Raw genomic sequence first — 53,093 nt, 5'->3', positions numbered from 1 at the left:
GGCTCGGTGCTGCGGCGGGAGCGCGAGGTGCCGCTGCGCAAGGAGCCGAAGAAACCGGCCCTCGGCTGCGCCGGGTGCTGCCGCTTACTTGCGGATCAGGTTGCGCAGCACGTACTGCATGATGCCGCCGTTGCGGTAGTAGTCGGCCTCACCGGGGGTGTCGATGCGGACGACCGCGTCGAACTCGACACCGGTGTCGGTGGTGACCTTGACCGTGCGCGGCGTGGTGCCGTTGTTCAGCTCGGTGACGCCGGAGATGGAGAAGGTCTCCTCGCCGGTCAGGCCGAGGGACGCGGCCGAGGCGCCCTCCGGGAACTGCAGCGGCAGGACGCCCATGCCGATGAGGTTCGAGCGGTGGATGCGCTCGTACGACTCGGCGATGACGGCCTTGACGCCGAGGAGCGCGGTGCCCTTGGCCGCCCAGTCGCGGGACGAACCGGAGCCGTACTCCTTGCCGGCCAGGACGACCAGCGGGATGCCGGCGGCCTGGTAGTTCTGCGAGGCGTCGTAGATGAAGGAGACCGGGCCGCCCTCCTGCGTGAAGTCGCGGGTGTAGCCGCCCTCGGTGCCCGGCGCGATCTGGTTGCGCAGGCGGATGTTGGCGAACGTACCGCGGATCATGACCTCGTGGTTGCCGCGGCGCGAGCCGTAGCTGTTGAAGTCACGACGCTCCACACCGTGCTCGGTGAGGTACTGGCCGGCCGGGGTGTCGGCCTTGATCGCACCGGCCGGGGAGATGTGGTCGGTGGTGACCGAGTCGCCCAGCTTGGCGAGCACGCGGGCGCCGGCGATGTCCTCGACCGGGGCCGGCTCCATGCCCATGCCCTCGAAGTACGGGGGCTTGCGCACGTAGGTGGACTCGGCGTCCCACTCGAAGGTGTTGCCGGTCGGGACCGGGAGGGACTGCCACTGGGCGTCGCCGGCGAAGACGTCCTGGTAGGACTTGGAGAACATGTCCTCGCCGATGGCGCTGGCGACGACCTCGTTGACCTCGGCCTCGGACGGCCAGATGTCCTTCAGGAAGACCTCGTTGCCGTCCTGGTCGGTGCCCAGGGCGTCCCGGGTGATGTCCACCTTCATGGAGCCCGCGAGCGCGTAGGCGACGACCAGCGGCGGGGACGCCAGGTAGTTCATCTTGACGTCGGGGTTGATACGGCCCTCGAAGTTCCGGTTGCCGGAGAGGACCGAGGTGACCGCGAGGTCGTGGTCGTTGACGGCCTTGGAGACCTCCTCCGGCAGCGGGCCGGAGTTGCCGATGCAGGTGGTGCAGCCGTAGCCGACGAGGTTGAAGCCGACCTTGTCGAGGTAGGGGGTGAGGCCCGCCTTCTCGAAGTAGTCGGTGACGACCTTGGAGCCCGGGGCGAGGGTGGTCTTGACCCACGGCTTGCGGGTCAGACCCTTCTCGACCGCCTTCTTGGCCACCAGCGCGGCGGCGACCATGACGTACGGGTTGGAGGTGTTGGTGCAGGAGGTGATGGCGGCGACCGTCACCGCACCGTGGTCCAGCTCGTAGGTGGTGCCGTCGGGGGCGGTCACCTGGACCGGGTTGGACGGTACGGCACCGGTGCCCTGGCCGTGCTGCGGGGCGCCGGCACCGTTCTCCTGGTGGCCGTAGGCCGGGGCGTCCGAGGCCGGGAAGGACTCGGCGCTGGCCTCGTCGACCGGGGAGGCGGCGGCCTCCGGGGTCTGGGCGACGGGCGCCTCGACGTAGTTGAGGACGTCCTTGGCGAACTGCTGGGCGGCCTCGGCGAGGACGATGCGGTCCTGCGGGCGCTTCGGGCCGGCGATGGAGGGGACGACCGTGGACAGGTCCAGCTCGAGCTTCTCGGAGAAGTCCGGCTCGGCCTTCGGGTCCAGCCACAGGCCCTGCTGCTTGGCGTAGGCCTCGACGAGGGCGACCTGCTGCTCGGAGCGGCCGGTCAGGCGCAGGTAGTTCAGGGTCTCGTCGTCGATCGGGAAGATCGCGGCGGTGGAGCCGAACTCCGGCGACATGTTGCCGATGGTGGCGCGGTTGGCCAGCGAGGTGGCGGCGACGCCCTCGCCGTAGAACTCGACGAACTTGCCGACCACACCGTGCTTGCGGAGCATCTCGGTGATGGTGAGCACGAGGTCGGTGGCGGTGGTGCCCGGCTGCAGCTCACCGGTGAGCTTGAAGCCGACGACGCGCGGGATGAGCATGGAGACCGGCTGGCCGAGCATGGCGGCCTCGGCCTCGATGCCGCCGACGCCCCAGCCGAGGACGCCGAGGCCGTTGACCATGGTGGTGTGCGAGTCGGTGCCGACCAGGGTGTCCGGGTAGGCCTTGCCGTCGCGGACCATCACGACGCGGGCCAGGTGCTCGATGTTCACCTGGTGGACGATGCCGGTGCCCGGGGGAACGACCTTGAACTCGTCGAAGGCGGTCTGGCCCCAGCGCAGGAACTGGTAGCGCTCCTTGTTGCGGCCGTACTCCAGCTCGACGTTCTGCTTGAAGGCGTCGTTCGTGCCGAACTTGTCGGCGATGACGGAGTGGTCGATGACCAGCTCGGCCGGCGCCAGCGGGTTGATCTTGGCGGGGTCGCCGCCGAGCTCCTTCACGGCCTCACGCATGGTCGCGAGGTCCACGACACAGGGCACGCCGGTGAAGTCCTGCATGATCACGCGGGCCGGCGTGAACTGGATCTCCTGGCTGGGCTGGGCCTGGGAGTCCCAGCCGCCGAGGGCACGGATGTGGTCGGCGGTGATGTTCGCGCCGTCCTCCGTGCGGAGCAGGTTCTCCAGCAGGACCTTGAGGCTGTACGGCAGGCGGGCCGAGCCCTCCACCTTGTCCAGCCGGAAGATCTCGTACGACTCGTCGCCCACCTGCAGCGTGCTGCGGGCGTCGAAGCTGTTCGCCGACACGACAGTCTCCTTCATTGATGTGCGCGTACCACCGTCAATCGTGCCGCCACGCCGGCTTGGCCGAACCAGTGAGGTGAGGCTAAGTTAGGCATGCCTTACTGGAGTGGCGGGCTACGGTGCGCCTCGGCAGATATCTCGATGTCGAGATAACTCTAGTACATGGGCGCTGGATGGTCATGCCCCACCACCTACCAGTCCGCTTCGGCGTCGGTCTTGGCCGGCCCGGTGACGCCCACGTGCCCGTGGTCGCCGTACACGGAGGACCGCCAGCGGGCGAACGCCTTGGCCGTGCGGTCGGCGTCGTCCTCCTCCATCACCCCGTAGGTCACCCGGACCCAGGCCTCCGTACGGCCGGTGCCCTCGGGGTTGCGGACGTAGACGCTCAGCACGTGGCCGGCCATGGCCGCGTCCGCCTTCAGGCCGTCCGCCTTCAGGTACGCCCGGAAGTCGCGGGCCATGGGGAACCAGCGGTGCGGGCCGGCCGTCGCGCCACAGGGCGGCCCCGGGTCGTCGGTCGTGACGTCCGGCCCGCCGTCGCCCTGGTCGTCACTGGTCAGATCCGGACCGCCGTCACCCTGATCGTCACTGGTGAGATCCGGACCACCGTCACCCCGATCGTCGCTCGTGAGGTCCGGCCCGCCGTCACCCTGGTCGTCGCTCGTGGTGTCCGGCCCGCCGTCACCTTGGTCGTCGCTCGTGGTGTCCGGGATTTCCTGGTCGTCGTCGGTCGTGTCCTGGCCCTGGCACTGGTCGTCGCCCGTCCCCTCTGTCGCGGACGATCCCGTCGCGGGCGCGCCGACCGCCGGCCCGCCCGTACGCTCCGTGCCGCACGAGGTCAGCACGGAGCAGAGCACGAGCGCGACGGCGACCGGGAGGTGCCGCATCCTGATGTTCATATGTGTCCCCCTTTCAGAGGAGGAGAGGGAGACACGCGTTCGGGGGTTCCTGATACGCCGGGCGGGGTAACCGAGTTGGGTGGCATGTCGTACGACATCGGTGGATTTGCCCGATCTTTCGGGTGCCGTACGCCTTCCTACCAGCACTGTTGACGCACCGTCACGGCCTCACCGGCGCGGGCGTCACCCGAACGGACCCCCCAGCGGGCGCCATCTCATATCTGAGATAACCTCAACCTCATGTCAGACGACTACCTCGTACGCATCGGCAAGCTCATCCGTGACGCCCGGCAGCACCGGGGCTGGACGCAGACGCAGCTCGCGGAGGCGCTCGGAACCAGCCAGAGCGCCGTCAACCGCATCGAGCGCGGCAACCAGAACATCAGCCTTGAGATGATCGCCCGCATCGGTGAAGCCCTGGACAGCGAGATCGTGTCGCTGGGCTACGCGGGCCCGATGCATCTGCGTGTGGTCGGCGGCCGCCGTCTGTCCGGCGCCATCGACGTGAAGACCAGCAAGAACGCCTGCGTGGCGCTGCTGTGCGCCTCGCTGCTGAACAAGGGGCGCACGGTGCTGCGCCGGGTGGCGCGGATCGAGGAGGTGTACCGCCTGCTGGAGGTGCTCAACTCCATCGGCGTGCGCACACGCTGGATCAACGACGGCGTCGACCTCGAACTCGTCCCGCCCGCCGAGCTGGAGATGGCCGCGATCGACGCGGAGGCGGCCGTCCGCACCCGCTCGATCATCATGTTCCTCGGCCCGCTGCTGCACCGCATGGACCACTTCAAGCTGCCCTACGCCGGCGGCTGCGACCTGGGCACGCGGACCATCGAGCCGCACATGATCGCGCTGCGCCGGTTCGGTCTGGACGTCGCGGCCACCGAAGGCCAGTACCACGCCCGGGTCGACCGCTCGGTCCGCCCCGACCGCCCGATCGTCCTGACGGAACGCGGCGACACGGTGACGGAGAACGCCCTGCTGGCCGCCGCCCGCCACGACGGCGTGACCGTCATCCGCAACGCCTCCTCCAACTACATGGTCCAGGACCTGTGCTTCTTCCTGGAGGCGCTGGGCGTCAAGGTGGAGGGCATCGGCACCACCACGCTCACCGTGCACGGCGTGCCGAACATCGACGTCGACGTCGACTACTCCCCCTCCGAGGACCCGGTCGAGGCGATGAGCCTGCTGGCCGCCGCGGTGGTGACGGAGTCCGAACTGACCGTCCGCCGCGTGCCCATCGAGTTCCTGGAGATCGAGCTGGCGGTCCTGGAGGAGATGGGCCTCGACCACGACCGGTCGCCGGAGTACTTCGCGGACAACGGCCGGACCCGCCTGGTCGACCTCACGGTCCGCCCCTCCAAGCTGGAGGCGCCGATCGACAAGATCCACCCGATGCCCTTCCCCGGCCTGAACATCGACAACGTCCCGTTCTTCGCGGCCATCGCGGCCACCGCGCAGGGCAAGACCCTCATCCACGACTGGGTCTACGACAACCGCGCCATCTACCTGACCGACCTCAACCGCCTCGGCGGCCGGCTCCAGCTCCTCGACCCGCACCGGGTTCTGGTCGAGGGCCCGACCCGCTGGCGCGCCGCCGAGATGATGTGCCCGCCGGCCCTGCGCCCCGCGGTGGTCGTCCTGCTGGCGATGATGGCGGCCGAGGGCACGTCGGTGCTGCGCAACGTGTACGTCATCAACCGCGGTTACGAGGACCTCGCCGAACGCCTGAACTCGATCGGCGCGCAGATCGAGATCTTCCGGGACATCTAGCGGCGCAAGGGGCGTGCGGGGGCACTCCGGGACACCCGGTCCCGGATTGCCCCGCTGCGCAGGTGGCTCCGGCCGGGAAGTGACCGCTTCCTCCCGCGTGATGTCGATCAGTAGGCTGTGGTGGTGATTCGTCAGCGTCTCTGCCGGAGCCCGCGGTGAACGGGGGAACCGTGCCGTCGCGGATCGGCCCGTACCTCGTGGAGCGGCGACTCGGCGCGGGCGGTATGGGGGAGGTGTACCTCGCCTACTCCGTCGCGGGGGAACCGGTCGCCGTGAAGGTGATCCGGCCGGATCGCACGGACCCGCACACCCGCGCCCGGTTCGAGCGCGAGGCGACGATCGCGCGCACCGTCTCGGGCACGGGCCGGGCGGCCCGCTTCATCGACGCGGACCCGTTCGCCGAACAGTCCTCGCCGGCCGTGGACTACGTCCCCGGGCGCCCGCTCTCCGACGTGGTGCGGGAGCAGGGGCCGCTCGCCGCGCCCCTCGTGGCGAGCCTGGGCGCGCTGCCGGCCGAGGGCCTGGCCGCCGTACACGCGGCGGGACTGGTGCACCGGGACCTGAAGGCGCAGAACGTCGTCCTGGGCGACTTCGGGTCCGTGATCATCGACTTCGGCCTCGGCGCCTTCCTCGGCGGCTCCCAGGGCTCGCTCACCCAGGCCGGCACGGTCATCGGCACGGTCCGCTGCATGCCGCCCGAACAGGCCCTCGGCGCGGTGGACGTGACGCAGGCCGCCGACGTGTACGGCCTCGGTACGGTCCTGCTGTACGCGGCGACGGGACACTACCCGTACGACGGCGCCCGCTGGGAGGCGGTGGCCGCGCAGGTGGTCAACCCCGGGACGGGGCCCGATCTGTCCGGGCTGCCCGGGGAGCTGGCCCCCGTGGTGACGTCCATGCCGGCGCACGAGGCGCAGGACCTCCCGTCGCTGGAGGAGGTGACCCGGCAGTGCGCCGGGCTGCTGCACCTGCTGGGTACGACTCCGGCCCGCGCGCGGCGGGAGCTGATCCGGGAGACGACGGCACCGGGCCACCCCGCGACGGTGTCGCCCCAGCCGGACGCCCCGATGCTGGACCGGCTCGACTCGCTCGACAGACTGCTGCGCGAGGAGTCGGCGCCGGCGGAGGAAAGCACCACGGCGACCGCCGGCGGACCCGGAACGGACACCACGGACACCGGTGCCCGACCCGCAACGGACACCACCGCGAGCACCGGCCGGCGCACATCGCACACCACCGCGACCGCCGACCCGCCGGCACCGGGCACCACGACGACCGCCGGTCGGCCCGCATCGGACACCGCCACGGCCACCGGCCGACGCACACCGCACACCACCACGACCGCCGACCCGCCGACACCGGGCACCACGACGACCGCCGAACGGCCGGCACCGGGCACCACGACGACCGTCGGTCGGCCCGTCCCGTCTCCGCCCCCGGTGCGGCCCGGCCGGCCCCCGCCTCCCGTCGGGTCGCCGAGGAGTTGCGCGCGCTACGCGAGGGGGCCGGCGCTCGCCTGGCCGAAGCGGTGAGGCCGTCGCCGTGGGCCCCGCCCCCGGGGTCCCGATCTTCCGTCCACCCGATCTCCTGCCGGCGCACGAGCGCACCGCCGGGCACGAGTACACCGTCCGCAGAGGAGCAGCACGTGACCGCGGCGATGCAGCCCGAGGTTCCCGAGGCGCCCGACGTCGGTCAGGAACGGGCGGCGTACCCCGCCGGGACGAGGCCCGTCTTCGCCCCCGGCGCCCAGGTCCGCGTCCGCGACGAGCAGTGGCTCGTGAAGTCCGTGACGGAGTCCCGGGACGGACTCATGGTCGAGGTCAGCGGGGTGAGCCCGTTCGTCCGCGGCACGGACGCGGTGTTCTACTCGGGGCTCGACCGGATCGAGGTGCTCGATCCGCGCAGGACCCGCCTCGTGCCCGACGACACGTCCCAGCACGCCAAGGCCCGCCTCTACCTGGAGGCGGTCATCCGCAAGACCGCGCTGCCGCAGACCGAGCACGGCATCGCGCTGGCCGACTCCTTCCTGATGGACCGGCAGGAACACCAGCTGCGCCCCGCCGAGCTGGCGCTCTCCATGCGCAATCCGCAGCCCCGGCTGCTGATCGCCGACGTGGTGGGGCTCGGCAAGACGCTGGAGATCGGCATCACGCTCGCGGAGCTGATCCGGCGCGGGCGCGGCGAGCGGATCCTGGTGGTGACGCCCGCGCATGTGCTGGAGCAGTTCCAGCGGGAGCTGTGGACCCGCTTCTCCCTGCCGCTGGTGCGCCTGGACTCCACCGGCATCCAGCGCATCCAGCAGGAGATCCCGGCGGGTCGCAACCCGTTCGCCCACTTCAGGCGGGTCATCGTCTCCGTCGACACGCTGAAGTCGGCAACGTACGCGCACCACTTGGAGAACACCACCTGGGACGCGGTGGTCATCGACGAGTCGCACAACCTGGTGAACAGGGGCACCCGCAACAACCGCCTGGCCCGCCGCCTCGCCGAGCGCACCGACGCGCTGATCCTCGCCTCCGCCACCCCGCACAACGGTGACGACGAGTCCTTCGCGGAGCTGATCGGGATGCTCGATCCGGCGGCGATCGCCGACCCGGGGAACTACGAGGTCGCCGACCTCGACCACCTCTACATCCGGCGGACGAAGACCGACCGCGAGGTGCGCGACGGGCTCAAGGGCAAGCCGTGGGTCGAGCGCGGCCCCTCGCTGCCGGTCCCGGCGCCGGCGACGCCGAAGGAGGTCGCGGTCCTGGAGAGGCTCGCCGTCGAGTGGACCCCGGGTGATCCGGACCGTTCGCCGGTGTGTGCCGATCCGCTGGTCGGCTACGGCTTCCTGAAGGCGTTCCTGTCCTCGCACGTCGCCCTGCGCGAGTCCCTCGCCAGGCGCCGCCGGTTCCTGGACGCCCCGGGGACCGGTACGGCGGCCGACCCGGGGCGCCGCGCCGCCCTCGCCGCCGAGAGCGCCGCCCTCGCCGAACTGGAGGCGCTGGTCGCGGACTTCACCGACGAGGACTCCGCCAAGCTGGACGCGCTCGTGCGGACCCTGCGGGAGCTGGGCGTCGGCCCGTGCTCGGAGCGCCGCGTCGTGGTCTTCTCCGAGCGGGTCGACACGCTGGACTGGCTGGCCCGGGAGGTCCCCGCCCGGCTCGGCTTCGGCGAGCGGCCCGCCGAGGCCGACCCGGCGCGTCCCCGGCGGGTGTACGGCGGCGCCGTCGAGGTCATGCACGGCGACACCACCAACGACCAGCAGCAGCGGGAGATCGTCGACCGCTTCGGGCGGCGCGAGGAGCCGGTGCGGCTGCTGTTCACCGGTGACATCGCCTCCGAGGGCGTCAACCTGCACCACCAGTGCCACGACCTGGTCCACTACGACCTGCCCTGGTCCCTCATCCGCATCGAGCAGCGCAACGGCCGTATCGACCGCTACGGGCAGGCGGTCAGCCCCGAGTTCCGCGCGCTGACCCTCACCGCCGACGTGCCCTGGCGGCGGGACGAGGAGAGCGGCGGGACGCTCACGCTCGACGACCGGCTCGTGGGCGCCCGCCTGCTGCGCCGCGAGGCCCGGGCGCACGAGATCGAGACCGGCGAGGGCAGCGTCGAGGCCGTCACCGGTCCGTACGACGACAAGAAGGAAGAGGACCGGCTGACCCGCGACCTCATCGGGGGCGGCACCGTCGAACGCTCCCTGGAGCAGTCCCGGCAGCAGGCCGGCGGCGTCCTCGCCGGGCTGCTCGCCGGCGCCCACGCCCGGCTCGCCGGCCCGGCGGCCGTCCCGGCGGCCACCGGCACCGCCCCGGTGCCCGTGGCCGACGTACCCCGTGTGTTCGCCGACACCAGGGCGTACTTCCACGCGGCGATGGACCTCATCCACCCGCCGGCCGAGCGTGCCGCGCTGAACTGGCGGCCCGAGACGGCGGGCGGCCGGATCGAGTTCACTCCGCCCGACGACCTGCAGTACCGGTTCCGTGAGCTGCCGAAGTCGTACCTGGAGCAGGAGCGGATCCTCACGACGCCCGGGTACGACGGCACGCTGCGCCTCACCTTCGACAAGCAGTACGCCGCCGAGCGGCTGGAGGCGGCCCGCGACGCCCGGCAGGGCGGGAGCGACCGGCCCACCTCGCAGTGGCCCAACGTGTCCTACGTCTCCGACATCCACCCGGTGCTCGACTGGCTGACGGACAAGGTCCTCGCGAAGCTCCGGTACGACGAGGCGTTCGTCCTCGCCCACCGGCCCGACGCCGCCCGGGCCGCCCGGATCGACGCCGCCCTGCCGGCCGCGCTCACCGGCCCGGTCTACCTGCTCCAGGGCGTCTACTCCAACGCGGCGGGCAAGCCGACGGTCGTGGAGTGGATGGCCGTCACCGGCCTCGCCGGCGCCGGCCCGCGGGTGTGGCGCATGGACGCGGCCTTCCTCGCCGCCTGCGGGGTCGGCCCCGGCATGCCCGGCCGCGACAGGCCGCTGGCGCCCGGCCTGCTCCAGTCGCTCGTCCCCGCGGCCGTCGACGCGGCCGAGACCCACCTGCGGGAGCGCCGCGCCGACTACGACCGGCAGGTCGACTCCTGCCTCGCCCCGTACGAGGAGCGGGTGCGGGCGTGGGAGCAGGACGCCCTGACGGCCGCCGGCAACCGGCAGCGCCGCCGCCGGGAGGTGTACGACACCGCCGCCCGCCGCCGTGACCTGGTACGCCGCCTGCGCACCGCGGGCGACCCGATGCTGCGGGTGCTCGGCGTGCTCGAACCGCTCCACTCCCCCGCCCCGTCCGCCGCCCCCGCCGAGGAGTCCGCGCGATGAGCTACACCTACGACTCCTTCGCCAACCGGGGCGAGTACCTCTCCGCCCACTACTTCAGCGAGGAGCTGGAGAACACCCTCAAGAACACCAGGGCCGGTGAGGAGGGCCTGTTCGCCCGGTGGACCGGCCGGGAGACCGACCCGCACGACCCGCGGCCCACCCCCCGGGAGCTCCTGCCGCGGCTGCGCGGCGAGTACACGGCGGCCGTACGGCCCTTCCTCGCCTCCCGCGCCCGGCGGCAGGAGCCGGGCAGCACGCACGACGACCTGGCCGGGGAGTGGGCCGAGCGCCTCACCGCCTGGCACACCGCCGTCCTCGGCGCCCTCGGCTACGGCGGGCCGGCCGGGCCGCTCACCGTGCACCACGCGGGCCGGGACCACGAGCTGCGGGCCGCGTGGCACGGGGACGGCATCGTCGCGCTCGACTGCGGCTGGACCGACTCCCTCGACGGCGCCCTCGACCCGGAACAGGGCGGACGGCTGCTCCACCCCCTGAAGACCGCGGGCGGTCTCCTCGAAACGGGCGAGAAGCTGGCCGGCTGGCTCTTCCAGAGCGAACTGCACGGGGCCGGCGGGGACGCGCCCCGCTTCGTCCTGCTGCTCTGCGGCGGTGTGCTCGTCCTCGCCAACCGCGGCTCCTGGGCCGAAGGCCGCTACCTGGCCGCGGGTCTGGACGCGGCCCTCGCCCGCAACGACACGGCGAAGACGGGCGAACTCGCCCTGCTGGCCGCCCTGTTCTCGCACGACATGCTGGCGCCCCGCGCGGACGGCAAGGGCCCGCGCATCGACGCCCTGCTGAAGGCCTCCCGGGACAGCGCCGTCGGCGTCAACTCCGATCTGCGCAAGGGACTCCAGCGCTCGGTCGAGATCATCGCCAACGAGGTGCTGCTGCGGCTGCGCGAGGCGGGGGTCGAGCCGCGGCGGATCGAGGACCCGAAGAAGGGCCCGTTCGCCAAGCAGCTCACCCGTGAGTCCCTGCGCTACCTGTACCGCATCCTGTTCCTGCTCTACGCGGAGGCCCGCCCCGAGCTGGGCATCCTGCCCTCCGACGACTCCACCTACGAGGCCGGCTACTCGGTGGCCCGGCTGCGCGAGCTGGTCGCACGGGAGCGGAAGCTGGTCGACGAGGACAGCCGCAGGGGCTTCCACCTGTACGCCTCCCTCGACGTGCTGTTCAACAAGGTCAACTACGGTCACCGCCCGCACGGCACCGAACCGGAGGACCACGGGCCCGCCGGCGAGCGCAGCGAGGAACGCGGCCTGCGCTTCGAGCCGCTGCGCAGCGAGCTGTTCGACCCGAAGGCCATCACCCTCATCGGCCGCGGCGTGCTCGACCCCCGCTGCGACGAGGACGGGGACGAACCGCCCCGGTGGCTGGACCTGCGCCTGCGCAACGAGGCCCTGCACCAGGTGCTGCGCCTGCTGACCCTGAAGGAGGCCGGCCGGCGGGGCCGGCAGGGCGGCTTCATCTCGTACCGCAACCTCGGCATCAACCAGCTCGGCGCGGTCTACGAGGGCCTGATGTCCTACACCGGCGTCATCGCCCCCGACGAGCTGGCCGAGGTCGCCAAGCCGGGCGCGAGGAAGGGCGACCAGCAGTACGGCGACCCCGAGAAGGGTTCCTGGCTCGTGCCCGCCGACCGGCTGCCCGACTACCCCGGGAACACGCACGTCGTCCACTCCGCCCAGGACGCCGAGCAGCAGGGGCTGCGCGGGCCCAGGAAGTACCCGGCGGGCCGGTTCGTCTACCGGCTGGCCGGCCGTGACCGCGAGACGTCCGCCTCGTACTACACCCCGGAGTCCCTCACCGAGGTCACCGTCGAGCTGACGCTCCGGCACCGCCTCGACCAGGAGAGGGACGCCGACGGCCGCCCGGTCCGCACCCGGGCGAGCGAGCTGCTGCGCTACACGATCTGCGAGCCGGCCCTCGGCTCCGGCGCGTTCCTCAACGAGGCGATCAACCAGGTGGCCGAGGAGTACCTCAAGCGCCGGCAGGAGGAGCTCGGTGTCAGCCTGGACGCGTCGCGGGTACTGGACGCCCGGCAGAAGGTGAAGGCGTACATCGCCCTGCACAACGCCTACGGCATCGACCTCAACGCCACCGGCGTCGAGCTGGCCGAGGTCTCGCTCTGGCTGAACACCATGCACCCCGGGATGCGCGCGCCCTGGTTCGGACTGCACCTGCGGCGCGGCAACTCGCTGATAGGGGCCCGGCGGGCGGTGTACGAGGCCGACCGCGTCAGGAACGAGCGGACCGTCGGCGCCAGGACGCCTACGAAGCTGCCGTTCCGTGCGCCCGGGGACGGCTCGCCCCAGCCGCTGCCCGAGGGGGCCGTGCACCAGTTCCTGCTGCCGACGCCCGGCTGGGGAGCGGCCGCGGGGGCGAGCGGCGACGCGAAGAAGCTGGTCGACCGGCTCGCCGGGCCGCAGGCCGCGCGGCTCAAGGAGTGGAAGAAGAGCCTCCAGGCCAAGCCCGGGACCACCGGCGGCAAGGGCAGCCAGCTCGCCCGGCTCCAGGCCGCGGCACGCCGGGTCGAGTTCCTGTGGACGCTCGTCGCCAAGCGCATGGAGCTCAGCGAGCGGGAGATCGCCCGCACCATCGACGTCTGGGGCACCGACCGGCCGGAGGACGCGGCGGAGTACGCCTTCCTGCGGCGCGACAAGGAGAACGCCGACCGGACCCTGCCGATGACCAAGGAGCAGGTCTTCCAGGACCTGTTCGAGGCGGAGGGCTCCCCGTACTGGCGGCTCAAGCAGGTCATGGACGCCTGGTGCGCGCTGTGGTTCTGGCCGTTGGACAGGGTGGGGCTGCTGGACGGCACGGACGCCGAGTACGCCACGGCGCCGGTGGTGGCGGCGGGCGCGGGCACCGACCTGGAGGGGCTGCTGTCGTCGGTGGCCGGGCAGGCCTCCGGGGGCGGGCCGGCCGCGCGGGACGGGCGGGCCGCGCCGGAGTCCGCGCCCCTTTTCGTGGAGAGCGGTCTGCTGTTCGCCGTGGACGGCGACCGGATCTCCCTCGGCGGTGCCGCCGACGGCACCGGGCTGGTGGAGAAGAAGCAGGTCCCCAGGACCCGTACGCCCGCCGCGCCGAAGCGGGCCGGCCCGCCGGCCCGCCGGCGCGACGTCGTCCCGCTCGCCGGCCTGGACGACTGGATCGCCTTCCTGGAGTCCATGCTCGATACCGGGCCGGTGCCGGAGAGCACCCTCGCCGGCGCGGTCGACTCCCTGGAGCAGCTGACGGCCCTGGAGGACCTGATCCAGGCCGAGATGGGCATGGACGACGCCCGCAAGGCGGTCGAGACCCGCTACCCGTGGATGCGGGTCGTCCGCGACATCGCCGAGGAGCAGGGCTTCCTGCACTGGGAACTGGACTTCGCGGGCGTCTTCACCGGGGAGGCGGGCGGCTTCGACCTCCAGGTGGGCAACCCGCCCTGGGTGGAGAGCAAGTGGGACTCCCACGCCGGCTACGCGGAGTTCGAACCGCTCCTCGCCCTGGACGAATCCCTCACCCAGGCCCGGTCCGACGAGATCAAGGCGTCCGTCCTCCAGGTGCCGGAGCAGCGCGCGACCGTCCTGCGGGACGCCTGCAACGGCACCGCCCTGGCCGACTTCTACGCCAGCCCGATCACGTACCCGATCCTGAGCGGTACCTCGGCCCATCTCCACCCGCGGTTCGTGGTGCAGTGCTGGGACCACTCCGGCACCTCGGGCTCCATCGGGCTGGTGCATCCCGACGGACACCTCAAGGGCACGGCGACCCGTCACATCCGGGCCGAGGCCTATCGGCGGCTGCGGGTGCACGGCGCCTATGTGAACGTCTCGAACTGGGCCTTCCCGCGGCCGGTCGGCGACAAGAAGGAGTTCGCCGCCAACATCTACGGCCCCCGGCAGGACATCGACTTCCTGCACCTGAGCAACCTGTACCGCGCGGAGGTCCTCACCCGGTCGCTGCGCCACGACGGCAGCGGGCCGGAGCCGGGCATCAGGTTCGAGGGGCGTTTCGACACGCGTCCGCACAGGGCGCGCATCATCCGTGTCACCCCCGATCTGCTGGCGCTCTGGCACGAGCAGCAGAGCAGCACCCTGCAGATCCACGAGACCGAGATCATGTACCCGCTCACCACGAGCGAGCAGCAGGCCGTCGCCATGATGGCGGCCTACCCGGTACGGCTGCGCGGCGACGAGATCAGCCTGAGTCCCGGCTACCACGAGAAGGCCGACGTCGGAAAGCTCATCGACCTCGCTCCGGGGCGGCCCGAGTCGTGGGACGAGGTGGTCCTGCACGGGCCCCACCTCGGTCCGGGCACCCCGTTCTTCAAGGAGGATCCCGAGCTCAGCTCGAACGGCAGGCGCATCGACCTGACCGCGATCCCCGAGGACTTCGTCCCGGCCACGAAGATGGCCCGGGTCTCGGACCGGGCCGCGTTCGAGTCCAAAGCGGCCGTGTGGAAGCCCTGGCAGGGTGTTCCGCACGTCCGGCACTACCGTCTGGCGTTCCGGCGGCGCAACGACGGCAAGACCGAGCGGGTGCTGAACGCGGCCGTCGTACCCCCGGGGGCGACGCACGTCTTCGCGGTCGAGAGCCTCGCGTTCACCAGTGACCTGCACCTGCTGCTGGTCGCGGGGTTCTGGGCCTCGCTCCCGCTCGACTACATGGTGCGCGTCTTCGGCATCAAGGACATCCTCCAGGCCGACGCCCAGCGCCTGCCCGCCCCGAGGCCGGGGCATCCCCTGCAGGCCGCGCTGGCGCTTCGGACGGCACGGCTGAACTGCCTGTCCCGCGCGTACGCGCCGCTGTGGGAGCGCGGTGTCACCGAGGAGTGGACGCGTGAGCCCTGGGCGCGGGACTGGCCCGGCCTCGCCCCGCTGAACGCGGTCGAGGAGAAGTGGTCGGCCGGCACGCCGTTGCGCAGCGAGTACGAGCGCCGTGCCGCGCTGACGGAGATCGACGCCCTCGTCGCCGTGTGGATGGGCCTGTCCGCCGACAGTCTGATCGCGGCCTACCGGGCCCGTCTGACCCTGCTCGCCGACCGCGAGGGGCAGATGTGGTTCGACGCGGCGGGCCGGCAGCTGGCCGCCGACAAGCACGCCCACGGTGTGGGCCAGGGACCCGACGACTGGCAGCGGCTGGAGGCCCACCTCGCGAACCCGGCCCGCACGCCGGTCCCCGACGGTTACACCGCTCCCTTCCGCAAGGCCGACCGCGAACGGGAGATGCGTCAGGCGCACGCCTTCTTCCGGCAGCGGCTCGACGCGGCCGTGGCCGCCGGCCGCTGGGACCCGGAGCGCGGGGAGGTGCCGGACGCGTGAGACCCACGCTGGAGGCGCAGAGCCTCAAGGAGAGCCTGCTCCGGTACCTGTCCACGACGTACGGCCTCGCGGACGAGGGCGCCCGCAAGGCCCTGCACGCCTTCCTCGGATCGCGCGGCTCGCCGGCGCCCTGAAGCAGTGGCGCCCGGAGATCACCCGGCCGGCCGAGGGCGGCACGGTACGCGACCCCGGCGGCACCATGGCCGTCTGCGTGGCCGACGGCGACATGGCCGGGCGGGTCGCCGCGGACCTGGAGACCCGGCACGGCATCACCACGGCGACCCTCACCGAGGACGGCCCGCAGGGCGGTGGCGAGGTGCACGTCGGCACCATGCACCGCTTCAAGGGCCTGGAGTACCAGAAGCTCGCGGTCGTCGGCGCGAGCGACGGCGTCCTCCCGCGCACGGCCCTCGTCGAGAAGTACGCGACGGCCGACCCCCGGCGGTACGAGCGCGGGCTGAACAAGAGCCGCAACCAGCTCTTCGTCGCCGCCACCCGCGCCCGGGACGCCCTGCGCCTCTCCCGGCACGGCCGGCCCAGCCCGTTCCTGCCCGGGTAGCGGGGGCCCTCACCCGGTGTGGGGGCCGCCGTTCGGGTGAGCCGTGGCAGCCCCCGCCCGGCGCGGAGGCCAAGGGGCGTAAAGCCGCCGGGGTTTTCGAGCGCGCGTGCGGACCGGTGCGAAGTGGCAGCCTCCTGTGCGCCTGGCCACACTGAAAACCGGCCGTTCCTGATCAGGAACCGTCCGGCTGGCCATCGGCGATCCGTACGTCCTCAGGAGATGTAATGGTGGAGCAGTCCTCCGAGGTCCCCATACCCCGGCCCGACGACCCTGCCGTCACGTCGAGCGACGCCGGTTCCGCGCTGGTGAGGACCGAACGGAAACTCGCGGAGACACTGGCAGAGGTCACCGGGTCCGAGCACGTTCCAGCCGAAAGCCACTTCTTCACCGACCTCGGTGCCAACTCCCTGGTGATGGCCCAGTTCTGCGCGCGCCTGCGGAAGAACCCGGATCTGCCCTCGCCGTCCATGCGGGACATCTACCGGCATCCCACGATCCGGAGCCTGACGGCGGCCCTCGTGCAGGCCGCTGCCGCCGAACCGGCCGCGCCCTCGCCGGAGCCCACGGCTCCGCCCGCTCCGGTGACGCCCGTGAGCCGCGTCCGGCATCTGCTGTGCGGGGCGGCCCAGCTGTTCATCTTCCTGGTGTACTCCCTCGTCTGGGGGTTCGTCACCGCCCGAGGATACGAGTGGATCGCCGCGGGTTCCGGTTTCGTCGGCATCTATGTGCGGTCGCTGCTCTTCGGCGGCATCGGTTTCACCCTCCTGTGCGTCTTTCCGGTCATCGCGAAATGGCTGCTCGTCGGCCGCTGGAAACCCGGCGAGTTCCCCCTCTGGGGAGCGGCGTACCTGCGCTTCTGGCTCGTGAAGGTGCTGCTGCACGCGAACCCGATGGTGTTCTTCGTCGGAACTCCCCTGTACGTGCTGTACCTGCGGGCCCTGGGGGCACGGGTCGGCAAGGGCGTCACGATCCTCTCCCGCTCCGTCCCGGTCTGCACCGACCTGGTGACGATCGGCGCCGGGACGGTGATCCGCAAGGAGTCGTTCTTCCTCTGCTACCGGGCCCACGCGGGCCGGATCCAGACCGGCCGGGTGACGCTGGGCCGGGACGTGTACGTCGGTGAGAAGACCGTCCTGGACATCGACACCTCCCTGGGCGACGGTGCACAGCTGGGCCATGCCTCCGCGCTGCACAGGGGCCAGGCGGTACCGGACGGCGAGCGCTGGCACGGCTCCCCGGCGGAGCCCGCCCAGGTCGACTACCTGCGGGTCGCGCCGGCCAGGTGCGGCACCGCGCGCCGGGTCTGGTTCGGTGCTCTCACGCTGCTGCAGACGTACGTCCTGTACCTGCCGCTCACCCTCGGCGGGGTGTACATGCTGTTCACCGAGATCCCGGCGATCGGCAAGCGGCTCGACCCGCAGACGGCGGTGCTGACCCGGCCGGAACTGATCCCGGACGCGCTCGGCGTCTCGCTGGCCCTGTTCTCCGGCTTCCTCGTCCTGGGCCTCGTCGCCCTGTACACCGTTCCCCGTCTGCTGGACCTGTTCGTCAAACCCGACCGGGTGTATCCGCTCTACGGGTTCCACTACAGCCTGCACCGGGCGGCGGCACGCATCACGAACGTGAAGTTCTTCGCGTGGCTCTTCGGCGACAGTTCGTACATCGTGCACTATCTCCGCGGGCTCGGCTACGACCTGTCGCGGGTGGAGCAGACCGGCTCCAATTTCGGCACCGAGGTGCAGCACGAGACCCCGTTCCTGGTCACGGTCGGCAGCGGAACCATGGTGGCCGACGGGCTCTCCGTCATGAATGCCGATTACTCCAGCACGTCCTTCCGGGTGTCCCGGGTGTCGATCGGGCCGCGCAACTTCCTCGGCAACAACATCGCCTATCCCGTGGGGGGCAGGACGGGCGAGAACTGCCTTCTCGCCACCAAGGTGCAGATTCCCCTCGACGGCAAGGTGCGGGAAGGCGTGGGACTGCTCGGTTCGCCGTGTTTCGAGATTCCCCGCTCGGTGGACCGGGACGCCAGCTTCGACCATCTCCGCGAGGGCGACGAACTGCGCCGCCATCTCTCCGCGAAGAACCGCTACAACCTGCGCACGATGGCCCTGATGCTGAGCGTGCGGTGGCTCCTCGTCTTCGCGCTCACCCTGTTCGGACTGGTCTCCGTGGACCTGTACGGCGTGGTCGGGCACGTGGTGATCGCCCTGTACCTGGCCATGACGCTCGCGTTCTCCACCGGGTACTACATCCTCGTGGAACGCTGCCTGACGTCGTTCCGCGGCCTCACACCCCAGTTGTGTTCCATCTACCACCCGGTTTTCTGGTGGCACGAGCGCGTGTGGAAGATGCCGACCGAGTATCTCAACATCTTCAACGGCACTCCGTTCAAGGCCCTGGTCTGGAAGCTGCTGGGGGTGCGCATCGGCCGCCGGGTGTTCGACGACGGCTGCTACATCACCGAACGCACCCTGGCCGCCATAGGGGACGACTGCATCCTCAACGCCGGGTCCAAGATCCAGTGCCACTCGCAGGAGGACGGCACGTTCAAGTCGGACCACAGCACACTCGGCGCGCGCTGCACGCTGGGCGTCGGCGCCCATGTGCACTACGGCGTGACGATGGGCGACGACGCGGTGCTGGCGGCCGATTCCTTCCTCATGAAAGGCGAGGAAGTCCCCCCGAACGCGCACTGGGGCGGCAATCCGGCCGTGGACATGCCCGAGGCCGGCGGCCCCGGCCGGGCCCCGCGCACGACCGACGCCCCTGCGGCTGCCACGAGTTGAGGAAGGCCATCCCATGGACACGCGCGTGGAGACGGACCGGGAGTTCTGGAGCCGGGTGCTGACCGCCGGCGGTGTCACCGCCGTACCCCGGTGGGCCCCGGCGCCGGTGCCGGGAGCGGCCGAGCAGGAGACGGCGGTCCCGGACGACGTGGCGGCCTCGGTGCGCAGACTGGTCCGCCGGTCGGGGCTGCCGGTCAGCGCGGTGCTGCTGGCGGCGCACGCCAAGGTGCTGTCCGCGCTGTCCGGCGAGCGGGACCTGGTGACGGGGTACACCGCCGGGGTGCGCGGCGAGCCGCTGCCGTGCCGCCTGACCGTCCCCCCGGGGTCCTGGCGGGCGCTGGTGTCGGCCGCCGAGCGCGCCGAGGCCGCGGTGCTGGCCCACCGGGAGTTCCCGGTGGCCGGCCTCGCCCGCGAACTGGGGGTGACCGAGCCGGCGTACGAGGTGGTGTTCGGCCCCATGGGCGCCGAGGAGGCCCACGCCGAGGACGGGGTGCTGCACGTGCGCTGGTGCGACCGGGGCGGCCGGCTGCTGCTGCGCCTGCGGTACCGCACGGACGCGCTGGACGCCGGGAGCGCGGCGCGGATCGGCGGCTACCACCTGAAGGCGCTGCGGCTGATGGCGGCCGATCCGGACGCCGAACACGCGCAGCAGAGCCTGCTGTCGGCCGAGGAGGTGCGCGAGCAGCTTGAAGGGCTGGCGGGACCGCACCGGCCGCTGCCGGACGCCCGCGCGCACGAGCTGTTCGAGCGGCGGGTACGGGCGCATCCGCAGGCGGTGGCCGCGGTCCACGGCGAGCAGGCGTGGACGTACGCGGAGCTGAACGCGCGCGCCAACCGGCTGGCCCGGGCGCTGCTGGCCCGGGGGCTGGGCCGGGAGGACGTGGTCGCCGTCGTCACCGAGCGGGACCTGGACTGGCTGGCGGCGACGCTGGCGGTGTTCAAGGCGGGCGGGGTCTACCTGCCGATCGAGCCGCACTTCCCGGCCGGCCGCATCGCGGCAACGTTGTCGCGGTCCGGCTGCCGGCTGGTGCTCGCCGGGTCGGGCGGCACCGGGACCCTCGACCAGGCGCTGGCCGACCTGCCCGGAATCGAGAAGCTGCCGGTGGAGACGGCGTACGCGGAGCCGCACGCGGACGACGACCCCGGTGTACCGGTCGACCCCGGTCAACTGGCCTACATCTACTTCACCTCCGGCTCCACCGGCGAGCCGAAGGGCGCGATGTGCGAGCACGCGGGCCTGCTCAACCACCTCCACGCCAAGATCGACGACCTGGGCATCGGCGAGGGGGCCGTGGTGGCGCAGACGGCCCCGCAGTGCTTCGACATCTCGCTGTGGCAGCTGGTGTCCGCGCTGCTGGTCGGCGGGCGGACCCTGCTGGTCGGCCAGGACGTGGTCGTGGACGTGGAGCGGTTCGTGGACACGCTGGTGCGCGGCCGGGTCACCGTGACCCAGCTGGTGCCCTCCTACCTGGAGGTCGTGGTCTCGTACCTGGAACAGCACCCCCGGGACCTGCCGGACCTGCGCTGGGTGTCGGTGACCGGCGAGGCGCTGAAACGGGAGCTGGTCCAGCGCTGGTTCGCGCTCCAGCCGGGCATCCGGCTGCTCAACGCCTACGGGCTGACGGAGACGTCCGACGACACCAACCACGAGGTCCTGGACGGCGTGCCCGACCGCGTGCTGCTGGGCCGTGCGGTCAACAACGTGCGCGTCTACGTCGTGGACGAGCAGCTGTCGCTGGTGCCGCTGGGCGCCCCGGGGCTGATCGCGTTCTCCGGTGTCTGTGTGGGCCGGGGCTACGTCAACGACCCCGAGCGGACCCGGGAGGCCTACCGGACCGACCCGTACCGGCCCGGGGAGCGGCTGTACCTGGGCGGTGACTGGGGCCGCTGGCACCCCGGCGGCAAGCTGGAGTTCCTCGGCCGCCGGGACAGCCAGGTCAAGATCCGCGGCTTCCGCATCGAGATCGGCGAGATCGAGAACACCCTGCTGCGGGTGGACGGGGTGCGGGACGGCGCGGTGGTCGTGGCCGAGCGGGGCGGCGGGAACACGCAGCTGATCGCCTTCCACACCGGCCGGCGTCACGAGCCGGAGGCGCTGCGCGAGGCGCTGGCGGCGGCGCTGCCCGCCTACATGGTCCCCGCCGCCTTCCACTGGCGGGAGAGCCTTCCGCTGACCGCCAACGGCAAGATCGACCGCAAGGCACTGACCGCGCAGGCCGCCGACACCGGGCCGGCCGCGGACCGGGACGGCGCGGAGCGGGACGGCGGCGGGCGGGAGGCGCTCAGCCCGGCCGAGCGGCGGCTGGCGGCGGCCTGGGCCGAGCTGCTGGGCGTGCCCGAGCACCGGATCGGCCGCAAGGACCACTTCTTCGACTCCGGCGGCACCTCCCTGACGGCCGTGAAACTCAGCATCGCGCTGGACCGGGCGGTCTCCCTGAAGGACATCACCCGGCACCCGGTCCTCGCCGATCTGGCCGCCCTCCTCGACGGTGCCGGCCGGCGGCGCGCGGAGCTGCTCCAGCCCCTGTCGGAGGCGGGCGGTACGCCGGAGTGCGCGCTGGTCTGCTTCCCGTACGCGGGCGGCAACGCCGTCAACTACCAGCCTTTGGCCGCCGAGTTGGCGGGCAGCGGCCTCGCGGTCCTGGCGGTGGACCTGCCCGGCCACGACCTGGCGGCCCACCGCGAGCCGTTCGCGTCGATCGAGGAGGTGGCCGGCCGGGTCGCCGACGAGATCGCGGCGCGCGGCCTGTCCCGGGTCATGCTGTGGGGCCACTCGTCGGGCGCCGCACCGGCCCTGGAGACGGCCCGCAGGCTCCAGGAGCGGGGCGTGCGGGTGACGCGGGTGTTCCTCGGCGCGCAGCTGCTCGGCACCGCCGCCGAGCGCAGCGCCGCCGTCGCCGACCTGACGGGCCCGAGCGACGCGGAGGTCGCGGCGCGGCTGACCGCGGACAGCGGTTACACGGAACTCGCCGAACTCAACGAGCGGCACGCCGAGCACATCGGGGCCGCCTACCGGCACGACTGCGTCGGCGCCCACCGCTGGTTCCAGGCGGTCCTGGAGAACCCGCCGCCGGTGCGGCTGTCCGCGCCGGTGTCGGTGGTCGTCGCCGCCGACGACCCGCACACCGCCGGCCACGGCGAGCGCCACCGCGACTGGCTGCTCCTGGCCGAGCAGGTCGACCTGCACGAACTGGCCGACGGGGGCCACTACTTCCTGCGCACGCGGCCGGCCGAGGCGGCGCGGGCCGTGCTGAGCGCGGCCGTCCCCCTGGCCTCCACCTGAGGCCCGTACCCCATCCGACGGGCGACCGAAAGGAAACCGAGATGCCGTCCTCTTCCCTGGCAGCACCGCTCGACGTGGAGCTGCGGCCGGACAGACCCGCGATGCTGCAGGTCGATCCGCCGGACGACGCCGCCGCCTGGGCAGCCCGCTACCGCGAGGCGCTCAGGGCGCAGGTCACCGAGCACGGGGCGCTGCTCGTGCGCGGTCTCGGCCTGAAGGACACCGACCAGGCCGGTGCCGTGTTCGCGCGGCTGGCCGGTGAACTCATGCCGGAGCGGGAGGCGTTCGCGCCGCGGGAGGCGCACAGACCGGGGCTGTACTCCTCGACGCCGTGGCCGGCCAACCAGCCGATGTGCATGCACCACGAGCTGAGCTACCAGCTGGAGGTGCCCGGTCTGCTGCTGTTCGCGTGCCTGACGCCGCCCGAGCAGGGCGGGGCGACGGCGGTGGCCGACGCGGCCGACGTCCTCAAGGCGCTGCCCGCCGAGCTGACGGAGCGCTTCGAGCAGGAGGGCTGGCTGCTGACCCGTACCTACAACGAGGAGATCGGGGCGTCGCTGGCGGAGTCGTTCGGCACCGAGGACCGCGACGCGATCGAGCGGTACTGCCGCGCGAACGCCATCGACTTCCGCTGGCTGCCCGACGGCTCCCTGCGCACCGAGCAGCGCCGCCGCGCCGTCGTGGAACACCCGCGCACCGGCGAGCGGTGCTGGTTCAACCAGATCGCCTTCCTCAACGAGTGGACGCTGGCCCCGGAGGTCCGCGAGTACCTGGTGGACGAGTACGGCGCGGACTCGCTGCCGTTCAACACCCGCTACGGCGACGGCGGTCCGATCGGCGAGGACGTCGTCCAGCTCCTCAACACCACCTACGAGGAGCACACCCGGCGTGAGCCCTGGCAGGCCGGTGACCTGATGCTCGTGGACAACATCGGCACCGCGCACAGCAGGGAGCCGTACACCGGGGAGCGGCGGGTCCTGGTCGGCATGGCCGAGCCGCGGCGCCTGGGCGACTCCTGCCCGGCCGAGGAGGCGAGCCGGCGATGACCCACGTGCTGTCGACGTCCCCCCAGCCGGCCGTGCCCCGGCCCGCCCCGGCGCCCACCTTCGCGGTGATCTCCGGCCGGCAGGTGCAGCAGGCGCTGACCGGGCGGGAGCGGGAACTGGTGGAGCTGGTGGAGGCCACCTACCGGCTGCACGGTGCCGGTGACTCGGTCAACCCGCCCTCGTACTTCCTGCGCTTCCCCGACCGTCCCGCGGCCCGGATCATCGCGCTGCCCGCCTCCATCGGCGGCCCGACGCAGGTGGACGGCGTGAAGTGGATCTCCAGCTTCCCCGAGAACGTGCACGCCGGGCTGCCCCGGGCCTCCGCGGTGCTGATCCTCAACGACCACGACACGGGCTACCCGTTCGCCTGCCTGGAGAGTTCCGTCATCAGCGCGACCCGGACCGCGGCCTCCGCCGCGCTGGCCGCCGACTGGCTCAGCCGCACCCGGACCAGGCCCCGCCGGGTCGGTTTCTTCGGCACGGGCCTGATCGCCCGGTACATCCACACCTTCCTCGCCGGCACCGGCTGGACCTTCGACGAGATCGGCGTGCACGACCTGTCCGCCGACAGCACCGCCGGCTTCCGCGGCTACCTGCACCAGGCCGGCGCCGGCGGGCGGATCACCGTCCACGACAGCGCCGAGGACCTGGTCCGCTCCAGCGACCTGGTGGTCTTCGCCACCGTCGCGGGCCGGCCGCACGTCACGGCCCCGGGCTGGTTCGAGCACAACCCCCTGGTCCTGCACGTGTCGCTGCGCGACCTCGCCCCCGAGATCCTGCTCACCGCGGCGAACTTCGTGGACGACGTCGAGCACTGCCTGAAGGCCGACACCTCCCCGCACCTGGTCGAGCAGCGCACCGGGAACCGCGACTTCCTCAACGGCACCCTCTACGACGTGATGCTCGGCCGCGCCGCGCCGCCGCAGGACCAGCCGGTGATCTTCTCGCCCTTCGGCCTCGGCGTCCTCGACCTGGCCGTCGGCAAGTACGTCTACGACCGCGTGGCCGGGGCGGGGGAACTCCGCCTCGTCGACGACTTCTTCCACGACCTGCGCCGGTTCGGCTGAGGGCGTCGCCCTTCAGCCCTGGCACCAGGAGGCTGCCGTGCCCGTCATCTCCGCTCCCCACGCCTTCAACGAAGGCAGTCTGTTCGTCGACCTGGAGTCGATCTTCGGATACCGCCTCTACCTCAAGTGCGAGGGCTTCAACTTCGCCGGTTCCATCAAGTTGAAGGCCGCGAACGAGATGGTGGAGAGCGCCGAACGGGACGGACGCCTGACGCCGGACTCCATCCTCGTCGAGTCCTCGTCCGGAAACCTGGGCGTCGCGCTGAGCGTGATCGCCGCGAGCAAGGGCCACCGGTTCCTGTGCGTGACGGACCCCCGGTGCAACCTGTCGACCAAGCTGCTGATGGAGGCCCTCGGCAGCCAGGTGCACGTGGTGACCGACCTGGACGGGAACGGCGGCTTCCTGGGCACACGGCTCGAATACGTGCGCGCGCTGTGCGCCTCCGACGAACGGTACGTGTGGCTCAGCCAGTACACCAACGCGGGGAACTGGCGGGCCCACTTCCGTACGACCGCCCCGGAGATAGCCGGCCACTTCCCGGAGCTGGACGTGCTGTTCGTCGGGACGGGCACCGCCGGGACCCTGATGGGCTGCGCGCGCTACTTCCGCGAGTGGCACCGGCCGGTGCGGATCGTCGCCGTGGACAGCGTGGGCTCGGTGGCCTTCGGCGGCGAGCCCGGCCGCCGCATGATCCCCGGCCTGGGCATGAGCATGCGCCCGCCGCTGCTCGACGAGTCGTACGTGGACGAGGTGATCCGGGTGGAGGAGGCCGACACCATCCGCACCTGTCACCGCATGGCCAGGCGGGGTTTCCTGTTCGGCGGCTCCACGGGGTCGGTGGTCAGCGCCGCGACGGGCTGGCTGGCCCGGCACGGCACCCGGGACCTCACCGCGGTGGCCATCGCGCCCGACCTCGGCGAGCGCTACCTCGACACCATCTACCAGTCCAACTGGCTGCAGGACCTGTACGGCGAGGACCTGCTGGAATCCACCCGGACGGACACCCCGTGGGAGGAGAGGTCCACGTCCCGGGAGCCGGGCCGGCGCCGAAGATCGTGACGCCCGCCCACCCGGTCGGGGCCCGGCCTCGCGGTCCGCGGCCCCCCGCATAGACGCTTCATAGGTGCCCCCTGCACGATGTCGGCGCGGCCGCATCCACCCGCAGACATCGCCACTGGAGCATCATGTTCACTCGGACTCCGGGCGGCCGGCGCGCCGCCCTCGTGCTCGTCGCCGCCTCCGCGGCCGGTCTGGCCCTCGCCACCTCGCCCGCGAGCGCGGCGACGCCGACCTGGGAACCGCTGACCGTGCCCACCACCAACGCACGGGTGTCGCTGCTGCCGTTCGACGGTCAGAACGCCTACGCCAGGACCATGGACCACTGCACCGGGGAGTGCACCTACGCGCCGAAACTGTGGCAGCGGACCGGCACCACCTGGAAGCAGGTGACGATGCCCGCCGACGTCCAGGCCGGCGCGCTGGCCGGCACCGGACCCACCGACCTGTGGGTCTTCGGCAGCAAGAACACGACGACCGGCTCCTACCGGTTCAACCACTACGACGGCACCACGTGGACGTCCAACCTCAACCCCGACCCGAGGAACGCCGAGGCGCTCGACGCCCAGGCGGCCGGCAGGAACAGCGTGTGGGCGGTGGGCAACTACCGCGGGACGGGCACCAACTGGTACCCGATGGTGACCCACTGGAACGGCAGCGGCTGGAACACCACGAAGTTCACCGGCATCCAGGGCCAGTTGGATGCCGTCGACGTCAACTCGGAGACCGACGTCTGGGCGTCCGGCTACCGCGAGGTGAGCGGCCGTTTCCAGGGGCTCGTCCTGCACTACGACGGCACACGCTGGGCGGAGGTCGCCGTCCCCCGGGTCTCCGGGGAGGACACCATGCTGCGGGAGGTGATCAGCAACGGACCGGACGACGTGTGGGTCGCCTCCGGCTCCCGGGTGAGCCACTGGGACGGAACGGCATGGACCCGCAGGGACACCCCGGCCGCCGTGTCCTCGTTCGCGTACTACGGCGGCCAGGTGTACGCCGGCCTGAGCGGGGCGCCGAAGCTGGTCCGCTGGACCGGCGCCAGGTGGGAGGCGGCCGGCTCCCTCGTCAAGGGCGAGATGGTCGACCAGCTGTCCACCACCCCCGACGGGACGCTGTACGCCGCCTCCAGCGAGGGCGGCGACCTGAGCGAGTTCCACGCCTACCTGGCGCGGCTGGCCGCGCCGACCGCGGGCTGATCAGGTCACCGGCGCCGGGGTGCGGGCGCGCCACGGGATGCGGAAGGCGGTCGCCGTGACGATCAGCGCGGAGGCCGCCACCGTGGCCATGCCCGCGGTCAGGTTCACCGCGCCGGCCACGAAGCCGATCAGCGCGGGGCCGGCCAGCAGGCCCGTCGTGCCCATCGCGGCGACCAGCGCCAGCGCGTCCGGGCCGCGGCCGGCCGCCGCCACGTACACGCACGGGGTGACGGCGGCCGCGCCCAGGCCGACGCAGGCGAAGCCGAGCAGCGTGGGCACCACTCCCCCGGCGAGCAGGGCGAGGGCCAGGCCCGCCGCGGCCACCGCGCTGCCGGTGCGCACCACGCGCCCGTCGCCCCAGCGGGTGCGCCAGCGGTCCGCGCACAGCCGGGCCAGCAGCATCATCACGGAGACGACCGCGATGCCGAGCGGGGCGACGGCCGCCGAGGCCTCGACGACGTCCTTCAGGTAGAGCGTCGACCAGTCGTTCATGGCGCCCTCGGTGACGGTGCCGAACGCCATGGCGCAGCCCAGGAGGAGGGTCGTGCCGGTGGGCAGGCCGCGACGGGCGCGCCGCTTCGGCTCCCCCGCACCGGCCGGGCCCTCCTCCTCGGGCGGCAGCAGGCCCGGGCGGGCGCCGCCGAGCAGGAGCAGCAACAGGGCGCCGGCGACGGCGAAGTGGGCCGGGACGGACGCGGTCACGGTGGTGACGCCGGAGGTCAGCAGGGCGGCGGCGAGCAGCCCGGCGCTGAACGTGGCGTGCAGCTGGGACATGGCGGTCCGTCCGTGGGCGCGCTCCAGTGCGGCGCCCTGCGCGTTCATGGCGACGTTGAGGCAGCCGACCGCGACTCCGTCGGCGCACACGGCGAGCAGCGCGAGCGGGAAGTCCGGTACGGCGGACAGAGCGGCCAGTACGGCGATCAGGGCCGCGGCGGAGGCGAGGGACAGCAGCCGCGAGCCGAGCCGCCGCATCAGGGCGGCGACCAGCGGGAAGGAGGCGGCCGCGCCGGCCCCGCAGGCCATCAGCAGCAGACCCACCTCGCCCGCGCCCAGGTCCAGCCGGGTCTTCAGCGCGGGCAGCCGGGAGATCCAGGTGCCGTACTGGAAGCCGAGGAAGCAGAACAGCGCGGCGATCGACCACTTGGCGCGCCGGAAGGAGGGTGCGGTCATCAGCTCGCCTTCCGGACCACGGCGACCTGCGCCGACATGTACACCGCGCCGCTGCCGTAGCCGGCCGGCACCCGTGCCTCCGGATGAGGCCGGTAACCGTTGGCCCGCCAGAAGGGCTCCTTGCCGGCGACCGCGATCAGCGACATGGTCGCGAAGCCCCGGGCGCGGGCCGCGTCCGTGAGGTGCCGGACCAGACGGGTGCCCAGGCCCCGGCGGCGCAGGGGCGCGCTGACGACCAGGTCGTGCAGGTGGAGGTTGACGCTGTGGTGGGCGGCCCGCTCCGGGCGGGTCAGGTCGGGACAGTGGAACCGCCGGTAGGGCAGGGCGAGGACGTAGCCGGCGATCCGGCCGTCGAGGTCCAGGACGAAGCTGGTGCCGGCCGGGGCGCGGGACCGCAGGCCGGCCTCCCCCTCCGTGAGCGAGGTGTCCGCGTACGCCCCGGCCTCCAGGGCGGCGACCTGGGGCCAGTCGGCCTCGGTGATGCCCCGTACGAGGCCTGTCATGTCAGTGGTGTCCTTCCTGGCCGCGGGTGCACACGGTCGGCAGCGGGCGGATGCCGTTGAAACCCCGGGTCATGTAGCTGCCGGCGTAGGCGCCGGCGGAGAGGATGCGGACCGGGTCGCCGGAGGCGAGGGACGCCGGGACGGGCACCGGGTGCCGGCCGGCGCCGTAGGCGTCGTCGCTGTCGCAGGTGGGTCCGGCGACGACCGCGGGGACGTGCTCCTCGTTCTCCCGCCCCGGGAAGACCAGCGGGTGGGTCACCTGGTCCATCTCGTACAGGCCGTTGAACTTGCCCACGCTCAGGTACAGCCAGCGGGCAGGCCCGCCGTCCGGTTGCGTCCGTCCGGTCAGCCGGACCACGTGGGCGTGGATCACACCGTGGTCGGCGACCAGGTGACGCCCGGGCTCCAGCACGAAGTCGAGCGGGGCGGCGGCCAGCGCGGTCAGGTGTTCCATGCCCTCGCGGAGCACGGTGAAGATCTTGTCCAGCGGCGGGTCGAGAGGGGTGCCGCGCCGGTCGAGGTAGCCGAGCGCGGGCAGCCCGCCGCCGAGGTTCACGTGGTCGGGTACGATCCCCCGCCCGGCCAGCGCCACGAGCGTCCCGGCGAGGGTGTCCACGGCCTGCTGCCAGGCCTCGACGGTCATCTGCTGGGAGCCGACGTGCACGGACAGGCCGGCCGGGACGAGGCCGGCGTCACGGGCCGCGCCCAGGACGCGGACGGCGTCCTCCGGGGTGCAGCCGAACTTGCGGTTCAGGCCCCACAGAGCGCCCTCCCCGCTGGTGGCGAGGCGGCAGAAGACGCGGGCGCGGGGCGCGTGCGCGGCGATGGCGGTGACGTCCTCGACGCTGTCGGTGGCGAACGTGCGGACACCCAGGCGGTGGGCCTCGGCGATGTCGTGGTCCGACTTGACCGTGTTGCCGTAGTGGATGTGGTCGGGGTGTGCGCCGGCGTGCAGGGCCTGCTCGATCTCGGCGGGGCTCGCGGCGTCGAAGCCGGCGCCCGCGGCGGCCAGGGTGCGGAGGACTTCGTCGACCGGGCAGGCCTTGAGTGCGAAGCGGATGTGGGTGCCGGGCAGTTCTTCGAGCAGGGTGGCGTGTTGGCGCTCTATGCCGGTGAGGTCGTAGCGGAGGCGGTCCGTGGCGACGGCACCGGTCCGTCGTGGCTGGTCGCGCCGTTCCTCGCGCCCCTTCGGGGTGCTCATGTGCGGGCCGCTTCCACCAGCGCGGGCCAGGCCTCGACCAGGTCGGCGAAGGATGCGGTGTCCTGCTCGGCCTGGTCGAGTAACTGGCCCCGCTGCAGGCCCAGTTGTTCCGCGAAGTCCGCATAGCGGCCACCCAGTTTGCGGTACGCCGTATCGATGCGGTCCAGGCGCCAGACGTTCTCGGCACGGTCCAGACCCGTGCTCTCGCGGAGGAACTCCACGATCCGGTCGGGCCGGACCCGCTGCCGCTCGTCCAGCAGCCCCGCGCCCTCGGCCGCCATCCGGTCGTACACGTCGTGGAAGTAGAGCATCGAGAGGAGGAACTTCACGAAGCGGCGCTGGTAGGCGGGGAAGCCGGTGTCGGTGCGGCGTTCGGGGGTGTGGAAGTTCTCGATGTGGCGGTTGTGCAGGATGCCGGGCAGGCCCGCGTCGTGGACGAGGTGGAGGAGGAAGTAGTCGCTGCCGATGGTGTCGGTGGCGGGCGGGAGGGGGACGCGTTCGTACACCGCCCGGTCGAAGGCGATGTTGCACATGTCGACGCGCATGGGGTCGACCAGGGTGAGGGTCGCGTGGTCGCCGGTGAAGGGGGCGGTGCCCGCGCCGGTGAAGGACTCCGCGACCAGCGCGCGGGTGCGGTCCTCGGGCCAGTCGCCGGGGGCCCAGAGACCGACCACGTCGTGGTAGACGGCCTCGTCCAGGCGTCGTATCTCCCCGATGTCGACGGAGAGTTCGCCGATGAAGGAGGCGCCGGCCAGGGAGACCGGACGGTGGGCCAGTGCCGGGTCGAGGTCGGTGCGGGTGACGGCGGCCGAGGCCTCGGCGGCGGGGCGGCCCAGCCAGGGCAGCTCGTGGTGGACGGGGAACACCGGCTGTCCGGCGTGGCGTTGGTAGGCGCTGTCGGAGTCGCGGCGGTGCACCGAGTCGCAGCCGAGGGCGGCGGCCAGCAGGAAGGCGCGGTTGGTGCAGGCGCCGTAGGAGACGGCGGGCGGCAGCATCAGGCGGAGCAGGCGCTCCGGCTCGGGCAGGCCGGCCTTCCGGACGACCCGGCGCAGGAAGTGCCGCTGGGCCTCCTCGTCGAGGTGGTGCACGGTCACACCCGGCTCCGGGAGCAGCGCGGTGACCGTGCGGGTGTGCTCGGCACGGGTCGCGGTGTCGGCGGAGTCCAGGATCAGCAGCTGGACGTCGGCGCCGAAGTGCCGGGCCGCGTACGTTGCCTCGGCGTGCAGGGCGGTGAGGGTGGCGGAGCACGCCCGGTTGGTGGGCAGGGTGAGGCAGACGCGGTTCACCGGGCACCTTCCGCGGCGGCCCAGGAGTCGAGGCCGAGCAGCCTGCGCCCCAGGTCGTCGAGTTCGGCGGGGCCGTAGCGGAGGGCTTCGGGCCTGCGGGCGTCGCCGAGCAGGGTGGCGTTCCAGTCGGGGGTGGCGAGGGTGCGCCAGGACTCGACGCGGGAGTCGCGCAGGGCCGTGTGCTCCTCCAGCGCGGGCATCATCGACAGGTACTGGACGGCTCGGACAGCGTTGTCGGAGAGGTTGGGCGCCACGCCGTGGGCGAGCAGCCCGTTGAAGATCAGCAGGTCGCCGGCCTGGAGGTCGGGGCGCACCACCGGGAACTCGGCGCGGTCGATGTGCGGGCGGACCGGGTCGCGGCCGGGCGGCTGGGCGAGGCGCCACTCCTCGAAGCGGCGGAAGAGTTCGGGCGCGCACTGGAAGCCGCCCAGTTCGGGGCGGGTGTCGGTGAGCGCGATGATGCCCTGAACGCGCTGCGGCAGCACGGCGAGGGTGGTGTCGACGTCCCAGTGCAGCTCGATGTCGAAGCCCTCGTCGGTGGGTTCGATCAGGGAGCGGGAGCGGGTGCGGACGTTGGGCGGGTTGAGGTTGAGGCGGTCCAGGGTGACCCACAGCTCCGGGCTGTCCCAGACGTCGGCGAAGGCGTCGTGGACGCGCCGGCTCTGCCGGCTGTTCCAGAGGAGCTGGTGGTGGTAGGCCTCGACGAAGCCGTAGATGTAGAGGTGCCGGTCGAGTTCGGAGCGGAACTCCGGTTCCTCGTACCAGGTGTCGGGGTTGTCGGGGTCGAGTCCCTGGAACTCCCAGGCGAAGTCGAGGAGTTCCTTGGCCTCGCCGGGCGTGACGGCCTCGCGTACGACGACGTAGCCGTAGGTCTGCCAGAAGGCGAAGTCGTCCTCGGACAGGACGCGCAGTGGCTGGGTCTTCTCCAGGTCGCGCAGGGGGGTCGGGGCGAGGTAGGTCTCGCCGTCGGTGCTGAAGTAGGGGCGGCCGGTCGCCGCGCGGTGCAGGTACGGGTGGGGCGTCTGCATGCGATTCCTCTGGAACTGGAACACAGAGTGCGGTGGAGATCCGGGAAAAGAGCAAGAGCGAGCGGGCCGCCCGCTGCGGCGGGCGGCCGGTGAGCCGGTGAGTCAGCCCGCGACGACGGCTTCCGCAGCCGCCGCACCGCAGACCCGGGCGGCGCCGTAGGTGGCGATGTGCAGGGCGCCGCGCGGCGGGGCCTGCGGCAGGCCCATCTCGACCACGACGGTGTCGGGCCGGGCGGCGAGCAGGGTGTCGAGCGCGGAGCGCATCCAGTCGTGCCGGTGCTCGTCGCGGACCACGGCGACGATCCGGCGGCCCCCGGCCGCGGCGAGGACGGCCGCACCGGCACCCTCGCCGGTGAAGGAGCCGGAGGCGGTGCCGGGCAGCAGCCGCTCCAGCTCGGCGGCGACGCCCCACGGGGTCTGGTCGCCGACGGCGATGTTCGGGGCCGGGTTGAACTGGGCGACGTACACCGGTGCGGTGACCGGTGCGGCGGCGCCCGCGCGGGTCACGGTCAGCGCGCGGCGGGCCGCGACCAGGCCGATCTCCGGGTCGGCCGGGGTCCTCGCCGCGTCGCCGCGGGCCGCGACGGTCCAGGCGGCCAGGTCGCGGACCCGGGCCGCGGCGTCGGCGAGCCGCTCTTCGGGCAGTTCCCCGGAGCGCACGGCGGCCACGAGCGCGTCCCGCAGCTTCAGCACGGTGCCCTCGTCGCACAGTCCGCCGCCCACGCAGATGGCGTCGGCGCCGGCCGCGAGGGCGAGGACCACGCCGTGCTCCAGGCCGTAGGTGCCGGAGATGGCGCGCATCTCCATGCCGTCGGTGACGATCAGGCCCTGGTAGCCGAGTTCGCCGCGCAGCAGCTCGGTGAGGACGCGCCGGGACAGGGTGCCGGGGCGGTCCGGGTCGAGCGCCGGCACGAGGATGTGCGCGCTCATGACCGCCCGGGTGCCGGCGGCGATCGCCGCGCGGAACGGGGGCAGTTCGCGCGCGTACAGGGTGTCGGCGTCGACGTCGATGCGGGGGACGGCGTGGTGGGAGTCGACGTTGGTGTCGCCGTGGCCGGGGAAGTGCTTGGTGCAGGCGGCGACGCCGGTGGACTGCAGGCCCTCCACCCAAGCAGCGGTGTGCCGGGCCACCAGGTCGGGGCTCGCGCCGAAGGAGCGGACGCCGATGACGGGGTTGTCGGGGTTGGCGTTGACGTCGGCGGAGGGCGCCCAGTCGAAGGTGACGCCGCAGGCGGCCAGGCGCCGGCCCAGCTCGCGGGAGACGGCCCGGGTGAGACCGGGGTCGTCGACGGCGCCGAGGGCGTGGTTGCCGGGGAAGGAGGAGCCGGTGCGCACGTCGAGGCGGGTGACGTCGCCGCTCTCCTCGTCGATGGCGACCAGCAGGTCGTCACGCTCGGCACGCAGCTGCCCGGTGAGCGCGGTGACCTGCTCCTCGCTGACGACGTTGCGGCCGAACAGGGCGACGGAGGCGAGGCCCTCGCCGATGCGGCGGCGCACCCAGTCCGGGGCGGTGGTGCCGTCGAACCCCGGCTGCAGCACCGCGAGGGCGTCCCGGGCGAGGGTGTCGCCCGCGGCGGAGCCGCTGCCGGACGCGGTGGAGGCGATGGTGGTCATCGGGGCGTCATCCCTTCACGGCGCCGTCGGTGAGACCGCTGACAGCCTTGCGTTGCAGGAAGATGAAGAGGATCAGGATGGGCAGCGCGAACAGGGACGAGGCGGCCATGGTGGCGCCCCAGTCGTCGCCGAAGGCGGTCTGGAACTGGGACAGCCACAGCGGCAGGGTCTGCTTCTCGATGTCCTTGTTGAGGATCAGGACGAGCGGGAACTCGTTCCAGGCGGTGACGAAGCCGAACAGCGAGGTCGCCATCAGACCGGGCGCGAGCAGCGGGAAGATCACCTTGATGAAGGCCTGGGTGCGGGTGCAGCCGTCGATCATCGCCGACTCCTCCAGCTCCTTGGGCACGGCGGCGACGTAGCCGCGCAGCGTGAGGAGGGTCAGCGGGAGCACCATCACCGTGTAGAAGACGGTGAGCGGGACGAGGCTGTTGAGCATGTCGTTGTCCCGGACGATCATGTAGATGGCGATGATCATGACCTCCCAGGGGGCCATCTGCGCCAGCATGAACGTCACGATGAGGCCGCGCCGGCCCTTGAACCGCATCCGCGCGAGGGCGAAGGCGGCGAACAGGGCGATGACGAGCGAGAAGACGACCGACAGGATCGTGACGGTGACGGAGTTGACGACCAGGGTCCAGAAGTGGTCGGCGTCGACGGCCTTCTCGAAGTGGTCGAGGGTGGCGTTCGTCGGGAACCACACCGGGTCGTCGGCGATGATGTCGCCGGTCGGCTTGAAGGCCGTGGCGAACATCCAGTACACGGGGAACACGAAGCCGACGAAGAGGACGACGGCGGTCGCGTTGGGCCAGAAGCGGCCGAAGAGCGAGCGCTTCACAGCTCGTCCTCCTCTTGCTTGAGCACCATGCGCAGGTAGTACGAGGTGATGACGAGCAGGACCAGGATGGTCAGGAAGGAGATGGCGGCGCCGACTCCGAAGTGCTGGTTGCCGACGCCCTCGACGTAGGCGTAGATCGGCAGGGTCTCGGTGAGGTGGTCGGGGCCGCCCTCGTTCATCGCGAAGATCTGCGGGAACGCCTTGAAGATCCAGATGACTTCGAGGAAGGTCGTGGCGTACAGGAAGGGCCGCAGGAAGGGCAGGGTCACCGAGGTGAAGCCCTTCCAGGCTCCGGCGCCGTCCAGGGAGGCGGCCTCGTACAGTTCCCTGGGGATCGTGGTGGTGGCCGCGTAGAGGTTGATCGCCACGAAGGGTATGGACTGCCAGACCAGGAGCAGGGTGATCACGGCGAAGGTGGAGAACTGGGTCTGCAGCCAGTTGTGGTCGGCCATCGAGTGCCAGCCGAGCTTGTCCAGCACCCAGTTGACGACGCCGAAGCGCTGGGCGAACAGCCACTGGTAGACGGTGGTGGCCGCGATGACCGGCATGGCCCAGGCGAGGACGAGGCCCACCATGAGCAGCAGCCGCATCTTCGCGCCGAGCCGGGCCAGCAGCAGGCCGACCAGGGTGCCGATCACCATGATCAGTGCGACGTTGACGGCGGTGAAGACGACGGAGCGCTCGACGACGTGCCAGAAGTCGCCGCCGCTCAGCACCTCCCGGTAGTTGTCGACGCCGTTCCACTCGGTGAGGTGCTGGATGAGCTGGCGCGGATTGAGGTTCTGGAACGACAGCATGCCGTTCTTCACCAGGGGCCAGCCGAGCAGCACCACGGTGGCCAGCAGCGCGGGCAGCAGGAGCAGGTAGGGGGCGGTGGCGCGGCGCCGGGACGGGGCGCCGGCGGCGCGGCTGTCACCGCGCGGCGGGGCCGGCACCCGGGCCTTGCGGACAGCGGGCTTGCCGGCCGTGTCCGTGCCTTCGGTCTGCACTGACATGAGTTGCCATCTCTTCCGTGGCCGTACGGACGACACAGGTGAGCCGGGGGCGCGCGCACGGCGCCCCCGGCGCGGTCATCAGTTCTGCTGGGCCAGGCGCTTGTTGATCTCGCCCTCGACCTGCTTGGCGGCGTCCGCCGGGGACTTACCGTTCAGCACGGCCGTCATGTAGGACTTGATCGGGTTCGGGTTGTTCTCCACCGCGCCCCACTCGGGGATCAGCGGGGTGGTGCCACCGACGGCGGCGCCGGGGGCGGCGGCCTCGGCGACGGCGTTGCCCTTGAGGTTGGACTCCAGGGACTGCTTGTTCGGGATGACGCCGTTGAGCTTGGCCAGTTCGCCCTCGTACTGGTCGGACAGGGCGATCTTCAGGAACTCCTTGGCCAGGGCCTGCTTCTTGCTGCCCTCGGCGACGGCGAGGTTGGAGCCGCCGAGGAAGACGCCCTCGGGCTTGCCGGCGGTCTCACCGGGGATGGTGAAGTAGCCGAGGTCCTTCTCGATGGCCTTGTTGGCCTGGACGGCCGTACCGGCTTCCCAGCCCATGCCGATGAACGCGCCGGTCTTGCCCTTGGCGAAGACCTCGGCCTGCTGCGGGGTGGCCTCGTCCTTGTCCTTGGGCGCCTTGGAGTAGGAGGCGTACTTCTTGTAGATCTCCATGGCCTTGGCGACCTTGGGGTCACCGAGGTTGGAGACGTACGTGTCGCCGTCCTTCTTCACCAGGTCGGCGCCCTGGCCGATGGTCAGGCCGTCGAAGAAGTACCAGTTCTGGCCGGGCAGGTAGATCGGCTCGGCGTCGGTCTTCTTGTCGATGGCCTCCAGGTCCTTGATGAACTCGTCCCGGGTCTTCGGGGTGTCCTTGATGCCGGCCTGCGCCCAGATCTTCTTGTTGTAGATGACGACGCGGTTGGCGAAGTACCAGGGGGCCGCGTACTGCTTGCCGTCGTAGACGGAGGACTGCGAGACCGACGGCGTCCAGTCGGCGCCTATCTCCTTCTTCAGGTCGCTCAGGTCGGCGAGGCCGCCGGTGGCCGCGTAGGCCGGGGTCTGGGTGTTGCCGACCTCCAGCACGTCCGGCGGGGTGGACTCGGACAGGGCGGTGGTGATCTTCTGCTGGATCCCGTCCCACTTCTGCGTCTCGAACTTCAGCTTGGCGCCGGTCTTCTTCTCGAACGCGGCCGTGACGTCCTTGACCCACTGGTCCGGCGTGGAGCCGTCCATCGCCCAGACCGTCAGGGTCTGGCCCTTGAAGCTGTCCGGTCCCGCGTTCTTGCCGCTGTCGTCGCCGTCGTCCCCGCCGCACGCCGACACGGAGACCATCATGCCCGCGATCACGATCGCGGCCGCAAGCTTGCGCTTCACGCCACCCTCCTCAGGGATGCCACTAACCCCCCACGCCCTCGGCGGTGACCTGCGTACGACGCTGTTGCACGTAGGGCTCGGGACCTGGCCACTAATGGTGTAGACCAGTACGGTGGAGCTTGGCCTAGACCTTTTGGAGTGTCAAGGGTGGTTCGGGAAGCCGGTCGCGGCCGTTACGAGAAAGTCACCGGAGGGCGCCCGTCCGCATTCCGTCCCATTCGCCCGGAGCGTTCATTTGGACTAGACCATAGGGCAGTTGGTCGCTATAACGGGAGCCCATCGACACAGCCGGGAAGGCAGGCATGACCACCGACGTCAGCAGCGCCCAGCCGCACAGGGGGGCGTCCGGCCGCACCGCGCGCGTGCCGAAGTACTACCGGATCAAGCAGCAACTGCTCAGCATGGCCGAGGCGCTGCAGCCCGGCTCGGCCATGCCCGCGGAACGCCTGCTCGCCGTCCGGTTCGACACCTCGCGGACCACCGTCCGGCAGGCGCTCCAGGAGCTCGTCGGCGAGGGCCGGCTCGACCGGATCCAGGGCAAGGGCACCTTCGTCGCCCAGCCCAAGCTGTACCGCACGCTCCAGCTCACCTCGCACACCGAGGACATGCGCGCCCAGGGCCTCACCCCGGCCTCGCAGATGCTGGACATCGGGGAGGTGCCCGCGGACGAGAAGCTGGCCGGCCTGCTCGGCATCGGGATCGGCGAGAAGGTGCTGCGCATCGAGCGGCTGCGGCTGGCCAGCGGCGACCCGATGGCGATCGAGACGACCCACCTGTCCGTACGGCGCTTCCCCGGCCTGCGCCGGTCCCTGGCCACGTACCCCTCGCTCTACACGGCGCTCGCCGAGGTGTACGGCGTCCATCTCGCCGAGGCCGACGAGACCATCGAGACCTCCTTGTCGACCCCGCGCGAGGCGCAGTTGCTCGCCACCGACGTGGGGCTGCCGATGCTGCTGCTGTCCCGGCACTCGCGGGACGCCCACGGCTCGCCCGTGGAGTGGGTGCGCTCGGTGTACCGGGGGTCCCGCTACAAGTTCGTGGCCGCCCTGCGCCGGCCGGACGCCCCGGTGGTCCGGCGGAGGACGGCCCTGCCGGACCGGGACGGAACCGGCCGCGCCTGAGGCGGGGGACGCGGGCGCGGCCGGCGGTGTCAGCGCACGCGGGGCCGTCGCCGACTACTTGCCCTGTGCCCTGGCCGGCTTGCCCGACGCCTTGACCGACGGCTTGCCCTGAGCCTTCGCGGCCCGCTCGGCCGGGGCCTTGCCCGACGCCTTCGCGGACTTGCCCGACGCCTTCGCCGGCTTGCCCTGCGCCTTCGCCGGCTTGCCCGACGCCTTGGCCGACGACGGGGACGTGCCGGGCAGAACGAGTTCGATGTCCCGGTGCGACACCGCGTGGAAGGACGGCAGCAGCAGGACGCCGGAGGGGCGCAGCTCCGTCAGGGTGGCCTCCACCTGCGCCGCCCCCGCCTTCAGCACCTCCGGCGAGGCCGTGCCGGAGTGCTCCCACCGGTGGTCGGCGCCGTCGCACCGGGCGACGCTGCCGCCGATGCCGTGCCGGAGGCCGGGGTCGTCCTGGCTGACCGACGAGCTGACGAGCACCGGCCCGGTGCCGGCGGTGCAGCGGTAGGTGCCGGACAGCGTCACCGTGCCGTCGGACGCCAGCCGGCCGACGGGGTCGACGGTGATCAGCTCCGAGGGGCCGGCGGCGGCCGGGCCGACGGCGGCGCACAGCAGCGCGGCGGCGCCGACGGCCGTGGCGAGGGCGGGTCGTAGGGGCATGGGGTACCTCCCGGTTCCTGGAGATCGAGGTGTCCACTCGTACCGGGCGGCCGGGCCGCCGGACGTGACCGTCACCCCATCGGTGGCGCGTCACCGGGCCGTCCGGCCCGGTCACACGGGAACACCCCCGGGGCGCCGGCGGAACCGGGGGCCGTCGTACGGACGGGGCCGGCGCGATCCGGGCGGCAGGCCCTAAGGCAGTACGGCGAACCCGTCCAGCTCCACCAGCGCCCGCTCGTCCCACAGCCGTACGACCTGCACGACGGCCATCGCGGGGTAGTCACGGCCCGCCGCGTCCCGCCAGATCCGGCCGAGCCGGGCGGCGTGGGCGCGGTACGCGGCGACGTCGGTGGCGTAGACGGTGACCCGGGCGAGGTCGGCGGGGGTGCCGCCGGCCGCGCGCAGCGCGGCGAGGAGGTTGCCGAGGGCCTTCTCGAACTGCTCGGGCAGCGTCTCGCCGGTGATCCTGCCGTCGCCGTCGAGGGCGGTCTGGCCCGCGAGGAACACCACGCGGGAGCCGGCCGCGACGACGGCGTGCGAGAAGCCCGTGGGCGGGGCCAGCCCGGGCGGGTTGACGCGCTCGGTCGTCACCGGTCCTCCTCGGGTGCGGCGGCGTACAACTCCTTGGCGATGATGCCTCGTTGCACCTCGCTGGCGCCCTCGTAGATGCGGGGCGCGCGCACCTCGCGGTAGAGGTGTTCCAGGAGGTGGCCGCGGCGCAGGGCACGGGCGCCGTGCAGCTGGACGGCGGTGTCGACGACGTACTGCGCGGTCTCGGTGGCGAGCAGCTTGGCCATCGCGGCGCGCCGGGGGACGTCGGCGGCTCCCGCGTCGTACGCCGCCGCGGCCGCGTACACCATCAGCCGGGCCGCCTCGGTGCGCAGGGCCATCTCGGCGACCTGGTGGGAGACGGCCTGAAGGTCCATCAGCCTGCCGTGGAACGCCTCGCGCCGGCGGGTGTGGCCGACGGTGGCGTCCAGCGCGGCCTGCGCCATGCCGACCGCGAAGGCGCCGACACTGGGGCGGAAGAGGTTGAGGGTGCCCATGGCGACGGCGAAACCGCGGTCGGGTGCGCCGAGCACGTCGGCGGCGGTGACGGGCACGGCGTCGAAGTCCAGGGCGCCGATGGGGTGCGGCGAGATCATCTCCAGGGCGCTGCCGGTGAGTCCGGGCCGGTCGGCCGGGACCAGGAAGGCGGTCACCCCGCGCGCGCCGGCGCCCGGTGTGGTGCGGGCGAAGACGGTGTAGAAGTCGGCCTCGGGGGCGTTGGAGATCCAGCACTTGGCGCCGGTGAGCCGCCAGCCGTCGCCGTCCGGGTCGGCCGCGAGGGCCAGCGCCGCCGCGTCCGATCCGGCGCCGGGCTCGCTCAGCGCGAAGGCGGCGACCGCGCTGCCGTCGGCGACCCGGGGCAGCCAGCGTGCGCGCTGGTCCGGGGTGCCGTGGGCGTGCACCGGGTGGGCGCCCAGGCCCTGCAGGGCGAGCGCGGTCTCGGCCTCGGTGCAGGCCTGGGCGAGGGACTCCCGCATCAGGCACAGGTCCAGCGCGCCGGCGGCGAACAGCCGCGCGAGCAGGCCCAGTCGGCCGAGTTCGGCGAGGAGCGGCCGGTTGACGCGGCCGGGAGCGCCCCGGTCGGCGAGCGGGCGCAGCCGCCGGGCGGCCAGCTCGCGCAGCTCGGCACACCAGGCGGTCTGCTCGGGTCCGAGCGAGAATGCGGACACGGCCGGTCCTCCCTCCGGGGTCACGTGCCGGGGCGGGTCCGCGCCCCCCGCCGCACCCCGCCTCCTGACGTTATCGCGTGCAGTTGACTGCCGTCACCAACACGATACGCTCAAGGCGCGAGCCCACCAGGTAGCCCGTTCGGACATCTGTCCCGGACATCTGTCACGGCAAGGGGGCGGACCGCCATGCATCTCTCGGCCCACGTGGACACGTTCGCGCGCGACCATCTGCCCCCGCCGCACGAGTGGCCCGAGCTGCGGTTCGACCTGCCGGAACTGCGCTACCCCGATCGGCTGAACTGCGCCGCGGAGCTCCTGGACCACGCCGACCCGGCCCGCCCGGTGTTCCGCACCCCGGACGGCGCCGTCTGGACCTACGGCGAGCTGCGCGCGCGGGTCGACCGGATCGCGCACCTGCTCACCGGCTCCCTGGGCGTGGTCCCGGGCAACCGGGTGCTGCTGCGCGGCCCCACCACGCCCTGGCTCGCCGCCTGCTGGCTGGCGGTGCTGAAGGCGGGCGCGGTCGCGGTCACCGTGCTGGCCCAGCAGCGCCCGCACGAGCTGGCGACCCTGTGCGGGATCGCCCGGGTGGGTCATGCGCTGTGCGACATCCGGGTGGTGGACGACCTGGCGAAGGCCTCGGTGCCCGGGCTGTGCATCACGACGTACGGCGGTGACACACCCGACGACCTGCTGCGCCGCCCGGCGCCCGCGGGCCCCTACCCGGCGGTGGACACCGCGGCCGACGACGTCGCCCTGATCGCGTTCACCTCCGGCACGACGGGTCGCCCGAAAGGGTGCATGCACTTCCACCGCGATGTGCTGGCGACAGCCGACACCTTCTCGCGGCATGTGTTGCGCCCCCATGAGGACGATGTCTTCGCCGGCAGTCCCCCGCTGGGCTTCACCTTCGGTCTCGGCGGGCTGGTGATCTTCCCCCTGCGGGCCGGGGCGAGCGCCCTGCTGCTGGAGCACGCGGGCCCGCGCCAGCTGCTGCCCGCGATCGCCGAGCACCGCGTCTCGGTCCTCTTCACCGCGCCGACCGCCTACCGCGCCATGCTGGAGGAGGTGGACCGGCACGACCTGACGTCCCTCAGGCGCTGCGTCTCGGCCGGCGAGAACCTGCCCGCGGCCACCTGGCGGGCCTGGCACGATCGCACGGGCCTGCGCATCATCAACGGCATCGGGGCCACCGAGCTGCTGCACATCTTCCTCTCCGCCGCCGACGAGCGGATCCGGCCCGGCAGCACGGGCGTGCCGGTGCCGGGCTGGCAGGCGCGCGTCCAGGACGCCGACGGCGAGCCGGTGCCCGACGGCGAGCCCGGGCTGCTGGCCGTGCGCGGCCCGGTCGGCTGCCGCTACCTCGCCGACCCGCGGCAGCGGGAGTACGTCCGGGGCGGCTGGAACATCACCGGCGACACCTACATACGCGAGGCCGACGGCTACTTCCGCTATGTGGCCCGCGCCGACGACATGATCATCTCGGCCGGGTACAACATCGCCGGACCGGAGGTGGAGGAGGCGCTGATGCGTCATCCGGACGTGGCCGAGACGGCGGTCGTCGGCCGTCCCGACGCGGCCCGCGGCCAGGTGGTGGTGGCCTACACGGTGCTGCGCGCGGGCGCCCGGCGCGACCCGGAGGCGCTGCGCGCCTTCCTCACCGCCGAGCTGGCACCGTACAAATGCCCGCGCGCGTTCGTCTTCCTCGACGCGCTGCCCCGCACGGCCACCGGCAAACTCCAGCGGTTCCTGCTGCGCACCGAAGGTGACCAGCAGTGATGCCGACGACCTAAAATGATCAACGTGTCCGAGCAGCACGCCCCCAGGTCCCTCATCGTCACGCTCTACGGCGCGTACGGCCGCTTCATGCCCGGCCCGGTGCCCGTCGCCGAGCTGATCCGGCTCCTGGCCGCCGTCGGCGTGGACGCGCCGTCCGTGCGTTCCTCGGTGTCCCGGCTCAAACGGCGCGGGCTGCTGCGGCCCGCCCGCACGGAGTCCGGCGCCGCCGGGTACGAACTCTCCGAAGAGGCCCGCCAGTTGCTGGACGACGGCGACCGGCGCATCTACGCGGGCGCGCCCGTCGCGGACGAGGGCTGGGTGCTCGCGGTGTTCTCGGTCCCGGAGTCGGAGCGGCAGAAGCGGCATGTGCTGCGCTCCCGGCTGGCCGGCCTGGGCTTCGGTACGGCGGCCCCGGGGGTGTGGATCGCCCCGGCCCGTCTGTACGAGGAGACCGAGCACACCCTGCGCCGGCTGCGCCTGGATCCGTACGTGGACTTCTTCCGCGGCGAGCACCTGGGGTTCGCGGCCACGGCCGAGGCGGTGGCCCGCTGGTGGGACCTGGCGGCGATCGCCAAGGAGCACGAGCGCTTCCTGGACGCGCACGCGCCGGTCCTGCACGCCTGGGAGGAGCGAGCCGACACCCCGCCCGAGGAGGCGTACCACGACTACCTCCTCGCCCTCGACTCCTGGCGCCACCTGCCCTACAGCGACCCGGGCCTGCCCACCCGCCTCCTCCCGGCCGACTGGCCCGGGGTCCGCTCGGCGGAGGTCTTCCGCGGCCTGCACGAACGGCTGCGGGACGCGGGGGCCGTGTTCGCGGGGGTGTGAGGCGGGCCCCGAGCCCGGCGCGGTGCCTCAGCCGCCGAGCGACAGGCGCGGTTTCGGGGCGTCCGTGCGGCCGGTCTGCGGGCGCCTGCTGCCGGCCCGGTAGGGGGCGGGCCAGACGGCGCCGGGGCCCTCGTAGCCCTGCTCGACCGCCGCGTGCAGGGTCCAGTGCGGGTCGTACAGGTGCGGCCGGGCCAGCGCGCACAGGTCCGTACGGCCCGCCAGGATCAGCGAGTTGACGTCGTCCCAGGAGGAGATCGCGCCAACCGCGATCACCGGGATGCGGACCTCGTGCCGGATCCGGTCGGCGAACGGCGTCTGGTACGACCGCCCGAACTCCGGCCGCTCCTCAGCCACCACCTGCCCGGTGGACACGTCGACGGCGTCGGCGCCGTGCGCGGCGAAGGCGCGCGCGATCTCGACGGCGTCCTCGGCACTCGTCCCGCCCTCGGCCCAGTCGGTGGCCGATATCCGGACGGTCATCGGCCGCTCGGCCGGCCACACCCCCCGTACGGCGTCGAAGACCTCCAGCGGGAACCGCAGCCGCCGCTCCAGCGAGCCGCCGTAGGCGTCGGTGCGCCGGTTGGTGAGCGGGGAGAGGAAGCCGGAGAGCAGATAGCCGTGGGCGCAGTGCAGTTCGAGCAGGTCGAAGCCGGCCCGCGCGGCCCGCCAGGCCGCGGCGGCGAACTGCTCGCGCAGGTCGGTGAGCTGGGCGCGGGACAGCTCGCGCGGGATCTGGCCGCCCGGCCGGTACGGCAGCGGGGAGGCGGCGACGAGGGGCCAGTTGCCGGTGGGCAGCGGCTCGTCCATGCCCTCCCACATCACCTTCGTGGAGCCCTTGCGGCCGGAGTGGCCGAGCTGGACGCCGATCGCGGTGCCCGGGGACTGGCGGTGCACGAAGTCGGTGACCCGGCGCCACGCCTCGGCCTGCCGGCCGGTGTAGAGGCCGGCGCAGCCGGGGGTGATCCGGCCCTCCGCGCTGACGCACACCATCTCGGTCATCACCAGTCCGGCCCCGCCGAGGGCGCGGGCCCCCAGGTGGACGAGGTGGAAGTCGCCGGGGACGCCGTCGGTGGCGGAGTACATGTCCATCGGTGAGACGACGACCCGGTTGCGCAGGGTCAGGCCGCGCAGCCGGAACGGCGTGAACATCGGCGGTGTGCCGGGCGGGCAGCCGAACTCGCGCTCCACGGACTCGGTGAAGCGGGAGTCGCGCAGCCGCAGGTTGCCGTGGGTGACCCGGCGGCTGCGGGTGAGCAGGTTGAAGGCGAACTGGCGGGGCCGCTGGCCGAGGTACAGGGGCAGGTTCTCGAACCACTCCAGGCTGGCCCGGGCGGCCCGCTGGGTGGAGGCGACCACGGGCTTGCGCTCCTCCTCGTAGGCCGCGAGGGCCCGCTCCAGGGGGTCCTGTTCCGCGAGGCAGGCGGCCAGCGCGAGGGCGTCCTCCACGGCGAGCTTGGTGCCGGAGCCGATGGAGAAGTGGGCGGTGTGCGCGGCGTCGCCCAGCAGCACGACGTTGCCGTGCGACCAGCGGTCGTTGACGACCGTACGGAAGGTGGTCCAGGCGGACGTGCCGGAGCGCAGGGGGCGTCCGCGGAGCGCGTCGGCGAAGATCTTGGCGCAGCGCGCCACCGACTCCTGCGCGTCGAGTTCGTCGAGGCCGGCCGCCCGCCAGACCTCCTCGCGCATCTCGACGATGACAGTGGAGGCGTCCGCCGCGTAGGGGTAGCCGTGCAGTTGCATCACGCCGTGCTCGGTCTCGGCGATCTCGAAGCGGAAGGCGTCGAAGGCGAAGTCGGCGGCGAGCCAGATGTAGCGGCAACGGTGTGCGGCCACCCGGGGGCGGAACACGGCGGAGCAGGTGTCGCGGGTGCTGCTGTGGACACCGTCGGCGGCGATGACGAGGTCGTGGTCCGCCGCGAGCCGGTCGACGGGCGGCGCCTCGGTGGAGAACCGCAGCTCCACGCCCAGTGAGCGGCAGCGTTCGTGCAGGATGGCCAGGAGCCGGTGCCGGCCCAGCGCGGCGAAGCCGTGGCCGCCGGAGCGGTGGCGTGTGCCCCGGTGCACTATGTCGATGTCGTCCCAGCGGACGAAGTCCTGCCGCAGCGCCTCGTAGACGACCGGGTCGGCGTGTTCTATGCCGCCGAGGGTCTCGTCGGAGAGGACCACCCCGAAGCCGAAGGTCTCGTCGGGGGCGTTGCGTTCCCAGACGGTGACGTGGCGGGCCGGGTCGAGGCGCTTCAGCAGGGCGGCGGCGTAGAGCCCGCCGGGGCCTCCGCCGATGATCGCCACACGCACCGGCACCTCACCTCCCCCGCCACTTCGGCGGGCGCTTCTCCGTGAAGGCCGCGTGGAACTCCGCGTAGTCCTCGCCGTTCATCAGCAGGGCCTGGGTGGAGGCGTCGAGTTCGACCGAGGCGGCCAGCGGCATGTCCAGCTCGGCGGTCAGCAACGCCTTCGTCTGGGCGTACGCCAGGGCGGGGCCGTCGGCCAGCCGGCGGGCCAGCGCGGCGGCGGCCTCGTCGGCCCGGCCCTCCTCCGTGAGCTCGCTGATCAGGCCGATGCGCTCGGCCTCGGGGGCCCGGACCGGGTCGCCGAGCATGAGGAGCCGGGTGGCGTGGCCGAGACCGACGACCCGGGGCAGCAGGTAGGCCGCGCCCATGTCGCCGCCGGACAGGCCGACCCGGGTGAAGAGGAAGGCGAACCGGGCCGAGGGGTCCGCGACGCGGAAGTCGGCCGCCAGGGCGAGGACGGCCCCGGCGCCCGCCGCCACGCCGTGCACCGCGGCGATCACCGGGAACGGGCACTCCCGGATCGCCCGGACGACCTGGCCGGTCATCCGGTTGAAGTCGAGCAGCTGCGCCGTGTCCATGGCCAGCGTGGCGCCGATGATCTCGTCCACGTCACCGCCGGAGCAGAAGCCGCGGCCCTCGCCGGCCAGGACCAGGGCGCGCACCGAGCGCTCCCGGGACAGCTCGGCGAGCAGGTCGCGCAGGTCGGCGTAGGCGCCGAAGGTGAGGGCGTTGAGTTTCGCGGGCCGGGCGAGGGTGACGGTGGCCACCCCGTCGGTGATCCGGACCCGCAGGTGCGTCCAGTCGGCGGTGCGGGCGGCGGAGCCGGTGAAGGGACTCATGACGTGCGGCCTCCTAGCGCGGCGGTGCCGTACGTTGCTCTGTCCCACGAAGTTATCACTTGTTTGTGACTGTCGTCACGTGGGCGCGACACACGCCGTTCCGACCGGCTGTTTTCGGTCACGTCGGTCACCGGTTGTCGACAGCGGCGTAACAGTGGGCCCCGGCGGGCGAGACCGGCCGCCCGCCTGGGTAAGCCGCCCGGTACCGGGGCCGGGAGGTTCCGGGCGAAGCCCCCCGACCGTCCGCGGTGGCCGGGCCCGTACCATTCCTACAGTCGAAAGCAGGACAGCCTGCTCCATGAACGGACTCGCCTTGCACGAACGCCCTGCCGAATCGGCCTCCTGGCGCATCGCGCTGCCGCACACCGCCGCGGCGGTGCCGGTGGCGCGTGCTCTGGTGCGCTCGGCTCTCACCGAGGTGGAGCACGTGGCCGACTGCGACACGGCGGAACTGCTCACGGCCGAACTGGTGGCCAACGCGGTGGAGCACACCGCCGGGCGCGGGCCGATCGAGCTGGTGGTGGAGTTGCAGCCGACCGGCTGCCAGGTCGAGGTGCACGACCCGGACCCGGCGCCGCCGGGCCAGCTGACCCGGCCCGTGCTGGAGGAGCCCGACGTCTGGCAGGAGGGCGGGCGCGGGCTGCTGCTGATCCGCGCCCTCAGCTCGTCCTGCGGGCACCGCCCCACCGCGTCGGGCAAGGCGGTGTGGTTCAGACTGCCTGTGGTTCCCGCTCAGCGCCGGCCGGTGTGACCTCGGCGGCCGGCGGCCGGGCCAGCGTGGAGTGCCGGCGGCCGTAGGCGCCGTAGACCAGCAGGCCCACCGCGAGGAACACGGCGAACTGGAGCCAGGTCCGCCAGCCGGTCTCGTACATCAGGTACAGGCAGAAGCCGACGCCGAGCAGCGGGGCCACCGGGTACAGCGGCACCCGGAAGCTGCGGGCGAGGCCCGGTTCGCGGCGGCGCAGGGCGATCACCGTGATGTTGACGACGGCCATGACGGCCAGCGTGCCGATGGTGCACAGGTTCATCACGGCGTCGAGGGAGGCGAAGGCCGCGGGGACGGCGAAGACGACCGCGACGATCAGCGTGCCGGCGACCGGGGTGGAGGTCCGCGGGGAGACCTTCTCGAAGACGCGCGGGATCAGGCCGTCCCGGGACATCGACATCAGGATGCGGGTCTGGCCGTACATCACGGCGAGGACCACGGAGGCGATGGCGACGACCGCGCCGAAGGCGACGACCCCGCCGCCGAGGGCGGAACCGGTGACCTCGTTGACGACGTAGGAGAGCGCGGCGGGGCGGCCGGCGACCTGGTCGCCGCCGATGGCGCCGATCGCGGCGAAGGCGACCGCGCAGTACAGCAGGGTGACCAGGCCCATGCAGACGAGGATCGCGACGGGGACGTCCCGGCGCGGGTTCTTCGCCTCCTCGCCGGCGGTGGTGATCGCGTCGAAGCCGATGTAGGAGAAGAACGCGGCGGTGGTGCCGGCGCCGATGCCGCCGAGGCCGGCCGGGGAGAACGGGGTGAGGTTGCCGTCCTTGAAGGCGCTGTAGCCGACGGCGCAGAAGGCGAGCAGGATGGCGAGCTTCACGGCGGCCATGGCGGCCGTGGCCCGGGCGCTCTCGCGCACCCCGCGCACCAGCAGCACGGAGGCCAGGGCGATGACGATCACGGCGGGGAGGTTGACGATGCCGCCGTCGCCGGGGCCGGCGGAGAGCGCCGCCGGCAGCTGGAGGCCGGTGAGGCTGTGCAGCAGCTCGTTGACGTACTGGCTCCAGCCGACCGCGACGGCCGAGATGGAGATGCCGTACTCCAGCAGCAGGCACCAGCCGACGAGGAAGGCGGTGGACTCGCCGAGGCCCGCGTAGGCGAAGGAGTACGAGGAGCCGGAGACCGGGATCGCGCCGCCCAGCTCGGCGAAGGAGAGGGCGGTGAAGACGCAGGTGATCGCGGCCAGCACGAAGGAGACGACGACGGCCGGGCCGGCCTGGGCGACGGAGTCGGAGAGGCCGACGAAGATGCCGGTGCCGACGATGGCGCCGACGCCGAAGCAGATGAGCTGGAAGAGGCCCATGGTGCGCTTCAGGCCGTGTCCCTCGCGGTCGGCTCCGGATTCGGCGACGAGCAGGTGCGGGGACTTGATGCGGGGAGCGGGCATGCGGGTGGTGCTCGTTTCTGGTGGTGCGGGCGCCCGTCGTAGGGGCGCGGCGACGGCAGCGGAAGGGGTGGTTCCGGGCCGCCGGTCAGGATAAGGCCTGGTGAGGCGGGTCAGGCAAGGCTTTCCCGGGCGAGTGTGGCCACCAGCACCGCCTTGATGGTGTGCAGCCGGTTCTCGGCCTCGTCGAAGACGACCGAGTGGGCGGACTCGAAGACCTCGTCCGTCACCTCCAGCGATGCCAGGCCGTGGGCCTCGTGGATCTGCTGTCCCACGGCGGTGCCGAGGTCGTGGAAGGCCGGCAGGCAGTGCAGGAACTTCACGTCCGGGTTGCCGGTGGCGCGCAGGACGTCCATGGTCACGGCGTACGGGGCCAGGGCCGCGATCCGCTCGCTCCAGACCTCCTTGGGTTCGCCCATGGAGACCCAGACGTCGGTGGCGACGAAGTCGGCGCCCAGGACGCCCTCGGCGACGTCCTCGGTGAGGGTGACGCGGGCGCCGCTGGCGGCGGCCAGCTCGCGGGCGCGGTCGACGATCTCCTGGGCGGGCCAGTAGCTCTTCGGGGCGACGATCCGTACGTCCATGCCGAGCAGGGCGCCGGTGACCAGGTAGGAGTTGCCCATGTTGAAGCGGGCGTCCCCGAGGTAGGCGAAGGCGATCTTCCGCAGCGGCTTGGCGCTGTGCTCGGTCATGGTGAGCACGTCGGCGAGCATCTGGGTGGGGTGCCAGTCGTCGGTGAGGCCGTTGTAGACGGGCACACCGGCGTACGCGGCCAGCTCCTCGACCTTGGCCTGGCTGTCGCCCCGGTACTCGATCGCGTCGTACATCCGGCCCAGCACGCGGGCGGTGTCCTTCACGGACTCCTTGTGCCCGATCTGCGAGCCGACCGGGTCGAGGTAGGTGGTGTGGGCGCCCTGGTCGGCCGCGGCGACCTCGAACGCGCAGCGGGTGCGCGTCGAGGTCTTCTCGAAGATCAGCGCGATGTTGCGGCCCCGCAGGTACCGGGTCTCGGCCCCGGCCTTCTTGGCGGCCTTCAGCTCGGCGGCCAGCTCGACCAGGCCGCGGAACTCCTCCTCGGTGAAGTCCAGCTCCTTGAGGAAGTGGCGGCCGGCGAGGGCGGTCGGGACTGTCGCCATGTCGGGGCGCTCCAGAGGTGTGGACTACGAGGGACAGTGGAAGTCTATACGATCCTTCACATTTATATGCGATCTTATACGGGGTCCCGCTCCACGGGGCAGCTCATGCACCGCGGGCCGCCCCGGCCCCGGCCGAGCTCGCTGCCCGGGATCTCGATCACCTCGATGCCCTGCTTGCGCAAGTGCGTGTTGGTGGTGGAGTTCCGCTCGTAGGCGACGACGACCCCGGGCTCGACGGCGAGGACGTTGCAGCCGTCGTCCCACTGCTCGCGTTCGGCCGCGTGCACGTCCTGCGTGGCGGTCAGCACCCGGATCTCGCCCAGGCCGAGGGCGGCGGCGATCGCCCGGTGCATGTGCTCCGGCGGGTGGTCGGTGACCTTCAGCTCGCGTTCGCCGTCGCCCGCCTCGATGGTGTACGAGCGGAGCATGCCCAGGCCGGCGTACTGGGTGAAGGTGTCGCCGTCGACCATGGTCATCACCGTGTCCAGGTGCATGAAGGCGCGCCGCTTGGGCATGTCCAGCGCGACGATCGTGCGCGCCGAGCCGGCCGCGAACAGCTTGTGCGCCAGCATCTCCACGGCCTGCGGGGTGGTGCGCTCGCTCATGCCGATCAGGACGGCACCGTTGCCGATCACCAGGACGTCACCGCCCTCGATGGTGGAGGGGTAGTCCGCCTGCCCCCGCGACCACACGTGGAACGTTTCGTCACGGAACAGCGGGTGGTGGCGGTAGATCGCCTCGAAGTGGACGGTCTCCCGCTGCCGGGCGGGCCATCTCATGGCGTTGATGGAGACGCCGTCGTAGATCCACGCCGAGGTGTCCCGGGTGAACAGGTGGTTGGGCAGCGGGCGCAGCAGGAAGTCGTCCAGCTCCATGGCGTGGAAGCGGACCGAGATCGGCTCCGCGTGGGCCGCCAGGAACTCCCGCTTGGTCATCCCGCCGACCAGGGCCTCGGCCAGCTCGCCCGGGGTCATCCGGTCGAAGGCGGCGCGCAGGTGGTCGGTGGCGAGGGGGCCGTACTCCTTCTCGTCGAAGACCCGGTCCAGGACGAGCGCGCGGGCCTCGGGCAGCGCCAGGGTCTCGGCGAGCAGGTCCCCGAAGAGGTGGACCTCGACCCCGCGGTCGCGCAGTACGTCGGCGAACCCGTCGTGCTCGGCGCGCGCCCGGCGCACCCAGAGCACGTCGTCGAAGAGCAGGGCGTCCTTGTTGCTGGGGGTGAGCCTTTTGAGCTCCAGATCCGGCCGGTGCAGGATGACGCGGCGCAGCCGCCCGGCCTCGGAGTCGACATGGAATCCCATGCCTCCATCCTGACCACCGGGGCCCCGCTTCACCCGCCGCTCGGCGGTTTCCGTACCCGCCGGTTTCCGCCCCGGCGACGGCGGGTGCGGCCCGGAAGCGTTCCGGAAGCGGACGGTGGCTGTCGGCGGAAGCGGGTGCGGCGCTTTGCTGGGGGTGTGAACAGGTCAGTCCGGGCCGGTCGGCGGCAGTGCCGGGCCCCGCTCGTCCGCACCGCGCAGGAACGCCTCCACCGCCGAGAGGTCGGTCCGCTCCAGCTCCTCGTCCCGGACGACGATCCGCAGCTCGGGGCAGACGGCCGGGTCCTGGCGCAGGCTGTCGGTGAAGGTCTCGACGATCAGCGTCAGCAGCTGGGTGTGGTCGAGTTCGACGAGGCGGGACAGGCCGGCACCGATCAGCGGTACCGCCACCGGTTTGAACAGGCCGTGCAGGGCGACCGACGGCCACAGGCGTTCCAGGCTCAGCCGCAGGTCGGCCGGGGCGGAGCGGGCGCGCAGGTCGTTGCCCAGCCGGGAGTAGGCGAGGGCGAAGACCCGGCGTTTGCCGACCGGGACCGGCACGGCGGTGCCGACCGGGTAGCGGGTGCGCCGGCCGCGCGGCTTGGCCCGGACGCTCTCGGTGGCCAGCGGGGTGACCTCCCTCAGCCCGCGGCGCAGGTGCTCGTCCAGCAGCCGGTGCCGGCCCTCGAAGAGGCGGTCGACCAGCTGGCCCTGCACGCTCTCCCGGCTGATGACGATGTCGTCGGTGGAGGTGTCGAAGGTGTCGGAGAACCCCACGACCAGGTTGGCGTCCTCCTGGTCGAACAGGTCGCCGCGCACCACGACGACGTCCACCCGCAGCCCGCGCAGGGTGTGGCGCAGCAGTTCGTCGCCGTGCCGCTCGCGCAGCCGGGCGTTGAGACGGGCGAGGACGGCGGCGGCCTCGGGGTCCTCCGGCCGTTCCCGGGCGGTCTGTTCGGCCACCGGCAGGGCGAGGTCGTAGCGGCCCAGTGCGGTGTGACCGGCGATGAGCTCGCGCAGCGCGGTCTCCCTGAGCTGGGTCAGCCGCAGCGCCGGTGCGCGCGCGAACTCCTCGTCCCACACCTCGGCCAGCGGCCGGCCGCGCCACAGCCGCAGGGCGTCCGTGAGCAGCCGGACGGCCGGGGCCGGTGTCGCGCGCAGCGCGTCGCCCACCAGGCGCGTGAACTCGGCGCTGTCCAGCTCGTCGTCGGACAGGTCGAGCCGGTAGGTGCTCTCGGCGCCGCGCGCGGTCGGCAGCCGGTCGGTGCGCACGATCCGGGCGCCGTGTCCCGGGCCCGCCCGGTCGAACGCGCGCCGCAGTTCCAGGATGCGTTTTTGCACCTCGTTGCGGTTGCGCAGGTCCTGGTGCGGCAGTTCCACGGTCGGCTGCCAGACGTCCGCGTACAGCCGGCGCGCGGTGACGGCCTCGCCGTCGGCGGCGACCAGCCGGGCCAGCAGCCGGGCGGTCAGCGGGGTGAGGCGTACGGCGGCACCGTTCACCTCCAGCCGGACGGGGCCCAGCACGCTCACCCGTATGCACGGTGCACGGGTCTCCACGCGCCTCGCCCCCTCCGCCGCGTGACGTCCCGTCGACAGTGCCGTCAGCGTAGCAAGACGCCCTGGAGGGAAGCATGCGATTGACCGGTCCGCGCCCCTCGCCGCGGCCCGCGCGGCTGCGTCCCCTGCGGTCCCGGCGGGGGCGGCGGGTGTTCGCGGGCAGTGTGCTGGCGGCCTTCGGCGGGGTGTCGGCCGTCGTGCAGTTCGCCGGCCAGCTGTTCCCGGACGTCGTCTCCCGGCCCGGACCGGTGCTGGCCGGCTCCGTGACCCTGTGCCTGGCCTGGGGGCTGGCCCGGGCCCGCCCGCAGACCGCCGTGCGGCAGGAGTTCACCCGCCCCGGGATGACGGTGGTGGTGGAGGAGGGCGATCTCTTCGATCGGCCCGGGCAGCTGGTGGTGGGGTTCACCGACACCTTCGACACCGTCGTGGACGACGGTGCCGTCATCAACGACGGCAGTGTGCAGGGGCAGTTGCTCGCCCGCCGCTACGCGGGGGACGCCCGCCGGCTGGACGCGGAGCTGGCCGCCGCGCTGGCCGGGGTGACTCCGGTGGCCCGGGAGAGCGTGCGGGACAAGCCGCGGGGCAAGCGGGCCCGGTACCCGGTCGGCACGGTCGCCGTCCTCGGCACCCGGCCCGACCTGGTCTTCGCCGTGGCCTACAGCCGGATGGGCAACGACTGCGTGGCCTCCTCCGGGGTGCAGGACCTGTGGCTCGGCCTGGACCGGCTGTGGGACGCCGTCCACCGGCACGGCCAGCTGGAACGCCTCACCATGCCGTTGACCGGCGCGGGCCTGGCCCGGCTGCACGACATGGACGAGGACAGCCTGCTGCGGCTGATCCTGCTGTCCTTCGTCGTGCACTCGTGGGAGCGGAGGATCTGCCGCGAGCTGCACGTGGTGATCCGCCCCGGTGAGCTGGGGCGGATCGACCTGCCGGAGACCGGCGCGTTCCTGGCCGGCCTGGCGGCGGGCGCCCGGCGCCATAGGCCGTCCGCAAGGAACTGCGCGAGCTGAACGGCGAGAAGGAGGGCGAGGAGTCCGACGACTACCGTGCCCGCGTCGAGGCCGCCGACCTGCCG

The 53,093-nt window shown here is 72.5% G+C and carries 36 protein-coding genes and 1 pseudogene; 17 read left to right on the top strand and 20 right to left on the bottom strand.

From position 1 onward, the window contains the following. Nucleotides 1-84: 84 nt before the first annotated feature. Both ABZ923_RS24770 and ABZ923_RS24765 read right to left on the bottom strand, forming a co-directional pair. Nucleotides 85-2,880 (bottom strand): aconitate hydratase, encoded by a 2,796-nt coding sequence (locus ABZ923_RS24770; RefSeq protein ID WP_361475514.1) that lies wholly within the window; start codon nucleotides 2,878-2,880, stop codon nucleotides 85-87. Between the two features lie 188 nt (nucleotides 2,881-3,068). Further along, complete coding sequence (locus tag ABZ923_RS24765) at nucleotides 3,069-3,776, bottom strand: hypothetical protein (RefSeq protein WP_361475512.1); 708 nt, start codon at nucleotides 3,774-3,776, stop codon at nucleotides 3,069-3,071. A 240-nt stretch (nucleotides 3,777-4,016) separates the two neighbouring features. Here ABZ923_RS24765 and ABZ923_RS24760 point away from each other — a divergent pair, with 240 nt between their 5' ends. From ABZ923_RS24760 to ABZ923_RS24705, 12 genes are all read left to right on the top strand, one after another. Next, nucleotides 4,017-5,546: a UDP-N-acetylglucosamine 1-carboxyvinyltransferase gene (locus tag ABZ923_RS24760; protein WP_361475510.1), complete on the top strand. Its 1,530-nt coding sequence runs from the start codon at nucleotides 4,017-4,019 to the stop codon at nucleotides 5,544-5,546. Nucleotides 5,547-5,701: 155 nt separating this feature from the next. Next, nucleotides 5,702-7,078 (top strand): protein kinase, encoded by a 1,377-nt coding sequence (locus ABZ923_RS24755; RefSeq protein ID WP_361475508.1) that lies wholly within the window; start codon nucleotides 5,702-5,704, stop codon nucleotides 7,076-7,078. A 113-nt stretch (nucleotides 7,079-7,191) separates the two neighbouring features. After that, nucleotides 7,192-10,338 carry a DEAD/DEAH box helicase gene (locus tag ABZ923_RS24750; protein WP_361475506.1) on the top strand — a complete coding sequence of 1,049 codons (3,147 nt, stop codon included), beginning with the start codon at nucleotides 7,192-7,194 and terminating at the stop codon, nucleotides 10,336-10,338. After that, entirely contained in the window at nucleotides 10,335-15,647 is a 5,313-nt protein-coding gene (locus tag ABZ923_RS24745) for a hypothetical protein (RefSeq protein WP_361475504.1), read from the top strand. Before ABZ923_RS24750 ends, ABZ923_RS24745 begins: the two co-directional genes overlap by 4 nt. Beyond that, the gene (locus ABZ923_RS24740; protein WP_361475502.1) at nucleotides 15,644-15,781 is read left to right on the top strand and encodes a hypothetical protein; all 138 of its coding nucleotides are present in this window, start codon (nucleotides 15,644-15,646) and stop codon (nucleotides 15,779-15,781) included. Before ABZ923_RS24745 ends, ABZ923_RS24740 begins: the two co-directional genes overlap by 4 nt. Before the next feature lie 77 nt (nucleotides 15,782-15,858). Beyond that, complete coding sequence (locus tag ABZ923_RS24735) at nucleotides 15,859-16,206, top strand: 3'-5' exonuclease (RefSeq protein ID WP_361475500.1); 348 nt, start codon at nucleotides 15,859-15,861, stop codon at nucleotides 16,204-16,206. Between the two features lie 224 nt (nucleotides 16,207-16,430). After that, nucleotides 16,431-18,995 (top strand): Pls/PosA family non-ribosomal peptide synthetase, encoded by a 2,565-nt coding sequence (locus ABZ923_RS24730; protein ID WP_361475498.1) that lies wholly within the window; start codon nucleotides 16,431-16,433, stop codon nucleotides 18,993-18,995. Between the two features lie 13 nt (nucleotides 18,996-19,008). Next, nucleotides 19,009-22,278 (top strand): amino acid adenylation domain-containing protein, encoded by a 3,270-nt coding sequence (locus tag ABZ923_RS24725; RefSeq protein ID WP_361475496.1) that lies wholly within the window; start codon nucleotides 19,009-19,011, stop codon nucleotides 22,276-22,278. A gap of 41 nt (nucleotides 22,279-22,319) precedes the next feature. Next, nucleotides 22,320-23,324, top strand: a complete 1,005-nt coding sequence (locus ABZ923_RS24720; RefSeq protein ID WP_361475494.1) for a TauD/TfdA family dioxygenase — start codon at nucleotides 22,320-22,322, stop codon at nucleotides 23,322-23,324. Continuing rightward, the gene (sbnB, locus tag ABZ923_RS24715; protein ID WP_361475492.1) at nucleotides 23,321-24,391 is read left to right on the top strand and encodes a 2,3-diaminopropionate biosynthesis protein SbnB; all 1,071 of its coding nucleotides are present in this window, start codon (nucleotides 23,321-23,323) and stop codon (nucleotides 24,389-24,391) included. The genes ABZ923_RS24720 and sbnB overlap by 4 nt, the downstream gene beginning before the upstream one ends. Before the next feature lie 37 nt (nucleotides 24,392-24,428). Next, a complete protein-coding gene (sbnA, locus tag ABZ923_RS24710) occupies nucleotides 24,429-25,451 on the top strand; it encodes a 2,3-diaminopropionate biosynthesis protein SbnA (RefSeq protein ID WP_361475490.1) in 1,023 nt (340 codons plus the stop codon). A 125-nt stretch (nucleotides 25,452-25,576) separates the two neighbouring features. Next, entirely contained in the window at nucleotides 25,577-26,641 is a 1,065-nt protein-coding gene (locus ABZ923_RS24705; protein ID WP_361475488.1) for a hypothetical protein, read from the top strand. Here the strand turns inward: ABZ923_RS24705 and ABZ923_RS24700 are convergent, their stop codons facing one another. The 9 genes from ABZ923_RS24700 to ABZ923_RS24660 all read right to left on the bottom strand — a co-directional run bounded on the left by ABZ923_RS24700 (nucleotide 26,642) and on the right by ABZ923_RS24660 (nucleotide 36,635). After that, nucleotides 26,642-27,811 carry an MFS transporter gene (locus ABZ923_RS24700; RefSeq protein ID WP_361475486.1) on the bottom strand — a complete coding sequence of 390 codons (1,170 nt, stop codon included), beginning with the start codon at nucleotides 27,809-27,811 and terminating at the stop codon, nucleotides 26,642-26,644. Beyond that, the gene (locus ABZ923_RS24695; RefSeq protein ID WP_361475484.1) at nucleotides 27,811-28,314 is read right to left on the bottom strand and encodes a GNAT family N-acetyltransferase; all 504 of its coding nucleotides are present in this window, start codon (nucleotides 28,312-28,314) and stop codon (nucleotides 27,811-27,813) included. The genes ABZ923_RS24700 and ABZ923_RS24695 overlap by 1 nt, the downstream gene beginning before the upstream one ends. A gap of 1 nt (nucleotide 28,315) precedes the next feature. Then, on the bottom strand, nucleotides 28,316-29,515 hold the full coding sequence (locus tag ABZ923_RS24690; RefSeq protein ID WP_361475482.1) for a type III PLP-dependent enzyme: 1,200 nt from the start codon (nucleotides 29,513-29,515) through the stop codon (nucleotides 28,316-28,318). Continuing rightward, on the bottom strand, nucleotides 29,512-30,801 hold the full coding sequence (locus ABZ923_RS24685; protein ID WP_361475480.1) for a DUF6271 family protein: 1,290 nt from the start codon (nucleotides 30,799-30,801) through the stop codon (nucleotides 29,512-29,514). Before ABZ923_RS24685 ends, ABZ923_RS24690 begins: the two co-directional genes overlap by 4 nt. Continuing rightward, entirely contained in the window at nucleotides 30,798-31,829 is a 1,032-nt protein-coding gene (locus ABZ923_RS24680) for a phytanoyl-CoA dioxygenase family protein (RefSeq protein ID WP_361475478.1), read from the bottom strand. The genes ABZ923_RS24685 and ABZ923_RS24680 overlap by 4 nt, the downstream gene beginning before the upstream one ends. Before the next feature lie 102 nt (nucleotides 31,830-31,931). Continuing rightward, complete coding sequence (locus ABZ923_RS24675) at nucleotides 31,932-33,443, bottom strand: glycoside hydrolase family 3 protein (RefSeq protein WP_361475476.1); 1,512 nt, start codon at nucleotides 33,441-33,443, stop codon at nucleotides 31,932-31,934. A 7-nt stretch (nucleotides 33,444-33,450) separates the two neighbouring features. Continuing rightward, the gene (locus tag ABZ923_RS24670; protein WP_361475474.1) at nucleotides 33,451-34,281 is read right to left on the bottom strand and encodes a carbohydrate ABC transporter permease; all 831 of its coding nucleotides are present in this window, start codon (nucleotides 34,279-34,281) and stop codon (nucleotides 33,451-33,453) included. Continuing rightward, nucleotides 34,278-35,276 carry a sugar ABC transporter permease gene (locus ABZ923_RS24665; RefSeq protein WP_361475472.1) on the bottom strand — a complete coding sequence of 333 codons (999 nt, stop codon included), beginning with the start codon at nucleotides 35,274-35,276 and terminating at the stop codon, nucleotides 34,278-34,280. Before ABZ923_RS24665 ends, ABZ923_RS24670 begins: the two co-directional genes overlap by 4 nt. A gap of 78 nt (nucleotides 35,277-35,354) precedes the next feature. Then, nucleotides 35,355-36,635, bottom strand: a complete 1,281-nt coding sequence (locus ABZ923_RS24660; RefSeq protein WP_361475470.1) for an extracellular solute-binding protein — start codon at nucleotides 36,633-36,635, stop codon at nucleotides 35,355-35,357. A gap of 302 nt (nucleotides 36,636-36,937) precedes the next feature. On the opposite strand from ABZ923_RS24660, the gene ABZ923_RS24655 reads away from it, so the two are divergent. Further along, entirely contained in the window at nucleotides 36,938-37,756 is an 819-nt protein-coding gene (locus ABZ923_RS24655; RefSeq protein WP_361475469.1) for a GntR family transcriptional regulator, read from the top strand. A 246-nt stretch (nucleotides 37,757-38,002) separates the two neighbouring features. Here ABZ923_RS24655 and ABZ923_RS24650 read toward each other — a convergent pair. From ABZ923_RS24650 to ABZ923_RS24640, 3 genes and pseudogenes are all read right to left on the bottom strand, one after another. Beyond that, nucleotides 38,003-38,416: pseudogene (locus ABZ923_RS24650) on the bottom strand (DUF6299 family protein); the annotation flags it as partial. 192 nt (nucleotides 38,417-38,608) lie between these two features. Continuing rightward, a complete protein-coding gene (locus ABZ923_RS24645) occupies nucleotides 38,609-39,007 on the bottom strand; it encodes a RidA family protein (protein ID WP_361475467.1) in 399 nt (132 codons plus the stop codon). Next, nucleotides 39,004-40,134 (bottom strand): acyl-CoA dehydrogenase family protein, encoded by a 1,131-nt coding sequence (locus ABZ923_RS24640; RefSeq protein ID WP_361475465.1) that lies wholly within the window; start codon nucleotides 40,132-40,134, stop codon nucleotides 39,004-39,006. The genes ABZ923_RS24645 and ABZ923_RS24640 overlap by 4 nt, the downstream gene beginning before the upstream one ends. A 186-nt stretch (nucleotides 40,135-40,320) precedes the next feature. On the opposite strand from ABZ923_RS24640, the gene ABZ923_RS24635 reads away from it, so the two are divergent. Together ABZ923_RS24635 and ABZ923_RS24630 are read left to right on the top strand one after the other, a co-directional pair. Further along, the gene (locus ABZ923_RS24635) at nucleotides 40,321-41,913 is read left to right on the top strand and encodes an AMP-binding protein (protein WP_361475463.1); all 1,593 of its coding nucleotides are present in this window, start codon (nucleotides 40,321-40,323) and stop codon (nucleotides 41,911-41,913) included. A gap of 15 nt (nucleotides 41,914-41,928) precedes the next feature. After that, a complete protein-coding gene (locus tag ABZ923_RS24630) occupies nucleotides 41,929-42,741 on the top strand; it encodes a PaaX family transcriptional regulator C-terminal domain-containing protein (RefSeq protein WP_361475461.1) in 813 nt (270 codons plus the stop codon). 27 nt (nucleotides 42,742-42,768) lie between these two features. Here the strand turns inward: ABZ923_RS24630 and ABZ923_RS24625 are convergent, their stop codons facing one another. Next, nucleotides 42,769-45,036, bottom strand: coding sequence for a bifunctional salicylyl-CoA 5-hydroxylase/oxidoreductase (locus ABZ923_RS24625; RefSeq protein WP_361475516.1), 2,268 nt, complete (start codon nucleotides 45,034-45,036; stop codon nucleotides 42,769-42,771). A 7-nt stretch (nucleotides 45,037-45,043) separates the two neighbouring features. Beyond that, the gene (locus ABZ923_RS24620) at nucleotides 45,044-45,871 is read right to left on the bottom strand and encodes an enoyl-CoA hydratase family protein (RefSeq protein ID WP_361475459.1); all 828 of its coding nucleotides are present in this window, start codon (nucleotides 45,869-45,871) and stop codon (nucleotides 45,044-45,046) included. Nucleotides 45,872-46,169: 298 nt separating this feature from the next. Between ABZ923_RS24620 and ABZ923_RS24615 the strand changes: the two genes are divergently transcribed. Then, nucleotides 46,170-46,622 (top strand): ATP-binding protein, encoded by a 453-nt coding sequence (locus ABZ923_RS24615; protein WP_361475457.1) that lies wholly within the window; start codon nucleotides 46,170-46,172, stop codon nucleotides 46,620-46,622. Here ABZ923_RS24615 and ABZ923_RS24610 read toward each other — a convergent pair. The 4 genes from ABZ923_RS24610 to ABZ923_RS24595 form a co-directional block, all read right to left on the bottom strand. After that, nucleotides 46,582-48,030, bottom strand: coding sequence for an amino acid permease (locus ABZ923_RS24610; protein WP_361475455.1), 1,449 nt, complete (start codon nucleotides 48,028-48,030; stop codon nucleotides 46,582-46,584). The two genes, ABZ923_RS24615 and ABZ923_RS24610, sit on opposite strands and share 41 nt — an antisense overlap. Before the next feature lie 110 nt (nucleotides 48,031-48,140). Continuing rightward, the gene (gene argF / locus ABZ923_RS24605) at nucleotides 48,141-49,163 is read right to left on the bottom strand and encodes an ornithine carbamoyltransferase (protein WP_361475453.1); all 1,023 of its coding nucleotides are present in this window, start codon (nucleotides 49,161-49,163) and stop codon (nucleotides 48,141-48,143) included. 74 nt (nucleotides 49,164-49,237) lie between these two features. Further along, entirely contained in the window at nucleotides 49,238-50,461 is a 1,224-nt protein-coding gene (locus ABZ923_RS24600) for an arginine deiminase (protein WP_361475451.1), read from the bottom strand. A 165-nt stretch (nucleotides 50,462-50,626) separates the two neighbouring features. Continuing rightward, nucleotides 50,627-51,988: a macro domain-containing protein gene (locus ABZ923_RS24595; RefSeq protein ID WP_361475449.1), complete on the bottom strand. Its 1,362-nt coding sequence runs from the start codon at nucleotides 51,986-51,988 to the stop codon at nucleotides 50,627-50,629. A gap of 101 nt (nucleotides 51,989-52,089) precedes the next feature. Here ABZ923_RS24595 and ABZ923_RS24590 point away from each other — a divergent pair, with 101 nt between their 5' ends. After that, nucleotides 52,090-53,028, top strand: coding sequence for a macro domain-containing protein (locus ABZ923_RS24590; protein WP_361475447.1), 939 nt, complete (start codon nucleotides 52,090-52,092; stop codon nucleotides 53,026-53,028). Nucleotides 53,029-53,093: the final 65 nt, after the last annotated feature.

Origin of the sequence: Streptomyces sp. NPDC046881, from assembly GCF_040645015.1 — a bacterium.
In the GTDB taxonomy this organism is placed as follows: Bacteria; Actinomycetota; Actinomycetes; order Streptomycetales; family Streptomycetaceae; genus Streptomyces.
This window is presented reverse-complemented; position numbering and strand designations above follow the sequence as displayed.

What these genes read in the sequence shown, in the direction of transcription:
- ABZ923_RS24765 (WP_361475512.1), bottom strand. Translation starts at nt 3,776, where the DNA reads ATGAACATCAGGATGCGGCACCTCCCGGTCGCCGTCGCGCTCGTGCTC.
- ABZ923_RS24760 (WP_361475510.1), top strand. Translation starts at nt 4,017, where the DNA reads ATGTCAGACGACTACCTCGTACGCATCGGCAAGCTCATCCGTGACGCC.
- ABZ923_RS24745 (WP_361475504.1), top strand. Translation starts at nt 10,335, where the DNA reads ATGAGCTACACCTACGACTCCTTCGCCAACCGGGGCGAGTACCTCTCC.
- ABZ923_RS24730 (WP_361475498.1), top strand. Translation starts at nt 16,431, where the DNA reads ATGGTGGAGCAGTCCTCCGAGGTCCCCATACCCCGGCCCGACGACCCT.
- ABZ923_RS24725 (WP_361475496.1), top strand. Translation starts at nt 19,009, where the DNA reads ATGGACACGCGCGTGGAGACGGACCGGGAGTTCTGGAGCCGGGTGCTG.
- ABZ923_RS24720 (WP_361475494.1), top strand. Translation starts at nt 22,320, where the DNA reads ATGCCGTCCTCTTCCCTGGCAGCACCGCTCGACGTGGAGCTGCGGCCG.
- sbnB (WP_361475492.1), top strand. Translation starts at nt 23,321, where the DNA reads ATGACCCACGTGCTGTCGACGTCCCCCCAGCCGGCCGTGCCCCGGCCC.
- ABZ923_RS24705 (WP_361475488.1), top strand. Translation starts at nt 25,577, where the DNA reads ATGTTCACTCGGACTCCGGGCGGCCGGCGCGCCGCCCTCGTGCTCGTC.
- ABZ923_RS24700 (WP_361475486.1), bottom strand. Translation starts at nt 27,811, where the DNA reads ATGACCGCACCCTCCTTCCGGCGCGCCAAGTGGTCGATCGCCGCGCTG.
- ABZ923_RS24695 (WP_361475484.1), bottom strand. Translation starts at nt 28,314, where the DNA reads ATGACAGGCCTCGTACGGGGCATCACCGAGGCCGACTGGCCCCAGGTC.
- ABZ923_RS24690 (WP_361475482.1), bottom strand. Translation starts at nt 29,515, where the DNA reads ATGAGCACCCCGAAGGGGCGCGAGGAACGGCGCGACCAGCCACGACGG.
- ABZ923_RS24680 (WP_361475478.1), bottom strand. Translation starts at nt 31,829, where the DNA reads ATGCAGACGCCCCACCCGTACCTGCACCGCGCGGCGACCGGCCGCCCC.
- ABZ923_RS24675 (WP_361475476.1), bottom strand. Translation starts at nt 33,443, where the DNA reads ATGACCACCATCGCCTCCACCGCGTCCGGCAGCGGCTCCGCCGCGGGC.
- ABZ923_RS24665 (WP_361475472.1), bottom strand. Translation starts at nt 35,276, where the DNA reads ATGTCAGTGCAGACCGAAGGCACGGACACGGCCGGCAAGCCCGCTGTC.
- ABZ923_RS24655 (WP_361475469.1), top strand. Translation starts at nt 36,938, where the DNA reads ATGACCACCGACGTCAGCAGCGCCCAGCCGCACAGGGGGGCGTCCGGC.
- ABZ923_RS24635 (WP_361475463.1), top strand. Translation starts at nt 40,321, where the DNA reads ATGCATCTCTCGGCCCACGTGGACACGTTCGCGCGCGACCATCTGCCC.
- ABZ923_RS24630 (WP_361475461.1), top strand. Translation starts at nt 41,929, where the DNA reads ATGATCAACGTGTCCGAGCAGCACGCCCCCAGGTCCCTCATCGTCACG.
- ABZ923_RS24620 (WP_361475459.1), bottom strand. Translation starts at nt 45,871, where the DNA reads ATGAGTCCCTTCACCGGCTCCGCCGCCCGCACCGCCGACTGGACGCAC.
- ABZ923_RS24615 (WP_361475457.1), top strand. Translation starts at nt 46,170, where the DNA reads ATGAACGGACTCGCCTTGCACGAACGCCCTGCCGAATCGGCCTCCTGG.
- ABZ923_RS24610 (WP_361475455.1), bottom strand. Translation starts at nt 48,030, where the DNA reads ATGCCCGCTCCCCGCATCAAGTCCCCGCACCTGCTCGTCGCCGAATCC.
- argF (WP_361475453.1), bottom strand. Translation starts at nt 49,163, where the DNA reads ATGGCGACAGTCCCGACCGCCCTCGCCGGCCGCCACTTCCTCAAGGAG.
- ABZ923_RS24600 (WP_361475451.1), bottom strand. Translation starts at nt 50,461, where the DNA reads ATGGGATTCCATGTCGACTCCGAGGCCGGGCGGCTGCGCCGCGTCATC.
- ABZ923_RS24590 (WP_361475447.1), top strand. Translation starts at nt 52,090, where the DNA reads ATGCGATTGACCGGTCCGCGCCCCTCGCCGCGGCCCGCGCGGCTGCGT.